This window comes from Micromonospora sp. CNZ280 (genome assembly GCF_011759515.1).
The window spans coordinates 1,810,001-1,864,900 of record NZ_JAAOYP010000001.1; the positions used below are offsets into that span (position 1 = coordinate 1,810,001).

Annotated in this window: 56 protein-coding genes, 3 tRNA genes and 1 pseudogene (1 of these 60 running past the window's edge); 31 read left to right on the plus strand and 29 right to left on the minus strand. The window is 73.2% G+C overall.

Annotated features, from left to right (window positions below):
* Nucleotides 1-278: 278 nt before the first annotated feature.
* Both FHX32_RS08560 and FHX32_RS08565 read right to left on the minus strand, forming a co-directional pair.
* The gene (locus tag FHX32_RS08560) at nt 279-536 is read right to left on the minus strand and encodes an SCO4848 family membrane protein (protein WP_167180207.1); all 258 of its coding nucleotides are present in this window, start codon (nt 534-536) and stop codon (nt 279-281) included.
* A 64-nt stretch (nt 537-600) separates the two neighbouring features.
* Nucleotides 601-1,164, minus strand: coding sequence for an alpha-ketoglutarate-dependent dioxygenase AlkB (locus FHX32_RS08565; protein ID WP_167180208.1), 564 nt, complete (start codon nt 1,162-1,164; stop codon nt 601-603).
* Between the two features lie 322 nt (nt 1,165-1,486).
* Between FHX32_RS08565 and FHX32_RS08570 the strand changes: the two genes are divergently transcribed.
* Both FHX32_RS08570 and trpS read left to right on the plus strand, forming a co-directional pair.
* Complete coding sequence (locus FHX32_RS08570) at nt 1,487-1,663, plus strand: hypothetical protein (protein WP_167180209.1); 177 nt, start codon at nt 1,487-1,489, stop codon at nt 1,661-1,663.
* An 81-nt stretch (nt 1,664-1,744) separates the two neighbouring features.
* Nucleotides 1,745-2,803 carry a tryptophan--tRNA ligase gene (trpS, locus tag FHX32_RS08575; protein WP_167180210.1) on the plus strand — a complete coding sequence of 353 codons (1,059 nt, stop codon included), beginning with the start codon at nt 1,745-1,747 and terminating at the stop codon, nt 2,801-2,803.
* 85 nt (nt 2,804-2,888) lie between these two features.
* On the opposite strand, the gene FHX32_RS08580 is transcribed toward trpS, so the two are convergent.
* Nucleotides 2,889-5,477 carry a S8 family serine peptidase gene (locus FHX32_RS08580; RefSeq protein ID WP_208418010.1) on the minus strand — a complete coding sequence of 863 codons (2,589 nt, stop codon included), beginning with the start codon at nt 5,475-5,477 and terminating at the stop codon, nt 2,889-2,891.
* A gap of 249 nt (nt 5,478-5,726) precedes the next feature.
* Complete coding sequence (locus tag FHX32_RS08585; protein WP_208418011.1) at nt 5,727-6,695, minus strand: helix-turn-helix domain-containing protein; 969 nt, start codon at nt 6,693-6,695, stop codon at nt 5,727-5,729.
* Between the two features lie 172 nt (nt 6,696-6,867).
* On the opposite strand from FHX32_RS08585, the gene FHX32_RS08590 reads away from it, so the two are divergent.
* A complete protein-coding gene (locus FHX32_RS08590; protein ID WP_167180213.1) occupies nt 6,868-7,437 on the plus strand; it encodes a GNAT family N-acetyltransferase in 570 nt (189 codons plus the stop codon).
* An 81-nt stretch (nt 7,438-7,518) separates the two neighbouring features.
* Complete coding sequence (locus FHX32_RS08595; protein ID WP_208418012.1) at nt 7,519-7,935, plus strand: hypothetical protein; 417 nt, start codon at nt 7,519-7,521, stop codon at nt 7,933-7,935.
* Nucleotides 7,936-8,038: 103 nt separating this feature from the next.
* Here FHX32_RS08595 and FHX32_RS08600 read toward each other — a convergent pair whose 3' ends face one another.
* Entirely contained in the window at nt 8,039-8,506 is a 468-nt protein-coding gene (locus FHX32_RS08600) for an SRPBCC family protein (protein ID WP_167180215.1), read from the minus strand.
* Nucleotides 8,507-9,021: 515 nt separating this feature from the next.
* On the opposite strand from FHX32_RS08600, the gene FHX32_RS08605 reads away from it, so the two are divergent.
* The 4 genes and pseudogenes from FHX32_RS08605 to FHX32_RS08620 form a co-directional block, all read left to right on the plus strand.
* The gene (locus FHX32_RS08605; protein WP_486481087.1) at nt 9,022-9,417 is read left to right on the plus strand and encodes a DUF6313 family protein; all 396 of its coding nucleotides are present in this window, start codon (nt 9,022-9,024) and stop codon (nt 9,415-9,417) included.
* The gene (locus FHX32_RS08610) at nt 9,410-9,760 is read left to right on the plus strand and encodes a hypothetical protein (protein WP_167180217.1); all 351 of its coding nucleotides are present in this window, start codon (nt 9,410-9,412) and stop codon (nt 9,758-9,760) included. The genes FHX32_RS08605 and FHX32_RS08610 overlap by 8 nt, the downstream gene beginning before the upstream one ends.
* 274 nt (nt 9,761-10,034) lie before the next feature.
* Nucleotides 10,035-10,841 (plus strand): indole-3-glycerol phosphate synthase TrpC, encoded by an 807-nt coding sequence (trpC, locus tag FHX32_RS08615; protein WP_167180218.1) that lies wholly within the window; start codon nt 10,035-10,037, stop codon nt 10,839-10,841.
* Between the two features lie 143 nt (nt 10,842-10,984).
* A pseudogene (locus FHX32_RS08620) lies at nt 10,985-11,233 on the plus strand (tyrosine-type recombinase/integrase); the annotation flags it as partial.
* A 76-nt stretch (nt 11,234-11,309) separates the two neighbouring features.
* Here the strand turns inward: FHX32_RS08620 and FHX32_RS08625 are convergent.
* The 3 genes from FHX32_RS08625 to FHX32_RS08635 form a co-directional block, all read right to left on the minus strand.
* Nucleotides 11,310-11,382: transfer RNA gene (locus FHX32_RS08625), tRNA-Arg, on the minus strand.
* Between the two features lie 35 nt (nt 11,383-11,417).
* Nucleotides 11,418-11,508: transfer RNA gene (locus FHX32_RS08630), tRNA-Ser, on the minus strand.
* 584 nt (nt 11,509-12,092) lie between these two features.
* Entirely contained in the window at nt 12,093-12,728 is a 636-nt protein-coding gene (locus FHX32_RS08635; RefSeq protein ID WP_167180220.1) for a hypothetical protein, read from the minus strand.
* A 1-nt stretch (nt 12,729) separates the two neighbouring features.
* Here FHX32_RS08635 and FHX32_RS08640 point away from each other — a divergent pair, with 1 nt between their 5' ends.
* Nucleotides 12,730-13,464 carry a hypothetical protein gene (locus tag FHX32_RS08640; RefSeq protein WP_486480969.1) on the plus strand — a complete coding sequence of 245 codons (735 nt, stop codon included), beginning with the start codon at nt 12,730-12,732 and terminating at the stop codon, nt 13,462-13,464.
* Nucleotides 13,465-13,570: 106 nt separating this feature from the next.
* On the opposite strand, the gene FHX32_RS08645 is transcribed toward FHX32_RS08640, so the two are convergent.
* Nucleotides 13,571-14,341: a CPBP family intramembrane glutamic endopeptidase gene (locus FHX32_RS08645; RefSeq protein ID WP_167180221.1), complete on the minus strand. Its 771-nt coding sequence runs from the start codon at nt 14,339-14,341 to the stop codon at nt 13,571-13,573.
* Nucleotides 14,342-14,488: 147 nt separating this feature from the next.
* Here FHX32_RS08645 and FHX32_RS08650 point away from each other — a divergent pair, with 147 nt between their 5' ends.
* Nucleotides 14,489-15,607 (plus strand): globin domain-containing protein, encoded by a 1,119-nt coding sequence (locus FHX32_RS08650; protein ID WP_167180222.1) that lies wholly within the window; start codon nt 14,489-14,491, stop codon nt 15,605-15,607.
* A gap of 142 nt (nt 15,608-15,749) precedes the next feature.
* Here FHX32_RS08650 and FHX32_RS08655 read toward each other — a convergent pair whose 3' ends face one another.
* Complete coding sequence (locus tag FHX32_RS08655) at nt 15,750-17,264, minus strand: peptide deformylase (RefSeq protein WP_167180223.1); 1,515 nt, start codon at nt 17,262-17,264, stop codon at nt 15,750-15,752.
* Nucleotides 17,265-17,569: 305 nt separating this feature from the next.
* Here FHX32_RS08655 and FHX32_RS08660 point away from each other — a divergent pair, with 305 nt between their 5' ends.
* A complete protein-coding gene (locus FHX32_RS08660) occupies nt 17,570-18,352 on the plus strand; it encodes an IucA/IucC family C-terminal-domain containing protein (RefSeq protein ID WP_167182433.1) in 783 nt (260 codons plus the stop codon).
* 24 nt (nt 18,353-18,376) lie between these two features.
* Here the strand turns inward: FHX32_RS08660 and FHX32_RS08665 are convergent, their stop codons facing one another.
* Nucleotides 18,377-20,203: a DUF6311 domain-containing protein gene (locus FHX32_RS08665; protein ID WP_486480970.1), complete on the minus strand. Its 1,827-nt coding sequence runs from the start codon at nt 20,201-20,203 to the stop codon at nt 18,377-18,379.
* Nucleotides 20,204-20,414: 211 nt separating this feature from the next.
* Between FHX32_RS08665 and FHX32_RS08670 the strand changes: the two genes are divergently transcribed.
* Nucleotides 20,415-21,125, plus strand: coding sequence for a class I SAM-dependent methyltransferase (locus tag FHX32_RS08670; RefSeq protein ID WP_167180224.1), 711 nt, complete (start codon nt 20,415-20,417; stop codon nt 21,123-21,125).
* A 118-nt stretch (nt 21,126-21,243) separates the two neighbouring features.
* On the opposite strand, the gene FHX32_RS08675 is transcribed toward FHX32_RS08670, so the two are convergent.
* On the minus strand, nt 21,244-21,777 hold the full coding sequence (locus FHX32_RS08675) for a YbhB/YbcL family Raf kinase inhibitor-like protein (RefSeq protein ID WP_167180225.1): 534 nt from the start codon (nt 21,775-21,777) through the stop codon (nt 21,244-21,246).
* 147 nt (nt 21,778-21,924) lie between these two features.
* Between FHX32_RS08675 and FHX32_RS08680 the strand changes: the two genes are divergently transcribed.
* Together FHX32_RS08680 and FHX32_RS08685 are read left to right on the plus strand one after the other, a co-directional pair.
* Nucleotides 21,925-22,224: a hypothetical protein gene (locus FHX32_RS08680; RefSeq protein ID WP_167180226.1), complete on the plus strand. Its 300-nt coding sequence runs from the start codon at nt 21,925-21,927 to the stop codon at nt 22,222-22,224.
* 48 nt (nt 22,225-22,272) lie between these two features.
* On the plus strand, nt 22,273-22,614 hold the full coding sequence (locus FHX32_RS08685; protein WP_167180227.1) for a VOC family protein: 342 nt from the start codon (nt 22,273-22,275) through the stop codon (nt 22,612-22,614).
* A 111-nt stretch (nt 22,615-22,725) separates the two neighbouring features.
* Here FHX32_RS08685 and FHX32_RS08690 read toward each other — a convergent pair whose 3' ends face one another.
* Both FHX32_RS08690 and FHX32_RS08695 read right to left on the minus strand, forming a co-directional pair.
* Nucleotides 22,726-23,625, minus strand: coding sequence for a 2-hydroxyacid dehydrogenase (locus FHX32_RS08690; RefSeq protein ID WP_486480971.1), 900 nt, complete (start codon nt 23,623-23,625; stop codon nt 22,726-22,728).
* Between the two features lie 80 nt (nt 23,626-23,705).
* Nucleotides 23,706-23,794: transfer RNA gene (locus tag FHX32_RS08695), tRNA-Ser, on the minus strand.
* Between the two features lie 78 nt (nt 23,795-23,872).
* On the opposite strand from FHX32_RS08695, the gene FHX32_RS34450 reads away from it, so the two are divergent.
* Nucleotides 23,873-24,097: a nucleoside/nucleotide kinase family protein gene (locus FHX32_RS34450; protein WP_208418013.1), complete on the plus strand. Its 225-nt coding sequence runs from the start codon at nt 23,873-23,875 to the stop codon at nt 24,095-24,097.
* 9 nt (nt 24,098-24,106) lie between these two features.
* Nucleotides 24,107-25,084 (plus strand): NAD(P)H-quinone oxidoreductase, encoded by a 978-nt coding sequence (locus tag FHX32_RS08705; RefSeq protein WP_167180229.1) that lies wholly within the window; start codon nt 24,107-24,109, stop codon nt 25,082-25,084.
* Between the two features lie 13 nt (nt 25,085-25,097).
* Here FHX32_RS08705 and soxR read toward each other — a convergent pair whose 3' ends face one another.
* A complete protein-coding gene (soxR, locus tag FHX32_RS08710; protein ID WP_167180230.1) occupies nt 25,098-25,562 on the minus strand; it encodes a redox-sensitive transcriptional activator SoxR in 465 nt (154 codons plus the stop codon).
* Nucleotides 25,563-25,608: 46 nt separating this feature from the next.
* Between soxR and FHX32_RS08715 the strand changes: the two genes are divergently transcribed.
* Complete coding sequence (locus FHX32_RS08715) at nt 25,609-26,334, plus strand: thiamine pyrophosphate-dependent enzyme (RefSeq protein WP_167180231.1); 726 nt, start codon at nt 25,609-25,611, stop codon at nt 26,332-26,334.
* Between the two features lie 2 nt (nt 26,335-26,336).
* Nucleotides 26,337-27,236, plus strand: a complete 900-nt coding sequence (locus FHX32_RS08720) for a transketolase (RefSeq protein WP_167180232.1) — start codon at nt 26,337-26,339, stop codon at nt 27,234-27,236.
* 81 nt (nt 27,237-27,317) lie between these two features.
* On the opposite strand, the gene FHX32_RS08725 is transcribed toward FHX32_RS08720, so the two are convergent.
* Nucleotides 27,318-28,025, minus strand: coding sequence for a glycosyltransferase family 2 protein (locus FHX32_RS08725; RefSeq protein WP_167180233.1), 708 nt, complete (start codon nt 28,023-28,025; stop codon nt 27,318-27,320).
* 121 nt (nt 28,026-28,146) lie between these two features.
* On the opposite strand from FHX32_RS08725, the gene FHX32_RS08730 reads away from it, so the two are divergent.
* Nucleotides 28,147-30,315, plus strand: coding sequence for a hypothetical protein (locus FHX32_RS08730; protein WP_167180234.1), 2,169 nt, complete (start codon nt 28,147-28,149; stop codon nt 30,313-30,315).
* Between the two features lie 277 nt (nt 30,316-30,592).
* Nucleotides 30,593-32,191 carry a ricin-type beta-trefoil lectin domain protein gene (locus FHX32_RS08735; RefSeq protein WP_167180235.1) on the plus strand — a complete coding sequence of 533 codons (1,599 nt, stop codon included), beginning with the start codon at nt 30,593-30,595 and terminating at the stop codon, nt 32,189-32,191.
* A gap of 97 nt (nt 32,192-32,288) precedes the next feature.
* On the opposite strand, the gene FHX32_RS08740 is transcribed toward FHX32_RS08735, so the two are convergent.
* The 5 genes from FHX32_RS08740 to FHX32_RS08760 form a co-directional block, all read right to left on the minus strand.
* The gene (locus tag FHX32_RS08740) at nt 32,289-32,867 is read right to left on the minus strand and encodes a hypothetical protein (protein WP_167180236.1); all 579 of its coding nucleotides are present in this window, start codon (nt 32,865-32,867) and stop codon (nt 32,289-32,291) included.
* Between the two features lie 56 nt (nt 32,868-32,923).
* On the minus strand, nt 32,924-34,360 hold the full coding sequence (locus FHX32_RS08745) for a sensor histidine kinase (RefSeq protein WP_167180237.1): 1,437 nt from the start codon (nt 34,358-34,360) through the stop codon (nt 32,924-32,926).
* A complete protein-coding gene (locus FHX32_RS08750; RefSeq protein WP_167180238.1) occupies nt 34,353-35,042 on the minus strand; it encodes a response regulator transcription factor in 690 nt (229 codons plus the stop codon). The genes FHX32_RS08745 and FHX32_RS08750 overlap by 8 nt, the downstream gene beginning before the upstream one ends.
* Nucleotides 35,043-35,136: 94 nt before the next feature.
* The gene (locus FHX32_RS08755; RefSeq protein WP_167180239.1) at nt 35,137-35,649 is read right to left on the minus strand and encodes a hypothetical protein; all 513 of its coding nucleotides are present in this window, start codon (nt 35,647-35,649) and stop codon (nt 35,137-35,139) included.
* A 319-nt stretch (nt 35,650-35,968) separates the two neighbouring features.
* Nucleotides 35,969-37,141 (minus strand): acetyl-CoA C-acyltransferase, encoded by a 1,173-nt coding sequence (locus tag FHX32_RS08760; RefSeq protein ID WP_167180240.1) that lies wholly within the window; start codon nt 37,139-37,141, stop codon nt 35,969-35,971.
* A gap of 89 nt (nt 37,142-37,230) precedes the next feature.
* On the opposite strand from FHX32_RS08760, the gene FHX32_RS08765 reads away from it, so the two are divergent.
* Nucleotides 37,231-37,656 (plus strand): PH domain-containing protein, encoded by a 426-nt coding sequence (locus FHX32_RS08765; RefSeq protein ID WP_167180241.1) that lies wholly within the window; start codon nt 37,231-37,233, stop codon nt 37,654-37,656.
* Nucleotides 37,657-37,707: 51 nt separating this feature from the next.
* Here FHX32_RS08765 and FHX32_RS08770 read toward each other — a convergent pair whose 3' ends face one another.
* Entirely contained in the window at nt 37,708-38,619 is a 912-nt protein-coding gene (locus FHX32_RS08770; protein ID WP_167180242.1) for a rhomboid family intramembrane serine protease, read from the minus strand.
* 90 nt (nt 38,620-38,709) lie between these two features.
* Nucleotides 38,710-39,240, minus strand: coding sequence for a peptidylprolyl isomerase (locus tag FHX32_RS08775; RefSeq protein ID WP_109898719.1), 531 nt, complete (start codon nt 39,238-39,240; stop codon nt 38,710-38,712).
* Nucleotides 39,241-39,324: 84 nt separating this feature from the next.
* Here FHX32_RS08775 and FHX32_RS08780 point away from each other — a divergent pair, with 84 nt between their 5' ends.
* Complete coding sequence (locus tag FHX32_RS08780; RefSeq protein WP_167180243.1) at nt 39,325-40,119, plus strand: hypothetical protein; 795 nt, start codon at nt 39,325-39,327, stop codon at nt 40,117-40,119.
* A gap of 139 nt (nt 40,120-40,258) precedes the next feature.
* Here the strand turns inward: FHX32_RS08780 and corA are convergent, their stop codons facing one another.
* From corA to FHX32_RS08795, 3 genes are all read right to left on the minus strand, one after another.
* The gene (gene corA, locus FHX32_RS08785) at nt 40,259-41,401 is read right to left on the minus strand and encodes a magnesium/cobalt transporter CorA (protein ID WP_167180244.1); all 1,143 of its coding nucleotides are present in this window, start codon (nt 41,399-41,401) and stop codon (nt 40,259-40,261) included.
* A 353-nt stretch (nt 41,402-41,754) separates the two neighbouring features.
* The gene (locus FHX32_RS08790; RefSeq protein ID WP_167180245.1) at nt 41,755-42,849 is read right to left on the minus strand and encodes an aminotransferase-like domain-containing protein; all 1,095 of its coding nucleotides are present in this window, start codon (nt 42,847-42,849) and stop codon (nt 41,755-41,757) included.
* A gap of 197 nt (nt 42,850-43,046) precedes the next feature.
* On the minus strand, nt 43,047-43,439 hold the full coding sequence (locus FHX32_RS08795; RefSeq protein ID WP_088996580.1) for a CBS domain-containing protein: 393 nt from the start codon (nt 43,437-43,439) through the stop codon (nt 43,047-43,049).
* A gap of 114 nt (nt 43,440-43,553) precedes the next feature.
* Here FHX32_RS08795 and FHX32_RS08800 point away from each other — a divergent pair, with 114 nt between their 5' ends.
* The 5 genes from FHX32_RS08800 to FHX32_RS08820 all read left to right on the plus strand — a co-directional run bounded on the left by FHX32_RS08800 (nt 43,554) and on the right by FHX32_RS08820 (nt 47,370).
* Nucleotides 43,554-44,003: an NUDIX domain-containing protein gene (locus FHX32_RS08800; RefSeq protein WP_302920470.1), complete on the plus strand. Its 450-nt coding sequence runs from the start codon at nt 43,554-43,556 to the stop codon at nt 44,001-44,003.
* The gene (locus FHX32_RS08805; protein ID WP_167180247.1) at nt 44,000-44,770 is read left to right on the plus strand and encodes a hypothetical protein; all 771 of its coding nucleotides are present in this window, start codon (nt 44,000-44,002) and stop codon (nt 44,768-44,770) included. Before FHX32_RS08800 ends, FHX32_RS08805 begins: the two co-directional genes overlap by 4 nt.
* 116 nt (nt 44,771-44,886) lie before the next feature.
* Nucleotides 44,887-45,618 carry a phosphocholine cytidylyltransferase family protein gene (locus FHX32_RS08810; RefSeq protein WP_167182439.1) on the plus strand — a complete coding sequence of 244 codons (732 nt, stop codon included), beginning with the start codon at nt 44,887-44,889 and terminating at the stop codon, nt 45,616-45,618.
* Nucleotides 45,606-46,673, plus strand: coding sequence for an iron-containing alcohol dehydrogenase family protein (locus FHX32_RS08815; RefSeq protein WP_167180248.1), 1,068 nt, complete (start codon nt 45,606-45,608; stop codon nt 46,671-46,673). The genes FHX32_RS08810 and FHX32_RS08815 overlap by 13 nt, the downstream gene beginning before the upstream one ends.
* Nucleotides 46,648-47,370 (plus strand): CDP-alcohol phosphatidyltransferase family protein, encoded by a 723-nt coding sequence (locus tag FHX32_RS08820; protein WP_167180250.1) that lies wholly within the window; start codon nt 46,648-46,650, stop codon nt 47,368-47,370. The genes FHX32_RS08815 and FHX32_RS08820 overlap by 26 nt, the downstream gene beginning before the upstream one ends.
* 137 nt (nt 47,371-47,507) lie before the next feature.
* On the opposite strand, the gene FHX32_RS08825 is transcribed toward FHX32_RS08820, so the two are convergent.
* The gene (locus FHX32_RS08825; RefSeq protein WP_167180251.1) at nt 47,508-48,776 is read right to left on the minus strand and encodes a glycosyltransferase family 4 protein; all 1,269 of its coding nucleotides are present in this window, start codon (nt 48,774-48,776) and stop codon (nt 47,508-47,510) included.
* 24 nt (nt 48,777-48,800) lie between these two features.
* Between FHX32_RS08825 and FHX32_RS08830 the strand changes: the two genes are divergently transcribed.
* From FHX32_RS08830 to FHX32_RS08845, 4 genes are all read left to right on the plus strand, one after another.
* The gene (locus FHX32_RS08830) at nt 48,801-49,661 is read left to right on the plus strand and encodes an Fpg/Nei family DNA glycosylase (protein ID WP_167180253.1); all 861 of its coding nucleotides are present in this window, start codon (nt 48,801-48,803) and stop codon (nt 49,659-49,661) included.
* 263 nt (nt 49,662-49,924) lie between these two features.
* Entirely contained in the window at nt 49,925-51,496 is a 1,572-nt protein-coding gene (locus FHX32_RS08835) for a sugar transferase (RefSeq protein ID WP_088996588.1), read from the plus strand.
* A 39-nt stretch (nt 51,497-51,535) separates the two neighbouring features.
* Nucleotides 51,536-52,756 (plus strand): histidine kinase, encoded by a 1,221-nt coding sequence (locus FHX32_RS08840; RefSeq protein WP_167180254.1) that lies wholly within the window; start codon nt 51,536-51,538, stop codon nt 52,754-52,756.
* Between the two features lie 17 nt (nt 52,757-52,773).
* Nucleotides 52,774-53,535 (plus strand): LytR/AlgR family response regulator transcription factor, encoded by a 762-nt coding sequence (locus FHX32_RS08845; protein WP_167182441.1) that lies wholly within the window; start codon nt 52,774-52,776, stop codon nt 53,533-53,535.
* A 33-nt stretch (nt 53,536-53,568) separates the two neighbouring features.
* On the opposite strand, the gene FHX32_RS08850 is transcribed toward FHX32_RS08845, so the two are convergent.
* Complete coding sequence (locus FHX32_RS08850) at nt 53,569-54,435, minus strand: hypothetical protein (RefSeq protein WP_167180255.1); 867 nt, start codon at nt 54,433-54,435, stop codon at nt 53,569-53,571.
* Nucleotides 54,432-54,900: the 3' portion of a SigE family RNA polymerase sigma factor gene (locus tag FHX32_RS08855; RefSeq protein WP_167180256.1), read on the minus strand. The gene runs 41 nt beyond the window's last position; the window shows 469 of its 510 coding nt (coding positions 42-510); the start codon falls outside the window, past its right edge — the gene reads right to left on this strand; it ends in the stop codon at nt 54,432-54,434. The genes FHX32_RS08850 and FHX32_RS08855 overlap by 4 nt, the downstream gene beginning before the upstream one ends.

A 54,900-nucleotide genomic window follows, 5' to 3' on the forward strand; every position in this document is an offset into this window, starting at 1 on the left:
AACCGGCCGCCGCGGTCTCCCGCGAGCTCGCCCGGTGCCCTGCCGGTCGTCAACCTTACCCGGTCGGTTCCGCCTCGCCAAATCCGCCCCTGGGCGAATCCGCGGGCACCGCCCGGACCGGCTCCGCGGAGTAACGACCCGTGGCGCCGGTGCCAGTCCCGGTCCGGGCCTCCAGGACTTTCGCCCTGTTTTGCCCCGTTCCGCGCTGGCAGAGAGAAAGTTACGCGGCTGCGGGTTTGATCGTCAAATCCGCGCGACGCGTCCCGCGTCACACCCGCTCAGCTCGCGGACGGGGGGCGGCGGGCAGCCCGCCAGGCGCGGATGCCGAGCACGCCGACCGCGGTGCCGATGACCAGGGACGCCGCGATCAGCAGTGCGTGCACCCAGAGGAAGCCGGTCGCCGGGAAGTCGCCGACCCGACCGGTCGACCAGGAGCGCGGGTCCTTCCAGATGGCGACCGCGAACCGGGGCCAGATCACCCAGGTCCAGATCCCGACCCCGGTGAGGAAGAGCGCCCAGCCGCGTGACAGCACCATGGCTGCCGAGTATGCCAGCGCGCGACCCCGGTGACCGGGCCGGCTGCCGGGACAGCGCCGCAGGTCAGCCGGCTCGCAGCTGCCGGAACGTGACCGAGTGGCGCAGCTCGGGCACCGGCGGGATGCTGTGCTGCCAGCTCGACCGCGCCGCGCCGGCGAGCACGTACGCCGACCGGGGCGCCAACTCCACCTCGTACACCCGGCGGTCGTCGGCCTTGCCGCGCTGGAACCGCAACCGGCAGGCGGAGCCCAGGGAGAGGCCGACGACCGTCGGCCCGAACGCCGGCGCGTCCCGGTGCCAGCCGATGACCGACCCGGGCGGATAGCGGGTGACCAGGGCCTGCGCGAGCGCGGTGGCCGGCAGGCCGGCGAGCGCGGCGCACCGCTGCCGGACCTCGTGCAACTCCACCGGCAGCGCGTCGGTGGCGGTGAGCTGGAACGAGCCGTAGTCGTAGTCGAAGCCGAAGTGGCGCACGGTCCGGCGGGCGATCTGCCCGTGCATGCGGACCTCACGGAAGTCGTAGGCTGCCAACGCGGCCAGCAACGACCGCTCCTCGTCGACGTCGACCAGTTCCGGCTGGTAGGTCAGCCCGGCCGGCCGCTCGTGGATGCCGCGCATCCGTCCCATCAGCCCGACGGTAGCGGGATCGCCGGACCGCCGCCGGGCTTCCGATGGTGGCTCGGGAGGAGCCCGCAGGACGACTGCGGCGTCACCGGGTTGACCGGCGAGGCCTGCGCGGTCGCCCCCGCCGCGCCGACCAGACCGGCCGCGAGCGCGAGCGCGACGCCGAGCCGCCGAATGGTGCGATACATCTTGACCGGACCCGGGAGCAGGACAAGGGGTCACCGGCCGTCGACCCGGAGGCGTACGACCGGCCGGACCACCGGGACCGGGTGGGCGGCTACCGCCAGGGCTGACGGACCCGCCGGGAAGCCGATACCGTAGCGGCATGGTCCGGGCGAGCAGTTACGCACCGGAGGTCGTCGACCCGGTCGACGGCCTCCCGCTCGATGCCGTGCCCACCTTCCCCACCAGCTCCGGCGACGGCCGCGAGCGGATCATCGACGTGCTTCGTGCCGACGGAATGCGCTTCCGTGACGGCGCGCGATGGCGTTCGACGCACTGATTCGAACCCACCGACCCGAGGGGCGTCCGCCCCGGGTCGATCGCGCCCATCCTCTTCCTTCGGCACGAAAGGCATACCACCATGTCCACGGCACGGATGCTCACCGGGGACCGCCCCACCGGGCGGCTGCACCTCGGCCACTACGTCGGCAGCATTGCGAACCGGGTGCGGCTGCACCAGCGGTACGAGAGCTTCTTCATCATCGCCGACCTGCACATGCTCACCACGCGCAACGGTCGGCAGGACATCGAGCGGGTGGCCGACAACGCCCGCGAGATGGTCACCGACGTCCTCGCCGCCGGCGTCGACCCGGCGCGGGCCACGTTCTACCTCCAGTCGGCCGTTCCGGAGGTCGGCGACCTGAACACCCTGTTCCAGAGCCTGGTGACGGTGCCCCGGCTGGAACGGGTGCCGTCACTGAAGGAGATGGCCCGCGACTCCGGCAAGGAGGAGATGCCGTACGGCCTGCTCGGTTATCCCGTGCTCCAGGCCGCGGACATCCTCTGCGTCAGGGGTGAGGTGGTCCCCGTCGGCAAGGACAACGCGGCGCACGTCGAGGTGACCCGGGAGATCGCCCGGCGCTTCAACCACCTCTACGGCGAGGTGTTCCCGGTGCCCGAGATGATCCCCTCGGAGACGCCCACCCTGGTCGGCACGGACGGCCAGGCCAAGATGAGCAAGAGCCTGGGCAACGACATCTCGCTCTCCGACGACGCGGCCACGGTGCGCCGGAAGGTGATGGGCATGTACACCGACCCGAACCGGGTGCGGGCCGACGTGCCGGGCACGGTCGAGGGGAACCCGGTGTTCGCGTACCACGACGTGTTCAACCCGGACCGGGACCGGGTGGCGGAGCTGAAGCGGCGCTACCGGGCCGGCCGGGTCGGCGACGTCGAGGTGAAGGAGGAACTGGCGGCCGCGCTCAACCGGTTCCTCGACCCGATCCGGGAGCGCCGGGCCCGGTTCGAGGCGGACCGGGGCCTGGTCGACCAGCTGATCGTCGAGGGGACCGAACGGACCCGCGCCGAGGTGCGCAAGACCCTGGTCGAGGTACGCCGGGCGATGGGGCTGAGCGGCGCGTACACCCAGGTGCGCCGGCGGGCCGAGCGCTACCGCAAGCGAGCGGAGACGACCGCCTGACGAGACCCGGTCCGGGCCGTCATCTCGCGCTGACCCACGGGCCGGTCGGGCAAGTGCCCGACCGGCCCGCCGCGTCACGGCGCGGTCACTGGGTGACGGACGCCGCCAGGTGGAACGGGTTCGCGAGGTGCGGGCTGGTGCGCCGTGCCTCGACGACGAACTCCCACACACCCGGCTTCGGATTGGCGTAGCTGCGGGTGAACGGGTCGCAGCCGTTGCCGTCCTGGTAGTTGGCGTAGCAGTAGACGGTGCCGGCGCTGGACTTCTCCGCCTCGAGGCCGTCCGGCCCGTACGCCCACCAGCGGGTCTGGCTGCCGTCGGCGATGCCGGAGAGGTTCACGGTCATGCTGGTGGCGCCGGCCGGGACCGCGACGCTGTAGATGATCGTGTCGTTGCGGTCGACGGTGCCCGCCACGGCCCAGGTGGTGCCCGGGGCCAGCGGGGTGGCGGCCTCGACGGCCAGCATGGCGTGCTGCTCGACGGCCCGCGTCGCGGCGTTGTCGATGGTCAGCACCGCGCTGTGGATGCCCTGGGTAGCCGGAGCGGCGGTCACCTGGACGACGGTCGGGACGCCCTTGACCAGGGTGACCTCGCTCGGCGCGGTGAAGGCGCCGTCGTTGCCGTGGAGGTCGAGGACGTAGTCGACCGCGCCCTCCGCGCCGCTGGTGCGGGTCAGGGTGACGTCGTACGTGCGGGATTCGCCCACGCCCTGGCCGCCGCTGCCCGGCGCGCAGCTGTTGTAGAGGCCGCTGCCGGTGTGCGGAGTGGCCAGCTTGTCCGAGAGGACGGTGCAGACCGGCGCCGAGACGGTGACCGCGTCGGTGCCGGCCACGCCCTTGGTCAGGTACTTCCAGGCGTGCGGCACGTCGAACTGGCCGCGGCCCTGGGCGATGGCCGGCTCGTCCTTGTTGAAGTCGGCGGTCGAGAAGATTGCCCGACGCAGCTCCGCCGGGGTGACGCTGATGCCGTTCTGCTTGGCGGCGGAGAGCAGCAGCGCGGCCGCGCCGGCAGCCTGCGGGGACGCCATCGACGTGCCCTGCAGCATCGCGTAGCCGGCCGGCAGGGTGTAGCCGGTGTCGGCCACCGCGCCACCAGCCAGCCAGTTCGGGTACGGGGCGATGGCCGCGCCGGGAGCGGTGATGTCGGGCTTGAAGCCGCCGTCCTCGCGCGGGCCGCGGGAGGAGAACGGGAAGACGGAGCGGACCTGGGTCACGAAGGAGCCGTAGTTGGCCCACCAGGTGTGCTTGGAAACCGAGGCACCCACACTGACCACGTTGCCGGCGGCGGACGGGTCACCGTGGCTGTTGGTGCCGGCGCCGGAGTTGCCGGCGGAGATGAACATCTGGACGCCGGTGGTCTCGATCAGGCGGTCGTAGAGCAGCGCCATGGCGCTCTGCCCGTCGTTCAGGGCGGGCACCGAGCCGATGGACATGTTGATGACGTCCACGCCGTAGTCGGTCGCCAGGGCCACCATGCCGTCGGTGAGGGCCGCCGTGGAGCAGCCCATGCTGGTGCAGGCCCGCATGGAGACCAGCTTGGCGCCGGGTGCCTGGCCGTCCATCCGACCGCCGAGGATCCCGTTCGCGGCGGTGATGCCGGCCACGTGGGTGCCGTGGCCCTCGTCCAGGGTGTTGATGTTGACGCCGGCCAGCAGCGGGCTCAGCCGCCGGGCCTCGACGGTGAACGGCTGGCGCTCGTTGAGTTCGGTCGCCGGGTTGTCGGTGCCGATGTAGCCGATCTGCTGGTTCTCCCGGTACGGCCGGTACAGTTCGTCGTCGGTGAACACGTAGTCCTGGTTGAGGTCGATCCAGACCGCGTTGTCGGACTCGCGGTAGGCGATACCCAGGGTTCCGGTGAGGGTGGGATCGGCGTAGCCGGCGACGGCGAGGTTCTTGCGCGTCAGGTACATGTCGTCGCTGCCACCGTCGGGCAGCGTCCAGGTGATGTCGTACTTGTCGACCACCGGCCCGGTGACCTTGTTGCCGGCGCTCAGCAACAGCCAGGTGCGGTCGAAGAGCAGGTCGATGAGGTTCCGCGGGTTGCTGCCGACAGCCGTGTCCACCAGCTTGCGCTCACCGGTCGTGGTGGTGGCGAGTGCCGGGTGGGTCGGGTCGATCCCGGTGTCCATGACGCCGATGGTCACGCCCCGGCCGTCGTAGCTCGGGTGCTCGGTCTTGAAGGCCACCGAGCCGGTCTCCCGGGTCGGCATGTACGGGTTGTCGTCGGGGGTGGCCGCGGACGGAGCGTCCGGGCGGCCTCCGACGTCTCCGCCGGCGCCGGCGGCGGCGCCGGCCGCCGTTGTCTCCTCCAGCTCGAGCAACTCGTCGGCGTCCACCCGGAGCACGTCGTCGAGGGCGACGGCCTGGTCCACGGCGGTGAACGGGACGTTCGCCTTGACGTAGCCGATCTCCGGCTCGGTGCGGGTGACCTCGGCGCCGAGGTCGGTGAGCTGTCGGGCGGCCGCGTCGGCTCGGCCCGGCTGCACCGCGAACATCAGCGTGACGAAGTCGGGGATCGCCTGGCCGGCTCCGGCCGGGAGGCTGCGGGTCCGGTACTGGGCGGCGTACGTGGCGATCAGGGCGCGGTCGTGGCTGCCCAGCTTGTCGGCGGCGCCGCCGGGAGCCGCCGCGACGCCGGCCTGGGCCGGGCCGGCGGACAGGGAGAGGCCGCCCACGACAAGCGTGGCGGCGAGTGCCGCGGCGGCCTGACGGGCACGGCGCGGTGTGCGTCTGGCAGGGGAAGTCACTCGACATCCTCCAGGGGCAGGGATGGGCTGACGCGCACACACTGCCATCGCCGCCGGTTGATATCGGGCCCCTGAGCTGGCAGTTCACCGCCATGGCATAAATGTGCCAGCGCTCGTCGGCCGGTTGCGCCGGACTTCGCCGCGCCTGCGTACTCCGCGGGCGCTGAACTGTGATCCTCAGATCCACTTCCGGCGGGCGGCCTGCCAGCCCAACTGGATCCTGCTCTGCACCCCGGCGAGAGTCAGGAGCCGCTGTACCCGCCGCTGGACCGTCCGCATGCTCACTCCCAGTTGCGAGGCGATCGCCTGGTCGGTGTAGCCGGCCAGCAGCAGGGCCAGCAGCCGGCGGTCCTCGACCGCCAGCGGGCCGTCCGGGAGCGCGGACAGCGCGGCCGGCATCGGCAGGGCCGACTCCCAGACCCGGTCCACGATCCAGGTGAGACAGTCCACCACCGGGCGGGCCCGCACCACGAAGACCACGGGCTCCTCGGCCGCCGGACCGGACGGGACGACCACCGCCTGCCGCCGGTCGAAGACGGCCAGCTTGAACGGGACCGCCGCCACCCGCATCTCCTCGCCGAGCGCGGCCCATTCGTCCAGCAGCAGCGGGATCTGGGCGTTCTCCGGGTCCAACAGGTCCCGGTCGTACACCACCCGGTAACGGACCCCGGCCCGCAGCGCGTCCCGCTGGCCGACGTTGTCGGTGGCCGGCACCGCGACCGCCGGTCGTTTGACCAGCGCGCAGATCTCCCGGCCGGCCTCCCGCTGCAACATGGCGTAGCGCTCGGCGATGCTCCGGGCGCCCCGGATCACCTCGACGGCGTCGGCGCCGCGCCAAGCCGGGCCACCGGCCTCGAACCGCTCGGCCAGCTGGGCGATGACCGTTTGCGCCCGGCGTAGCTCGTCCATCCGCTGCAGCGCCAGGAGCTTGAGGGTCGGGTCCGGGGGCGCGGCCCGGGTCAGGCCCGCCGGCTCGGGCCGCACCTCCACGAGTCCCTTGCCCGCCAGGCCCGCGAGCGCCCGATCGACCTCGGTGGGGGACAGTCCGGTCCGTTCGACGAGCTCCGCCGCGCCGGCCGCCGGGGCGGCGGCCAGCGCCAGGTAGACCTGTTCCTCACCGGGCTCGACGCCGACAGCCTCCAGCACTTGGCCCCTCCACCCGGCAGTCCTGATCATGGGCGATCCGCGGTGGGCAGCAGTGTAGCCAGCCGTCCGCCCAGGCCAAGGCCCCGTGACACGCGGCTGCGCTACGTGAGTCCGACGTACCGCGAGCAGGGGTGGCCGCCGGCCCGCGACGGCTGCCTCGATACTGGGGACCATGTCGGAGCCGACCCTGCCCATCCGCACCGAGCGGCTGTGCCTGCGCCCCTACCGGGGCGACGAAGTGGATGCCCTGCTCGCTTACTACAGCGACCCGGTAGTGGCCCGCTACATCCCGTGGGAGCCGTGGACGCGCGACTTCGCCGCCACTGTGGTCGCCCGGCGCGTCGGGGGCACCGGCATCACCGGGGTCGAGTCCCGGCTGGCGCTGGTGGTGGAGCACGAGGGTGAGATCGTCGGCGACGTCATCCTGTGGCCGGCCGACGAGACCCTGTCCCGCGGCGAGATGGGCTGGGCCTTCCACCCGTCGGTGTCCGGCCGGGGGTTCGCCACCGAGGCGGTCCGCGCGCTCGTCGCCGTGGCGTTCGAACAGTGCGGCATGCACCGGGTGATCGCCCACGTCGACGCCCGGAACACACCGTCGGCGCGGGTGTGCGAGCGGGTCGGCATGGCCAGGGAAGCGCACCTGCGCCAGGACCACTGGACCAAGGGCGAGTGGGTGGACACCCTGATCTACGGCCTGCTCGCCAAGGAGTGGACCGCCGGGCCAGCGGTACCCGTGGGCTGAGCGCCCCCGTGTGAGGATGTACCGGTGTCGTACCCCCCTCATTCGGCCTACCCGCCGCCGGTTCCGGGTGCCGTGACGCCGATGGTGTACCCCCACCCGATCCAGCCCCCGCCGGGCTACTCGGTGCTCTCCGTCTCGGTGAACCGTGGCCCGTACATCGTGCCCGTCCCCAGCACGAGCAAGCTCAAGATCGACGGCCAGACGGTGCCGATCCCCGGCGAGGGCACCTGGCACATGGCGATCGCGCCCGGACCGCACGACGTCCGCTACACCGACTTCATGGGCATCCCGCTGGTGACCACCGCACTGGTCGCCCACCCCGGCGCGGCGCACCACCTGTCGTTCCGCTTCGGCGCGTGGCGCAACCGCGTCCACGACGGGCACGGCACCGACGTGACGAAGTTCGGGCTCTGGTCGAACTACACCATCCTGCTTCTCGTCTTCGGGGTGTTCGCGCTGGTCTGCTGCGGTCTGCTGGCTCCGCTCGCCGCGTCCTGACCCGGCCCTGTCCGGTCCGGCCCCGGGCGGTCGCAGCCGTACGCCGCACCGACCGCCATGGCTACCCGACCGACTGGCTCTCCGAGCGCGCCAGCCTGCCGGGTCAGTCGCCCGCTTCGACGTACGACGCCAGGTTGGCCAGTGAGGAGGCGATCCCGGCCTCGTGGACCGCCTGGTCGATGCCGGGTGGCACGTCCGTGGCGGTGACGGTCACCTCGGTGCCCGCATCGGTGGCGGCGAGGTGCCAGGTCATTGTCATGGTGCCCGCGTACGCCGGGTCGTCGGCCTCGAACACGGCCCGCTGCACCACGCGCTCCCCCGGCACCAGAGCGGCGAACCCGACGTCGACGACATCCGTCGCGTCCGACGTCTTGCCGGGACTGTCGGCGGCGTCGAGGTAGGTGAGGACCATCCGGAACCCCCCACCGGGCCGGGGATCCCACCGCTCGATTCGCCCGCGCATGCCGTCCGGCGGCAGCCATGCCTCAAGCGACTCCCGGTCGAGGAGGGCGCCGTAGACGGTCGCCGGTGGTGCCGCGATCACCCGGCTGGCCCGGTCGGTCCTAGCCATGTCCCGATCCTAGTACGGCAGCCGCCGTTTGGGATCTTGCTGGTGGGCCGGGTGGACGCGAGCGTCCGCTAGTAATTGACTCTTGCGGCTCCATCTGTTGCTGTACCGCTGGGTCCCGCTCACGGGTCAGCCGGGGCCAGCGATAGCCTGCCGGCCACTTCGTGCCGAAGGCGGCTGTGCAGCATCGGGTGTCATCCGTAGGAGTCACGTGTCTGCCCTGCCTCCATCCTCGGCTCGCGGCGGGCTCTGTCCTTGGCTGGCGATCTTTTCGCTGCCGCTCGCTGGCTCGCCCTCTGTCGAGGAGGCACCGGATGCTCCGACACACGTACGGTCCGGGTCACGGTCTGAGTCGGAGGGCAGCACTACCCGGTGTTGGATACCTCCTGGTCCCCCGTGGTGGCTCTGACGGCCGATCAGATGCTGTGCTTCGCTGATGTACTGACAGGGCCGCCGCAGTGCGGCAACTGCTGGACGACCATGGGTAGCCTGTCCACATGCGTCAGTCGTCTCCGGTCATGGGCGCGCGAGTGCCGTTGCGTCCTCCACCGAGAGATCGATTGCGGGATCGGCTGCGTCGCCGGTTTCGTGCGGTAGGCGCGTACACCGGCCTACGGCACTGGCTGCTTGTGCGGGGGACGATTCTGTTGGTCGCGTTCGCTGCGCTCTATGTGGCCAATGGTCTGTTGATCGGCTGGAAGACCGCCTACGACGTGACCATCGGAATCACCTCACCTGGAGACGGGCGGGTCTCGGTGCCGGTACTAGCCTGGTTCTTGTCCGTTGCGGGTTGGCTGGCCGCGCCTGCCGTCTGTGGTGCAGTCGCCGGCGCGGTTATAAGCGTAGCGATCACCGGTCGCCGTCGTCGCCCACTAAGCGAGGTGCTCACTAAGCACGGCGAGCCAGATGAGTGAGGAGACAGCGCGCGTTTCGCGGACTAAGCTTCTTACAACGATTCCACCGCTGCAGCACCTCCTATTTGAACAGTGCGGGTATGTGGTCCCGCCTAACTTCACTCTCGATTTCGTAGGGCTGCACGGCCAAAACTGGCTGAACGCCGAGCGCGACTGGGAGAAAATCGTCGCCCTGGTCTTAGACACTGATGCGGTGGATCCCCGCGCAAACGGCGCTGAAGCTATCCGGCAGGCGGTCGAGGCCGCAGCTACTTTCCTCGCCGATGACGAGCTGTGGCCGTGGTGCCCTATCTGCAAGAGAGGGACGGCCACAGAGCCTAAGGAGGAGACAGGTGGGAACTGATTCCGCCCGGTCTCCGGGCAGCTTCCGGGCATTGGGTGAGCGACTCCTGCGTGGGTCCTTCCCCGAAATGAATGGCGACGATGTGAATGACTACGTCGCGCGAGCCATCGCAAGGGTCCACCAGTTGAGTGCTGGCCGGCCCTCGTCGCAAGGCCCACCAGCCCGCGCCGAAGGGACGCCCCGGGAGGCAGACGGTGCGAGCGGCATTAGGAGCCCAGGACAAGAACACCGAGAAGATGCTCAACCTTCCAATAGCCTTGACTACGAGCCGGGCGTGCTCGACGAGATCCTGGCCGGCGTGCGTGAGGACGTCGCCCGGCGGCAGGAGCAGGTGCCGCTGGAGCGCATCCGCGAGCTGGCCGCCGCCGCGCCGCCGCCGCTGGACGCGTACGCGGCCCTGCGCCGGCCCGGGGTCGCGGTGATCGCCGAGGTCAAGCGCTCCTCCCCGTCGAAGGGGAAGCTGGCCGAGATCGCCGACCCGGCCGACCTGGCCGGCGAATACGCCGCCGGTGGCGCCCGGGCGATCAGCGTGCTCACCGAGGGGCGCTGGTTCGGCGGCTCGCTGGACGACCTCGCCGCGGTCCGCGCCGCGGTGCAGGTCCCGGTGCTGCGCAAGGACTTCGTGGTCTCCAGCTACCAGGTGCACGAGGCCCGCGCGCACGGCGCCGACCTGGTGCTGCTGATCGTCGCGGCCCTGGAGCAGAACGCCCTGGTCGGCCTGCTGGAGCGGATCGAGTCGCTCGGCATGACCGCGCTGGTCGAGGTGCACGACGAGGAGGAGGCCGACCGGGCCCTGGAGGCGGGCGCGCAGGTGATCGGCGTCAACGCCCGTGACCTGCGTACCCTGGAGGTCGACCGCTCGGCGTTCGAGCGGATCGCGCCCCGCCTGCCCAGCAGCGTCGTCAAGATCGCCGAGTCCGGCGTGCGCGGCCCGCACGACCTCATCCGGTACGCCTCGGCCGGCGCCGACGCGGTCCTGGTCGGCGAGGGCCTGGTCACCCAGAAGAGCCCTCGGGAGGCGGTGGCCGAACTGGTCAACGCCGGCAACCACTCGGGAGCTCACCGACCCGTACGGTGGTAGAACCTCCAGCGAGATCCGCCCATATTTCGCCTGCTGGCACCGGGATTGATAGTTGCAGGCTGAGACCGACGGTGTGCGCCGCCTCGGGTGGCTGCCGGCCCGGCGTTGCCCCGGCGGCCAACTCCGCGCTGAGCCAAGCCATGGACTTCAATCGGGCCTGGGAAGCTCGGGTACACCGATACGGCCTGCGGCGGATCACTCCGCACGGCGCCCGACGCACCTGCGCCAGCGTCCTGGCGGACCTCGACGTGCACCCTCGGGTGGCAATGCAGATCCTGCGACACGCCGACTTCAAGGTCACGATGGAGATCCACACCAAGGTCAGCTCCAAGCAGACCTGCGTGGCGTTGAAGCGCCTGGGCGACCGGATGAACGGCCCGGAGTCGGCATGACCGCTGCTGTGCTTTGCTGCTGTACGGGACGGAAAAGGGGCCGTCTCGGTCTCCCGAAACGGCCCCTTACCTGCTGCGCGCCCGAAGGGACTCGAACCCCTAACCTTCTGATCCGTAGTCAGATGCTCTATCCGTTGAGCTACGGGCGCAGGTGCTCGGCCAGTCTACACACCCGGCTTTCGCGCGGAGACTCCGGGATTCGAACCCGGGAGGGGCTTTAAGACCCCAACCGCATTAGCAGTGCGGCGCCATAGACCAGACTAGGCGAAGTCTCCCAGGTGGCCCGCAGACCACCGGGCCCGAGGATACAGGCCCAGACCCATCGGGAGCAAAGCGACTACCGGACCGCCTCCGCCAGGTCGGCCGTGGTGGGTGCGGTCCAGCGCTGTGCGACGGCCCGATCGGGACTAGGCTCCATCGATATGCAGGAGCAGCCGCCCAGCGAGCCGAACCGCCGAGAGCCTGCTGAGGGAGCGCGGCGACGCTCCCCGAAGGCCACCTTCACCCCGCCGCCGCTGCCGGCGACGCCGGATCCGGCGGAGCGGGCGGAAGGCGGGGCGCCGCGTCCGCGCCGGGCCAAGGCGGCTCCGACGGTGCTCTTCCAGCCGCCCGAGCCGGACCGTCCGCTGCCCCGTCAGCCGAAGGCGGCCACCGGGTCGGCCCGCCGCCGGGCTGACCAGTCGGACAGCGCCAGTGATTCGAGGCACACCGCGTCCTCGGGATCGGCGGCCTCCGGTTCCGACGCCGGCCCGGCGCAGCCGGCCCCCGCCACCGCCGCCCGGCCGGAGCCAACGCCAGGCGACGCCAAGATCGACGAGCCCGCGGCGGACAGCGCCGGCACCGGCCGGGCGGACGCGGATCAAGCCGGGACCGACCAACCCGAGGCAGGCACAGCCCGGGCCGACCAGCCCGACGGGCGCCGAGCCACAACCGACCAGGATGAGGTGGGCGCGGCAGGGACTGGCCAGGCCGGGGCGGACGCCGCCAGGGTCGGCCAGGCCGGGAAGGATCCGACCAAGGTCGCCGCGGCCAGGGAAGATCCAGCCCGGGAAGACCCAGCCAAGGCAGCGCCAGCCAAGGCAGCGCCGACCAAGGTCGGCCCGGCGAATAAGGCCACCGCGCGGAAGGCAGCCGCCCCGCGGAAGGCGGCACCGGTCGAGGTGGTTCCCACGAAGCCGGCCCGGGCGACGAGGGCCACCACCGGCAGGAAGGCGACGCCGGCGAAGAAGACCGCCCCGGCCGAGGCGGCGACCACCGCGGCCACCACCGGCAGGAAGGCGACGCCGGCGAAGAAGACCGCCCCGGCCGAGGCGGCGACCACCGCGGCCACCACCGGCAGGAAGGCGACGCCGGCAGAGCAGGCCGTCCCGGCGGAGGCCGCAGCCACCGCGGTCGCGCCGGCCGCCAGGAAGGCGACGCCGACCAGGAAGGCCACCCCGCCCGAGGCGGCGGTGACCCCGGCCGCCAGGAAGGCGACGCCGGCCAGGAAGGCCATCGTGCAGCAGGCGGCCGCCGTCCCGGGCCAGCCGGCGCCGAAGCGGGCCGTCCCGGAGCAGCCCGAAACAGGACCCGTCCGGGAGGCCGAGCCGCCGGCGCGTACGCCGGACCTGCGCGCCGCCCTCGCCCGGCTGGTCGAGCACCCGGGCTTCGCGCCGGAGTTGCTCGCCCTCGCCGCCGTGGAGGCGATCGGGCCGCGCGCCCGTGACTGGGCCGACCGGCTGCGGTCGGCGTACCCGGATGCCTCGCCGGACGGCCTGGCCCGGCTCGCCACCCGGCGGTTCGTCCGGCAGGCCGGGGCGGGCGGGGCGACCGCCGCGCTGGCCGGCGCCTTCGCCCCGCTCGCCGAGCTGGCGGCGGTGCTGTGGACCCAGGCGAACCTGGTGCTCCACCTGGCGGCGGCGTACGGCCAGGATCCGGCCCACCCGGACCGGGCCGCGGAGCTGCTGGTGCTGACCCAGGTGCACCCGGACGCGGAGAGCGCCCGGACGGCGCTGGCGGCGGCCCGGGCGGCGGACGGGCCGGGCGACGAGCCCTGGTCGCGGGCGGTGGAGGCGGCCTGGCGGCTGGCCACGCCGCTCGCCGCGCAGGCGGGCGGCTGGCTGGCGCTGCGGCTGGCGTCCCGGGTGCTGCCCGGCGCGGCGGTGCTCGCGGCGGCGGCCGGCGACTCGGCGGCGGCCGCCCGGCTGGCCGCCCGGGCCGTCACCCGTTACCGGCCGCCCCGGTCGCGGTAGGAGATCCACGCGAAGTGCGGCACGTCGCGGTCTCTGCCGCCGCCGATGCCGCGTGCTGCCGCAGCCGGAGTCGAGCACAGCACCGGGCGAGCCCGCCGGCGGCCGGTCACAGCCAGGAGAACCAGTCCCGGGGCAGCAGGGCGTAGCCGACGAAGGCCACGATGTCGAGCAGCGCGTGCGCCACGACCAGCGGCATCACCCGGCGGGTGCGCAGGTAGAAGAGGCTGAACACCACGCCCATCACCACGTTGCCGAGGAACGCGCCGAAGCCCTGGTAGAGGTGGTACGAGCCGCGCAGCAGGGCGCTGGTGGCGATGATCGCGCCGGTCCGCCAGGCCAGCTGGCGCAGCCGGGTGACCAGGTAGCCGACCACGATCACCTCCTCCAGCACGGCGTTCTGCACGGCGGCGAGGATCAGCACGGGAACCGTCCACCAGATCTCCGGCAGCGCGGCGGGCACCAGCGTGGCGTTCACGCCGAGCTGCGCGGCGACCCAGAACAGCGCCAGCCCGGGCAGGCCGATCAGCGCCGCCAGCCCGGCGCCGCGGGCCAGGTCCGGCCCGGGCTGCCGGGCGTCCAGGCCGAGGGTGCGGGCCGGGTCGCCGGGGTCGCGGGCGATCAGGTGTACGGCGAGCAGCACCGGCAGCAGCGCGAAGACGATGCCGAGCAGCTGGTACGTCAGGTCCAGCCAGGGCCGGGGTGACACCGACGTGTTCAGCGCGGCGGTCTGCTTCGACAGCGGCCCCTCGGCGGTCAGCTTCGCGATGATCGACACCAGCGCGTAGACGGCGGACTGCCCGAGCGAGAGCCCGAGCACCAGCAGCGTCTCGGTGCCCAGGGTGCGGCGGGACACCGGGCGGGTGAGCTCAACGGTCACCGCACCACTCTGCCCGACCGGGACGGCCGGCGGCACTCGCCTGAGCGACCCTCGTGAGCTGATCGCACATTCTGTGCGACCGGCGGGCACGCTGCGTGGTCATGCTGTGCGTGCCCGATCCGCCCGACAGGTCAAGGAGCGCGCCCGGTGGACGACTTCGCGCGGCTGCTGAAGGAGAGCTGGACCCTGGTCGAGGAGCACCGGGAGCGGCTGAGCGACCACTTCTACGCTCGCCTCTTCCTGCTCGACCCGGGGCTGCGGAACCTTTTCCCGGTCCAGATGACCGGGCAGGGCGACCGCATCCTGGAGGCGATCGTCACAGCGAGCCAGACGGTCGGCGACCCGGAGAGCTTCGACGAGTACCTGCGGGCGCTCGGCCGGGACCACCGGAAGTTCCACGTCGACGCCGCGCACTACGCGACGATGGGCGTCGCGCTGCTGGACGCGCTGCGCAGCACCGCCGGCGACGGCTGGAACCTGGAGTACGACCAGGCGTGGCGCGACGCGTACGCGGCCATCTCGGAGAAGATGCTGGCCGGCGCGGCGGCGGATGAGAACCCGCCGTTCTGGCACGCCGAGGTGCTGACCCACCAGCGGCACGGCTCGGACACCGCGGTGCTGACCTGCCGGGCCCTGCAGCACCCACTGACCTGGAAGGCCGGTCAGCACGTCAGCGTCGAGGTGCCCCGCCGCCTCCCCCGGGTGTGGCGGACGTACTCGGTGGCGAACGCCCCGAACGACGACAACGTGCTGGAGTTCCACGTCCGTACGCCGGGCGCCGGCTGGGTCTCCGGTGCGCTGGTCCGGCGGGTCGAGCCGGGCGACCTGCTCCGGGTGGCCGCCCCGATGGGCTCGATGACGCTGGACCGCTCGTCGGACCGGGACATCCTCTGCGTCGCCGGCGGGGTCGGCCTCGCCCCGATCAAGGCGCTGGTGGAGGAGTTGGCCAGCTACAACCGGACCCGCTGGGTGCACGTCTTCTACGGCGCGCGTACCGAGGCCGACCTGTACGGGTTGGCCGGGCTGCGGGAACTGGTCGCCCAGCACCCGTGGTTGTCGGTCACCCCGGCGTGCAGCGAGGACCCGGACTTCGACGGCGAGTTGGGCGACATCTCCGAGGTGGTCAGCCGGTACGGCCCGTGGACCACGCACGACTGCTACGTCTCCGGCTCGGTCCCGATGGTCCGGGCCACCCTGCGGGTGCTCGCCGCCGACGGCGTCCCGCCGGAGCACACCCGGTACGACACCTTCGGCAGCATCTACTAGGCCATTTCTCCCCCACGCCGGGGCGCGTGCCCCTGCCCCCTGGGGCACGCGCCCCGGCCCCCCGATCGGGCGGACCGGCACCGCCCGCCCGACCACGCCCGCCCGGCCGTCCTTTCCCACCCGGGCGGGCGTGGTCGCCGCGTCAGTAGCGCCAGGGGTGCCCGGTCTCCCGGTACTCCTCGACCGGCACCAGCGGCACGCCGGGTGCCATCCGGTCGACGTAGAGCCGGCCGTCGAGGTGGTCGATCTCGTGCGCGACGAGGCGGGCCATGCCGAACTCGAACGAGGTGATGATCCGGCCGCCGTCGTACTGGGCGTGCTCCACGTCGATCCGCAGCGGCCGGGGCACCAGGCCACGGTGGTCGAAGAAGGAGAGGCAGCCCTCGTACTGCTCGTCGGCGTCCGGGGCGGCGTCGACCACCCGCGGGTTGAGCAGCACGACCGGCTCGGCGGTGCGGTCCGGCGGCCGGACCACCGCGGCGGCCGAGCCGATGCCGAGCTGCGGCGCGGCGATGCCGACCCCCTTGTTGAACGGGTGCAGCTCGTCCAGCCGGGCCAGCACCGAGCAGAGCCGGTCGACCACGTTCCGGGCCACCTGCTCCTCGCGGGGCAGGTCGAACGGTCGGGCCGGCTGGCGGAGCAGGTCGGCGCCGCGTTGCACGATGCCGATGCCGCGCATCCGGTCGCTGGGCCGGATCCGGCCGACGTCCGGCTCGGGCTCCGGCCGGCCGCGGAACCGCCACTGCATCCGGTAGCGGGCGTTCAGCGGCGGGTCGTCGGTGGCCCAGTCGAACAGCGCCCGGTCGCCCGCGTCGCGCCGGCTCACCGGGGTGCGCAGCGGGCCCTCCTCCGCCGAGAGCGAGGTCTCCACGCCCCAGACCTGCGGGTCGAGGGCCGCCGGCAGGTCGAGGCGTACGGCGAGGTGCCGGGTGGGCAGCCGGACCGCCCGCTGGAACCAGGGGCCCCACTTGTCCTGCCCGACGTGGTACGCGTACTCGATGGTGGCCCGGTCACCGGGGTAGAGCGGGAACCGCCGTTCGGCGTTCTCGAAGAGCAGCCAGATCTCCTTGAACGCGTCCCGGTCGTGCTTGGCCCGCCAGTGCATCGCCTCGCGCTCGCCGCCGTCCTCCCGGTACGCCCGCAGTCGCAGCTCGGCGAAGGTGAGCGGGTGTTCCCGGTGGTGCCGGTTGGACCGGCCGGGATCGTTCGGGTAGCGGTCGACGGCGACCCGGACCAGGTACCGGGTGACCGGTTCGGTGCCGGCGTTGTAGAGCTCCCGGCGGATGACGCAGCGGTAGCCGTCGTCGGTGTAGGTGAGGGTGGCCAGTTCCCGCTCGACCACCAGGCCGGTGCCCGGCGGCAGCCACTGGCCGGGCAGCGGGGGATCGCGGTGGCCCTTCTCGGCGCGCGCGTGCCGGAGTTCGTCGTACTCCCGGAAGCGCTGCCAGATCGCGCCGCTGGCCTCCAGCACCGCCTCCGCGCGGCGCGCGAAGTCCTCGGTGGGCCGGTGTCGGCGCCCTTCGACGTGGCTGACGTAGGACGGGTCGAACCCCATCAGGGTGGCGAGCTGTTTCTTGGACAGCCCCCGCCCGGTTCGCTGCCGCGCGAGTTCGGCGGCGAAGGAGTCGGCAGCCCGATCGAGCGGTGAGGTCGTCATCAGCTTCCTCGTGGCCGGGAGTATCAGTTTCACGTTCCGTGGCCAGGCGGATACGAAACTGCCACCTTGCCGACACGAGGCTTGACTGTTCAGCGATATCTGTCGATACTGTGCCCCCGCCGCCGATACCGGCGGCGTTTTCCGTCCCGACCGCCGGGTAGTAGGTCGACGCCGGCCGACCGGAGTGACCGGGGCCTCCCGCGACCGACCCAGGTGAGGCTTCCCTTAGCGCCCGAGGCGTGGTTAGGCTAGCCTTAGCTCAGCAAGGGTGCTTCGGACGGGGGACGATTCGGATGACAGCGGTGATGCCGGGGCGCCAGGTCGCCACCGCACCGCTCGCGCCGGTCACCGCCACCCTGCGGGCCATGTTCGGCACCGACGACGTGCCCGGCCTGATGCCCGGCCTGCTGGTCACCGACGAGTACGGCTGGAGCCCCGCGACCACCCTGGTCGACGGCAGCCGGCTGCCCGAGTTCCTGCACGCCGCCACGCAGCGCTGGGGCGGCACCCCGCACGCCTGCGCCGCGCTGGCCTGGAAGTCGTACAGCTACTGGACCGCGCTGCCGGTGGTGCTCGGCTGGGCGTCCGCCCGGCGGGTGCCGCTTTTCGACCCGGCCGACGTGCTGATCCACTTCGAGGACCACCGCCCGCTGCTCACTCTGGGCCTGCGCCGCTCGACCACCGTCGCGGTGCTGCCCGGCGACCCGCTGGCGGTCTCCGGCCTGCCCGAGGTGCGGGTGGTGGCCGGCGAGACGGAGCTGCTCGGCGCGCTGCGCGCCTCCCTGCTCGACGCCCACCTGGCTCCGATGATCGAGGCGATCCAGGCCGAGGTGCGAATCGGCACCCGGACCCTGCTCGGGTCGGTTGCCTCCGGCATCGCGCACGGCATCCTGCGGGCCGCCGACGGGCTGCCCGGCTCCTCCGTCGAGAGCATCGACACGCTGCTCACCGCGCTTGACCTGAGCGGCCTGGTGGAGCTGGTGCCCGGCCCGGCGGGCGAGCCGACGGTGCAGCGGCGCACCTGCTGCCTGGCCTTCACCCTGCCGAAGCCGAAGATCTGCCAGGGCTGCTGCGTCCGCCAGTCCTGACCCCGCCGGCGCGGCCCCGGGCGGTCAGTCGGTGAGCGGGCGTACGTCCCAGACCCACACGCCGCCGGCGCGCTCCGGGCGGATCCCGGTCAGCTCGGTCATCCCCCGGCGCAGCGCGGCGGACTGCGGGTGCGGACCGAGAATCACCACGCCCGCCCGCCAGTACCGCAGGTCGTCGACCGCGTTCACCCGCGCCTGCGGGGTGATCGGCGGCACCGCGCCGGTGCTCCGGATGATGGCGAAGTAGCTGCTGGTCGGCCGGGGCGGGGCGGTGAACAGGGCGGCCCCCCGCTCCTCGCTGCCCGGCCGGGTGTCCGGCCCGAGGAAGTAGCCGCGCGCGATGGGCATCTCCAGCCGGGTCGTCGCGGACCAGCGCAGTGGCTCGGCGTAGTTGGTGTCCGGCAGCGGCAGGGTCACCACGCTCCGGCCGCCGGCCACGTACGGCCGCCAGGCGCCGGAGGTGACGAAGGCGGGCACCGGGTCGAGCCGTTCCGCCGGCAGCGGGGTGGGCAGCAACGGCAGCAGGGCCATGGTCAGCACGGTGGCGGTGGCGAAGCGGAGTTGCGGCCGGGCGGCGGGGAACCGGGCGGCGAGCGTACGGACGCACTCCGCGCCGTACGCGAGCAGCAGCCCGATCACCGGGGTGAGCGCCAGCGACCACCGGGTCGGCACCACCGAGTGCAGGATCGGCAGGTTCTCCAGCGCCGCCCACGGGCCGGGGATCCCCGTCTCCCGGCCGTTGAAGCGGATCTCCCGGCCCAGCGAGAGCAGGCCGAAGAAGAGCCCGAGCGCGGCCAGGCCGAGCACCACCACGTTGCGCCGCAACCACCAGACCAGCGCCACCACCAGCACCGCGAGGGGCCAGCCGAAGAAGGCGTTCTCCTCGGTCGGGTTCTTGGCCAGGCCGGCCGCGCTGCGGTTGTCGCCGGCCAGCGACTCCCGGGAGAAGGCGACGAACGACACCAGGTCGGTGGAGTAGCCACGGATCAGCCGGGACAGCCCCTGGTAGGCGCCGGGACCGAAGAACTGCACGTAGAGCGGGTACGCCAGGACCACCGCGCTGGCCGCGGCGGCCACGCCCAGCCCGGCCAGGAAAGGGCGGGCCCACCGGCGCAGGGCGGGCCGGCCGAGGGCGAGCGCGGCGACCACCACGCCCAGGCCGATCGCGGTCATCAGCAGGATCTCGAGGTTGAGGAAGGACTGCCAGACGATCACCAGCGCGAGCAGCAACCCGTTGCGCAGCCAGCGGCCGGGCTCGGCCAGCCGTACGGTGCGCCAGACGATCAGCGGGACGACGAACTGGGACACGATGTTCGGGTGGGCGTTGGCGTGCGACACCATCGCCGGCGCGTACGCGCAGAAGGCGGCACCCAACCAGGCCGGCCCGCGGGCGCCGATGAGCACCCGGGAGAGGACGAAGTACCAGGCGGTGGCCGTGGCGATCATTCCGAACGTGAGGAAGAGCAGGAATGAGGCGCGCGGGCCGAGCAGGAGGGTGATCGGCGTCATTGGCAATGAAACGGATAATACCGACGTATTTGCCATCAAATTGACGCCGTCCGGGACGTTCATCCGGTCCGAGAAGAAGGGATAGGCAAAATCGGTCACGACCCGCGCGCCGTGTGCCATCATCCACTCGAACTGCGCCTGGTCCGAGGGGTTGTCCCGGATGCCCTGGCGGGGATCGAGCCAGAGTCGCGCGGTGATCCAGAACGCGAGCGCGACGAAGCTCAGCACCGCGGCGAGGTCGGTCCACCACCCCTTCCGGTGGCGTACGCCCCGGTCGAGCCCGCCCTCCGGCGACCCGGGCGAGGCCTCGCCGACGGGGAGGTCCGATTCGGGAGTAGTCATGACAATTCGGAGCGTAGTCACGAGAAGGCGGCACCGTGACATGTTTCGGGGTACTGCACTACCATGTGCCGGGTTCGCCGCCCGCGATCACGCGTCCGACCCCCGACCACATTTCGGCCACCAACGGTGCCCCGATTCTTCCGTCCTCTGCGCGGATGATTCACTCTGTCGGTTCAGGCGCGGGTCGAGTCATATCGTGAGGAATCGACGCATGGCAGAAATCACCGGGGATCAGCGCGTCCAGTCCGAGGTCCTGGAGGGCCTCGCGACCGCCGTCAACCACCGTCGCTGGTTCGTCGAGCTGGCCCTGCCGTACCTCGGTGACAACCCGATCGAGATCGGCAGCGGCCTGGGCGACTACGCCCTGGAGTGGGCCACCCGGCTGCCCCGGTTCACCGCCACCGAGGCCGACCCGGACCGGCTGGTCTCGCTCAAGGAGCGCCTCGCCGAGCAGCCGACCATCGAGGTTCGGCAGATGCTGCTGCCGCACTCGGAGCGGGGCGACTACAGCGCGGCCGTGTCGTACAACGTGCTGGAGCACATCGAGGACCACGTGGGCGCGCTGCGCAGCATGCGCGACCTGGTCCGCCCGGGCGGCGCGGTGATCATCATCGTGCCCGCGTTCCAGTTCGCCATGAGCCCGGCGGACATCGCCACCGGGCACGTCCGTCGCTACACCAAGAAGACGCTGGCCGCCGCGATGACCGAGGCCGGCCTCGAGGTCGAGACGATCCACTACGCCAACGCGCTCGGCCTGATCGGCTACTTCATGGCCACCAAGGTCTTCCGGCTGATGCCGAAGGAGGGCCCGATGGTGAAGGTCTACGACACCCTCGTGCTGCCCGCCACCAAGGCCGCCGAGCAACTGGTCCGCCCACCCTTCGGCCAGTCCGTCTTCGCCGTAGCCCGCGTCCCCGCCTAACCCCCGCCCCCCGCCCCCGGGCCTGCTGGGCCCGTCGATCATGAAGTTGTTGCCCACCGGATCGGCGTGTCGCGGCAACAACTTCATGATCAACGGGGGTGGGGCGGGGGTGGGTGGGTTACTGCTTGATCTGGTAGGTGGGGCGGGTTACGGCGCGGGCGAGGGTGTGGAAGGTGAGGTTGAAGCCGACGTAGGCGGGGGAGGCGTCGGGGGTCAGGTCGAGCCGGTCGACGTCGAGCGCGTGCACCGCGAAGACGTAGCGGTGCGGGCGGTCGCCGGCCGGCGGCGCGGCCCCGCCGTAGCCCCGCTCGCCGTAGTCGTTGCGCACGCTGAACGCGCCGCCGAGGTCCGCCTCGGCGACCCCGCGCGGCAGCGACGTCACGTCGGCCGGCAGATTGACCAGCACCCAGTGCCAGAATCCGCTGCCGGTCGGCGCGTCCGGGTCGAAGCAGGTCACCACGAAGCCCCGGGTCTCCGCCGGGAAGCCGGACCAGGCGAGCTGCGGCGAGAGGTTGTCGCCCCCGACGCTGCCGTGCGCGAACGTGGCGTCCATCGGCTCGCCGTTCTGCACGTCGTCACTGATGAGGGCGAACGCCGACACGGTCGGTAGCAGCTCGTAGGGGTCCGGGGCGATCGGTCGTTCCAGGGTCATCGAACGGGTCCTTCCGGTGAACGGTTTCCTGCCCTTTCTTACCTCGCCAGCGCCCGATCATCGACCGGAAGCTCCCCTTGTCCGGCCGATCCGCCGGTCCGGGTGGGACCGTCGCCACGGAACAATCCTCCTCGGGAGGACCACCCCTTGACGTCCATCTGGCGTGACTTCTGCAAGGCCCTCGTCGCCGCGGCCCGCCGCCCCGACGAGGCGGCGCTGCGCGCCGAACGCGGACGGGCGGTGCGGCGGCTCGCCGAGGAGAAGATCCGCGAGCAGGAACGGCGGCCCGCCGGACCGGACCGCCCTACCGAGCCGACGGACGATGATGGGCCGAACCGCCATGCCGAGCCGACAGACGACGATCGGCCGACAGAGCCGGCGAGCGGCGAACACCTCACCGGACCGGCGGGCGGGGTGCGGCGACCGGAGGCGGCGGACGAGGGCTGACGGATCGCCTGGCATCTGCCCTGGTCGGTGAGCCGTTACCCTCGCCGGATGGCTCTCGACCTGTTCGCCGGAATACCTGTCACCGACTACGCCGCCGCGCTGGCCTGGTACGAACGGCTGCTCGGCGCCCCGCCGTCGTTCGTCCCCAACGACCGGGAGGCGGTGTGGGAACTCGCCGAGCACCGGTGGGTGTACATCGAACTACGGCCCGACCGCGCCGGCCACGCCATGCACACCGTCTTCGTCGACGACCTGGACGCCCTGCTGACCGAGGCGGCCGGGCGGGGAGTCGAGCCGGCGCAGCGGGAGACGTACGAGAACGGCGTGCGGAAGGCCATCTACGTCGATCCCGACGGGAACGAGATCGGCTTCGGCGGCCCCCCGCTCTGACCGGCACCCGAGCCCGGCCGCCGGGACCGATCCGGCGCAGGCGGGACGGCACAGGAGACCACCCCCGACGCGTTCGCGCTGCGCGGGGGCGCGGCCTCGTGGCACCGGGGGTTACGGCCCGACGACGACGTTCGCAAGCGGCTCGCCCGCCGCGTACCGCCGGACCTGGTCGACCAGCAGCCGGCGGGCCCGGGGCGCCAACGCGGCGGTCAGGCCGCCGACGTGCGGGCTGATCAGCACGTTCGGGGCGGACCAGAGCGGGTGGTCGGCGGGCAGCGGCTCGGGTTCGGTGACGTCCAGGGCGGCGTGCAGCCGGCCCGCGTCGAGCTCCGCGAGCAGCGCGGCGGTGTCCACCACCGGCCCCCGCGCCACGTTCACCAGCAGGGCGCCGTCGGCCATCCGGGCGAGGAAGTCCTTGTCCACCAGGCCCTCGGTCGCCGGGGTCAGTGGCGTCGCCAGGATGACGACATCCGCTCGCGGCAACAGCTCCGGAAGTTCGGAAACCGGCCGCACGCCGGGGCGGGCGCTCCGGGCCACCCGGCTGATCTCCACCTCGAACCCGGCAAGGCGGCGCTCGATCGCGGCGCCGATCGATCCGTACCCGACGATCAGCACCCGCGCGTCGGCCAGCCCGGCCGACCAACCGGAGGCCCAGCGGCCCTCGCCCTGTGCCCGGACGAAGTCCGGCAGCCGGCGCCGGGCGGCGAGGGTGAGCGCCAGCGCCAGCTCGGCGGTGGCCGCGTCGTGCACGCCCCGGCCGTTGGCCAGCGTCAGGCCGGGCCGCAGGTACGGCAGGACGTGGTCGTAGCCGGCGGTCACCGTCTGTACCACCTTGAGTCGGGGCATCCGGGCGATCGGCTCGCAGAAGCGCGGATCGATGATCCCGTACGGCACCGCGTAGAACTCGACGTCGTCCAGGTTGCCGGGCACGGGTTGGGTGCCGTCGTACAGCGCGACGTCCAGCTCGCCGAGCTCGGTCACCGCGTCGGGATGAGAGATCAAGTAGCGCACGGCGCCAATCATGCTGGATCGGGCCGAGCCGGCCAGCCCGCGCCCGACGAGCCGGAGTGGGCGAGCCGGGTTCCGAGCGGCGGAGGGTGTGGGATTCGAACCCACGAAGGACATCGCTGCCCTTACCGGTTTTCAAGACCAGCGCCATCGGCCACTAGGCGAACCCTCCCGGGCCACGGACCCGACGGGGTGCGCGGCCGTGCCTAGTCTGCCACGGCTGCCGTCCGGGCGCGCCAGCCGGACCGGGATGACCGACGCCGTGTGGCAGACCCCGGCCGTCGTGCTGATTACCGGAATCATGGCCGCCGGCAAGTCCACTGTGGCCGAAAACTGGCCGGTCGCCGACCTCGACGCCGACCTGCGGACGCAGACGCCCCGGATCGGGCTCTGGCTGGACACCTCGGCGCAGCCGCCCGAGGAGACGGTGGACGAGATCCTGGCCCGGGCGTGGACCGACGGCCGGGTGGGGTAGGAACGACACATGCGCGCGATCACGATCCCGGAACCGGGCGGACCCGAGGCACTGGTCTGGAGCGAGGTCCCCGACCCCGAGCCCGGCCCGGGCGAGGTGGTGGTGGACGTCCGGGCCAGCGCGGTCAACCGGGCGGATCTGCTGCAACGGCAGGGGCACTACCCGCCGCCGCCGGGCGCGTCCGCGTACCCCGGTCTGGAGTGCGCCGGGGTGATCGGCGCGCTCGGCCCCGACGTGACCGGGTGGCGGGTCGGCCAGGAGGTCTGCGCGCTGCTGGCCGGCGGCGGGTACGCGGAGCGGGTCGCCGTGCCGGCCGGCCAGCTGCTGCCGGTGCCGGCCGGGGTCGACCCGGTCGACGCCGCCGCGCTGCCCGAGGTGGCCTGCACGGTCTGGTCGAACGTGGTGCGGCTGGCCGGGCTCGGCGCGGGCGAGACGCTGCTGGTGCACGGCGGGGGCAGCGGGATCGGCACCTTCGCCATCCAGCTCGGGACGGCGCTGGGCGCGACCGTGGTAGTGACCGCCCGGACGGTCAAGCATCAGGTGCTGCGCGAGCTGGGCGCCACGCACACCGTCGACTACCGGGAGCAGGACTTCGTCGAGGAGGTCCGCCGGGTCACCGACGGCCGGGGCGCGGACGTGATCCTCGACATCATCGGCGCCTCCTACCTGGGCCGGAACGTGGCGGCGCTGGCCACCGGCGGCCGGCTGGTGGTGATCGGCCTGCAGGGCGGGCGCAAGGGCGAACTGGACCTCGGTGCGCTGCTGGCCAAGCGCGGCACGGTGACGGCGACGGCGCTGCGGTCCCGGCCCGTCGCCGAGAAGGCGGAGATCGTCCGCGGGGTGCGCGAGCAGGTCTGGCCGCTGATCGAGGCGGGCCGGATCCGGCCGATCGTGGACCGCCGGCTGCCGATGAGCCGGGCGGCCGAGGCGCACCAGCTGTGCGAGACCAGCGAGCACGTGGGCAAGGTCCTGCTGACCACGGGGTGACCCGGGTGGCGGCCTACCCGGCGTGGGCCGGGTCGGCGGCCGGGCGGCGCAGCATCAGCCGAGGGCCGGGGCCCTCGCCGGCCAGCGCGTCGCTGGGGTTGCTGAGGGTGCAGCGCTGCAACGACAGGCAGCCGCAGCCGATGCAGCCGTCCAGGTCGTCGCGGAGCTTGGTCAACAGCCGGATCTTCTCGTCCAGCCGCTCCCGCCAGGTGGTGGAGAGCCGCGACCAGTCGTCCGCGGTGGGCGTACGCGAGGCGGGCAGCGACTCCAGCGCCGCCCGGATCTCGTCCAGCGAGATACCGACCTGCTGGGAGATCCGGATGAACGCCACCCGGCGCAGCTCGCCGCGGGCGTACCGGCGCTGGTTGCCGCCGGTGCGTTCGGCCCGGATCAGCCCGAGCCGCTCGTAGTAGCGCAGCGCCGAGGGCGCCACCCCGCTACGGTCGGAAAGCTGGCCGATGGTCAGAGACTCGTGCATCACGTCGCCTTGAGTTGAAGTCCACTTCAACTTGCAGGCTAGCCGCATGACCACGATGACCGCCAGTTCGGGCCGGGCCGGCGCCCCGCCCGGGCCACGGCTCCCCGCGCCCGTGGCGCCGCTGCTCGACCGGATCCGGGCCGGCCGGGAGTTCGGCGCCAACGTCTACTCCACGGTCGACGTGCTCTGGGTGCTCTACGACCGGATCCTCCGGATCACCCCGGCGACCGTCGACGACCCGGAACGGGACCGCTTCCTGCTCTCCAAGGGCCACGCCGTGGCCGGTTACTACGCGGTGCTCGCCGCCAAGGGCTTCGTCCCGCTCGACTGGCTCGACGACCAGGGCGGTCCGGCGAGCCGGCTCGGCGACCACCCGGACCGGCTGCTGGTGCCCGGCGTGGAGATCGGCTCCGGTTCGCTCGGCCACGGCCTCGGGCTCGGCGTGGGCACCGCGCTCGGGCTGCGCGCCCAGGGCCTGCTCACCCCCCGGGTGTACGTGCTGCTCGGTGACGCGGAACTGGACGAGGGCTCCAACCACGAGGCGATCGCGTACGCCGGGGCGACCGGGCTGGCGAACCTGACCGCCGTGGTGGTGGACAACTCCTCGGCCACCCACGGCTGGCCGGGCGGCGCGGCGTCCCGGTTCACCGTGAACGGCTGGACCGCCGCCACCGTCGACGGGCGCGACCACGACGCCCTGCACACCGCCCTGACCGGGCAGGACAACCACCGGCCGCACGTCGTCGTCGCGGTCGTCGACTCCGGGGAGTGACCATGCGGGAGAGCTTCGTCGACACCACCACCGCGCTGCTGGCCGAGGACCCGCGTACCGCGCTGGTGCTCGCCGACATATCCGCCGCCGCGTTCGTTCCGGCCGCCCGGCGGCACCCGGACCGGGTGCTCAACGTCGGGATCCGGGAACAACTGATGGTCGGCGTGGCCGGCGGGCTCGCGCTGACCGGGCTGCGGCCGATCGTGCACAGCTACGCCCCGTTCCTCGTCGAGCGGGCGTACGAGCAGCTCAAGCTGGACCTGGACCACCAGGGGGCGAGCGCCGTGCTGGTCAGCGTCGGCGCGTCGTACGACCGCGCGGCCGCCGGGCGCACCCACCTCGCCCCGGCCGACGTGTCGCTGATCGACACGCTGCACGGCTGGACGGTGCACGTCCCCGGGCACCCCGGCGAGGTGCCGGCGCTGCTGCGGGCCGCGGTGGCCGCCGACGGCTCGGCCTACCTGCGCCTCTCCACGCTGCACAACGGCCGGCCGCGCGGCGGCGACGGCACGCTCGACCTGGTCCGGGACGCCGGGCCGGGCGCGCCGCTGCTGGTCGCGGTCGGGCCGGTGCTGGACGCCGCGCTCGCCGCGGCGGCGGACCTGGGGGTCTCGGTGGCGTACACCCACCGGCCCCGGCCGTTCGACGTCGCGGGGCTGCGGGCGCTGGCCGGCGCCGAGGTGATCCTGGTCGAGCCCTACCTGGCCGGGACGTCGGCCCGGGTGGTGTCGGCGGCGCTGGCCGACCGGCCACACCGGCTGCTGGCACTCGGGGTGGCTCGGCAGGAGCTGCGCCGCTACGGCTCGGCCGAGGACCACACCCGCTGGCACGGGCTGGACGCGGCCGGGCTGCGCCGGTCGGTGAGCGAGTTCCTGGCGCCGGCGCTGGCACCGGCGCGCTGAGCGACCACCCTGAGCGGGCCGCGCGGCGGGCGGGTCGAGTGGTCACACGGAGCGGCCCGCCGGGTGGGGCGGGCCGGGAAGTCAGTGGGTCGGGGTGCCGACGGGGCGGCGGCGGGTGCGCTCGCGGCCGAGGATCCAGAGCGCCTCGACCCCGTCCTTCCAGGTGATCTTCTTGCCCTCCTCGCGGCCCCGCGCCCGGTAGCTGATCGGCACCTCGTACGGGCGGATCCGGCGACGCAGCAGCTTGCCGGTCACCTCGGCCTCCATCCCGAAACCGCGGGAGCGGATGTCGAGCGAGCGGTAAAGGGCCACCGGCATCAGCTTGAAACAGGTCTCCAGGTCGCCGATGTAGGAGTTGAACAGCACGTTCGCCGCCATCGTGACGCCCTTGTTGCCCATCACGTACCAGAAGCTGTAGGCGCTGTGGCTGCCGAACGTGCGATTGCCGTAAACCACCGTCGCCCGGCCGTCGAGCACCGGGTCGAGCAGCTTGGGGATGTCCTGCGGGTCGTACTCCAGATCGGCGTCGAGGATGACCAGGTAGTCACCCTCGGCATTGTCGACAGCTGTCTTGATGGCCGCGCCCTTGCCCGCGTTGCGCGGGTGGGTGATCACCCGCAGTCGGGCGTCGTCGGCGCGGCCGAGGATCTCACCGGTGCCGTCCCGGCTGCCGTCGTCGACCACGACCAGCTCGATCTCGCAGGGGTAATCGACCGCCAATGCCTGCTTCAGGGCATCCGCGATGCGTTCTTCCTCGTTGTAGACCGGCATGAGGATCGAGAGCTTCACGGGAATCTCCACGGTGGCGGCAATATGTCGGGCCTAGCCTAGCCTGGCAGGTCAGCGCGGTGGTGTCCGCCACCGGGGGCGTCGGCCGCCGCGGCGGGCGGCGGATGGTTTACTTCCGGCCATGTCGGCAGCCGGCTACCCGCTCGCCCTGGCGCCCGTCGCCGCGCTTCTCCTGCTGACCGTCGCGCTGCGGCCGGCCGCGCCGGGCACGATGGCGCCGCTGCGGTTGGCCGTGGTCCGGGCCGCCCTGGTGACCGGCGCCTACGCGGTGCTCACCGTGGAACTGCTCGGCGCGCTGGGGCTACTCACCCGGCTCGCGTTCGCGGTCGCCTGGCTGCTCTTCCTGGCCGCCGCCGGCACGGCCGTGACCTGGCGCCGCCGCCGGGAGGCGGGCCCGGCCGGCCCGGTCGCCGCCGCCCGGCCCGGTGCGCTGGCCAGGGTGGGGGCTGCCGAGCCGGCCCGGGCCGCCGCCGCCGGCCCGCCGCCCACCGCCGGCCCCGGGCCGACCTGCCCGGCCGCCGCGGCTGGCTCGCCCGCACCGGACCGCGCCGGCTGGTCGACCCGGCTGAGCGGGTGGTGGCGTACGGCGGGTCGAGGCGAGCGGCTGCTCGCCGGCACCGTGGGCGGGCTGGTCCTGGTCGAGCTGCTGGTCGCGCTGCTGGCCGAGCCGAACAACTTCGATTCGCAGACCTACCACCTGCCCAAGGTGGAGCACTGGGTGGCGCAGGGCGACCTGGACTTCTGGCCCACCGCGATCCACCGGCAGGTGACCATTCCGCCGGGGGCCGAGTACCTGCTGCTGCACCTGCGCCTGTTCACCGGCGGGGACGCGCTGCACAATCTGGTGCAGTGGGCGGCCATGGTGGGCTGCCTGCTGGTCGGCACCCGGATCACCGCCCAGCTCGGCGGCGGCCGGCGGGCCCAGTTGCTCACCGCGTTCGTACTGGCCACCACGCCGATGGTGGCGCTGCAGGCGACCAGCACGCAGACCGACCTGGTCTGCGCCGCCTGGGTGGCCTGCGCGGCCACCCTGGCGCTGGACGGGCTGCACCGGCGCACCGGGCCGGGCACCCTGCTCGGGCTGGGCGCGGCCACCGGGCTGACCGCGGTCACCAAGACCAGTGGGCTGGTCGCCGTCGGTCCGCTGCTGGTGCTCTGGGGCCTCGCCCAGCTGCGCCTGGCCTACCTCGACCGGCCCGCGGCCCGGGTGGCCGGCACGGTCCGTACGGTGGCCGGGTCGGTGCTGATCCTCACCGTCGCCGCGGCGGTGGTCGGCCCGTTCCTGGCCCGGGTGACCGTCGAGTTCGGCCACCCGCTCGGCCCGCCCCGGCTGCGCGAGTCCATCCCGATGGAGCGGCACGATCCGGGATCCATTCTGGTCAACGCGCTGCGGATCGGGCACACCGCGTTCGACACGCCGCTGGCGCCGCTGCGCCGGGCCGGCGCGGAGGCGATCGTCGGCGGGGCCGGGCTGATCGGGGTGGACCCGCAGGACCGGGCCACCACGTTCGGGCGGGAGACCTTCCCGGTGCCGTCCTGGTATCCGGACGAGGACCGGGTGGCCTTCCCGCTGGCCGGCGCGCTGGCGCTGCTCGGGGCGGGGTTCGCGCTGGCCCGGCCCGGCCGGGTCAGCCCGGCGCGGGCGGGGACGCTGCGCGCGTACGCGGTGGTGGTGGTGAGCGCCGTGCTGCTGCACACCGCGATGATCAAGTGGCAACCGTGGGGCAACCGGCTGCTGCTGTACGCGCTGGTGCTGGCCGTGCCGCTGGCCGGCGTCTGGCTGGACGAGCTGTTCCGCCGGCGCTCCGCCACCGCCGGCAGCGGGCGGCGGTCGGTGGCGCTGGGGCTCGCGGTCACCGTCCTGGCGACCAGCGCGCTGGCCGGGGTGCTCGCGGTGTCGTACGGCTTCCCGCGCCGGCTGGTCGGCGCCGGCTCGGTCTTCACCACCGGCGACTGGGACACCCGGTTCCTACGGCGTCCGCAGTGGACGGCGGAGTTCCGCTGGGCGGCGGAGGCGGTCCGGGCGGCCGACGCCCGCCGGATCGGCCTGGTGCAGCAGAACGACAACTGGGAGTACCCCTGGTGGCTGCTGCTGCGCGACCCGGACGGCCGGCCGCCGGAACTGGTCGCGCTCCAGTCGGTGCTGCCGGAACGCCCGCCGGCCGACCCTGCGTCGGTGGACGCGATCGTCTGCACCGGCAGCCGGCCGGTCTGCACCCGGCTGGTGCCGCCCGGCTGGCGGCTGGAGTTCCGCGGCTACGTCGGCTACGCGCTGCCGCCCGCCGGCTGAGCGTCGAGCCCCACTGCCCCGGCTGAGCGTCGAGCCCCACTGCCCCGGCTGAGCGCGGAGCCCCGATGCCCCCGGCTGAGAGCGACCGCCCCCACCCCCGCTCTCCGGCCGAGCGGGACGGTCCCGGCCGGCCCGCCGCGGGGGCGGATTGCCGGGATGGCCCGGTTCGGCAGACCGCGCGCAAGGATTCTGAGACGTATTCACATACCTGCATCACGCGCGTTACCTTCCGGTAACTCGATCGACATTCCACGATCGAGGCGAAAGGAGTGCGTCGATGCTTGGTTCCCCTGCCAGGCGCGAACGTGCGACCCGACGACGGGCCCTCACCGCCGTCTTCGCCGCCGCTCTCGCCCTACCGATGCTCGCCGGCCCGGCCACCCCCGCCACCGCGGCGGACCGCCCGGCCATCCAGCCACTCCCCGCGAACCTGGAGGCGATCCGCGCCGCCGAGGCCACCGCGCTCTACGGCACACCCGCCATCCGCCCGATCGAACAGCGCCGCACCGCGCTGATCACCATGGGCGACAGCGAGATCTCGGGTGAGGGGGTGGGCAACTACGTCCCCGGCACCCACGAACCCGGCAACTGGTGCGACCGCTCGTACGACCAGGCGGTGTTCCGCACCGGCATCGCCGCCGACGAGAAGTACAACATCGCCTGCTCCGGGGCGACCCCGTGGAACCTGATCCGGGGCGGGCCGACCCAGCACAACGAGCTGAACCAGGGCGACCACCTGGCGATCAAGGCACGGAACACGCACCTCAAGCTGATCTGGGTGGTGGTCGGCGCGAACGGCGACGGCACGATCCAGTTCGGCCCGGTCGCCACCGACTGCACCATCCGCCGGGTCTTCTTCCAGGGCCCGTGCTACCCCACGTACACCGACCAGTGGACGGTCCGCACCGACGGCAGCCGGCGGGCGATCGAGGACGCGCTCACCGACATCCGGCGGACCATGACCGACGCCGGTTACCTGCGGTCGGACTACGAGCTGGTGCTCATGTCGTACCCGAGCCCGGGCAGCCCGGACGTGGAGGACAACCCGAACTTCCCCGGCTGGTACGCCGGCGGCTGCCTGCTCTACCTGGCCGACGCGGCGTTCGCCCGGAACAAGGCGGTGCCGCTGTTCGAGACGGCCATCCGGGCGGCGGCCACCAACACCGGCACCCGCTACCTGGACGCCAGCCGGCTCTTCCACGGGCACGAGGTGTGCACCGACAACACCTCGGTACGCGGCCTCTTCATCGAGATCGGCATCTGGGACGAGAACGCGGCGCGGCAGTCGTTCCACCCGAACTACCGGGGGCACGGCATGTTCGCCCAGTGCATCACCCAGTTCTGGAACGCGGGCCAGCAACGGGCCACCTGCGTCGACCCGGCCAGCACCGGCAGCGGCGTGCTCTACCCGGGGCTGTTCGAGTTCAAGCAGCTACGCAACGTCGCCACCGGCACCTGCGTGGACGGCAAGGGCTACGACTCGCGCAACAGCACCCCGCAGCAGTCGTACGGCTGTCACGGCGGGCGCAACCAGGGCTTCTGGTACGACCCGACGCGGCAGTCGCTGCACTCCGAGCTCTCCCACGACCGCTGCCTGGACGTGGCCGGCGGCACGCTGAGCGCCGGCACCGCCGTCAACATCTACGACTGCCACGGCGGCGCCAACCAGAAGTTCGTGCTGGCCGGCAACCAGATCAAGGCGGCCGGCAACACCAACCTCTGTCTGGCGTTCGACAGCCCGTGGCTGGGCAGCCCCCGGCTGCGGCTGGCCACCTGCTCGACGAGCACCCGGCAGCAGTGGTCGTTCGAGTCCCGCAACTTCGCCAACCCGGTCGGCTACGGCCACGACGACTTCATCGGCTCCCGGGTCTACTGATCGCACGTACAGAGAAAGAGTGGCCATTCCGCGCGGAACAGCCACTCTTTCTCTGTACGTGCGCCCGCCCTGGCCTGGGGTGGCGGGCGGGGGCAGGCTAGTTCTGCTTGAGCGGTACGACGATCAGGCGGGCCGTCCCGCGGTCGCCGTCCTTGGCGCCGGCCACGCCGACGGTGGTGCCGATCTCGATGTCGGTGGACCGGATCGTGGTGCGGCGCTCGACGACGCGCAGCTTGTCGCCGAACGTCCAGGTCATGGTGAAGCCGTCGGTGGACTTGACGGTCATCGAGTCGCCGTCGATCGTGGTCACCTCGCCGCGCTGCACGGCGATCGTCTTCGTACCGTCTTTGGTCTGCACCACGGCCTCGCCGTGCAGGGTGTTGCGGCGCAGCAGCACCCGGGCCTTCCGGCGCTCGCGCCACTCCTCGCCGCGCTCGCGCCGCGGCTTCTCCCCGGTCGCGGACGGCGACGCGGACGCGGCCAGGGTGTCCACCTCCAGGTCGCCGGCGTCGAAGCCGAGCGCGGCCAGCGCCTGGCCCTCCGCGCCCATCGCCGCGGCGACCTCCACCGCGGTCTCCCGGACCGGCTGGCCGCCCACCTGGTCGGCGCCGCAGCCGGCGACGCCGAGCGTGGCGGCCGCGAGCAGCGTGGTGGCGGCGATTCCCCAACGTGCCATGAGTCTCCCTCTCGTCCGTGGTGCTGCCAGCCTGCCGCGCGTCGGCGAGCGGAGCGTCAGGCCGATGTTCGAGCCGGGTAAGGATCCGGCGGCAGCCGGACGGTGAAGGCCGCGCCGCCCTCCGGGGCGTGCCCCGCCACGATCTCCCCGCCGAGCCGGCGGACCAGGCCGGCGGCGAGTGCCAGCCCCAGCCCGCTGCCCACCTTCCGCACGCCGCGGTACCGCTGGTGCAGCGCGCCGCGTTCGAAGGCCACCGCCAGGTCGTCGTCGGTGAAGCCGGGCCCGCCGTCGCGGACCTCGACCACTCCGCCGGCGGCCGGGTCCGCGCCCGCCGGGCGGACCGCGAGCACCACCGGCGCCCCCGGCGGTACGACCCGCAGCGCGTTCTCCAGCAGCCCGTCGACGACCTGCCGGATCCGGCCCGGATCGGTGTACGCGGGCACCGGCCGGTCCTGCACCTCCACCCGGAAGGTGACCCCGACCGCCGCGCAGCGGCCGGCCCAGGTCCGCTCCGCGTCGGCGGCCAGCCGGGTCAGGTCGACCGGCACCGGTTCCAGTGGGAAGTCTGCCGCCTCCAGCCGGGCCAGCGCCAGCAGGTCGCTGACCAGACGGTCCAGGTGTTCCGCCTCGGCGAGCAGGGTCTGCCCCGTGCCGGCCGCCTCGTCCGGGGGGATCACGCCGTCGGCGAGCGCCTCGGCGTAGCCGCGGATCGCGGTCAGCGGGGTGCGCAGCTCGTGCGAGACGGAGAGCAGGAACTCCCGCTGCCGTCCCTCGCTGGTGGCCAGCGCGGTGGCCAGCCCGTTCAACGCGTACGCCAGGTCGGCCGTCTCGTCCGGCGGCTCCACCGGCACCCGTACCGTCCGGTCGCCGGCGCGCAGCCGCGCGGCGGCCTCGGCGGCCCGCCGGACCGGCCGGGCCAGCAGGCGGGCCAGCAGCAGCCCGGCCACCACCCCGGCGCCGAGCCCGGCGAGCAGCGGGAGCCAGAGGCTGGGCAGCACCTGCCGCCACGGGGCGCTGACCCGGCGGGTCAGCACCACGCCGTTGCCACCGGGCAGGGCGCGCCCCTCGACCAGCGTGCGGCGCCCGTCGACCGGCCGGCGGGTCGAGACGTTGCGCCCCTCGGCGACCCGCTGCACCATCCGGGGCGGCAGCCCGGCCCGGTCCGGCACCCCCCGCCGGATCAGGTACGCATCGATGCCCTGCACGCGCAGCTGGCGCAGCAGCCGCTCCTCGTCGGCGGTGCGACCGGTCATCAGCCGGGGGCGCAGCACCTCGGCGGCCAGCCGGGCCTGGGCGGCCAGCGCCTCCTGGTCCCGCCGCTCGACGCCGCGCACCGCCAGCGGCACCGCGACGATCGCGGTGACCAGCACCGAGACCAGGGCGACCGCGCAGGTGACCAGGACCGCGCGGGCGGTCAGCGTACGGCCGAACCGGCGGCGCGGCGGTGCCGGCGGCGGGCCGACCACCGGCAGCGCGAGGGTCGGCTCAGCCATCGGCGGCGTACCCCACGCCCCGGTGGGTACGGATCACGCTCGCCGGGCCGAGCTTCGCCCGGACCTGCGCCACGTGCACGTCGACCGTCCGGGTGCCGGCGTGCGCCGCGTATCCCCAGACCGCAGCCAGCAGCTCCTCCCGGGTGAACACCCGCCCGGGCCGGGCCATCAGGTGGGCGAGCAGATCGAACTCCGTGGTGGTCAGCTGGACCGGGGCGCCCGCGACGGACACCGTCCGGCGGACCGGATCGAGGGTCACCTGGCCGACCACCCGGGGCCGGTCCACCTCGGGCGGCCCGGCCGTGCGGCGCAGTACCGCCCGCACCCGGGCGACCAGTTCGCGCGGACTGAACGGCTTGGTGACGTAGTCGTCCGCGCCCAGTTCCAGGCCGACGACCCGGTCGACCTCGTCGTCCCGGGCGGTGAGGAAGATGACCGGCGTCCAGTCGCCGGCCTCGCGCAGCCGCCGGCAGACCTCGGTGCCGGTCAGGCCGGGCAGCGCGATGTCGAGCACGCAGGCCACCGGGCGCAGCCGGCGGGCGGCGGCCAGCCCGGCCGTCCCGTCCCGCTCCAGGTGTACGCCGAAGCCGTCCCGGCTGAGATAGAGCCGGACCAGGTCGGCGATGGCCGGCTCGTCCTCGACCACGAGGACGAGCCCGCGCGGCTGGGCGTCGACAGTCACCGGCCCATGATTGCCGACCGGGGCGGCGGTGCGGACGCCGGCGGATGTTCGGATTCGGTAAGGACGCGCCGGGGCGGGCCGCCCCGGCGGGTGCTCAGCGGACCGTGGCGGGACGGAAGGTGACCGGCCGGGTGGTGGGCGGAGCGTCGCCGATGGTCGCCACGATCCGCTCCCGGGCGCTGCGCAGCCGGGTCCGGAAGGCGTGGTTGAGCAGGGCGTCGAGCTGCCACACCTGCTTCGGGTGCTGGGTCCGGATGACGAACCGCTCGCGGATCCCGTCGATCGCGGTGGCGGCCAGCTCGACCGAGTGCAGCCGGGGGTCGGGGCTCCAGGTGACGTTGCTCAGCTCGCGCAGTTCGGTGTTGAGGTGCAGGCGCAGCCGGTGCAGCACCCGGGTCTGCTGGGTGACGACCAGCCGGCGGTGGGTCATCAGCAGCAGGTACTCGCCCGCCATCGGGCGGTCGGGGCGGTGGCACCGGCTGACCAGGATGGTCGCGTCGCCGGATCCGACGCAGCGACGGAAGATCGGCATGTGCCGGGTGACGGTCTGCGCCGCCAGCCCGGCCTCGGCGGCGGCCGGGAGGAACGTTCGGGAGAACACGTCCATGCCCTGCCCAACGACAGCCGCCCGGGGGTGACGCGGCTCACAGGACAGTTTTGGAAGTTCCACGACGCGGAGTCGCACCGCCTGTGCGACGGCGGGCCGCCCCGGCAGCGGCCGGGGTGGCCCACCGGCAGCGGATCAGCGGTAGCCCTATGCCGGTGCTTCGGCGCCGTAATGCGGGCCGGTGTAGCCGGCGGCGACCGCCGGAGCCGGCCGGTCGACCACGGCGGTGCCGGCGAGAAGCGTGGCGGCTCGACGACCGACCCGACCGGTGGGGCCCCCGGGCCGGCCACCGGAGCGGGCGACCGGCCGGGGGATGGAGTCAGAGCAGCTCGACGATGGTGGCGTTGGCCATGCCGCCGCCCTCGCACATCGTCTGCAGGCCGTAGCGGATGCCGTTGTCGCGCATGTGGGCGAGCATCGTGGTCATGATCCGGGCGCCGGACGCGCCCAGCGGGTGGCCCAGCGCGATCGCCCCGCCGCGCGGGTTCAGCCGCTCCGGGTCCGCCTCGGTTTCCGCCAGCCAGGCCAGCGGCACCGGGGCGAACGCCTCGTTCACCTCGTACACCCCGATCTCCTCGATGCCCAGCCCGGCGCGGCGCAGCGCCTTCGCGGTGGCCGGGATCGGCGCGGTGAGCATGGTGACCGGGTCGTCGGCGGCGACCACGGCGGTGTGGATCCGGGCCAGCGGGCGCAGGCCGTGCCGGCTGGCCCACTCGGAGGTGGTCACGGCGAGCGCCGCCGCGCCGTCGGAGATCTGCGACGCGGAGCCGGCGGTGACCACGCCGTCGGCCCGGAACGGGGTGGCCAGCTCACCGAGCTTGGCCAGCGAGGTGTCCCGCCGGATGCCCTCGTCGGCGGCGAACTTGCCGCCGTCGGCCAGCGCCACCGGGGCGAGTTCGGCGTCGAACGCGCCGGCGTCCTGCGCGGCGGCCGCCTTCTCGTGGCTGGCCAGCGCGTACTCGTCGAGCTGGGTGCGGGAGAAGCGCCAGCGCTGGGCGATCAGCTCGGCGCCGACGCCCTGGTTGAACGGCAGCGGGGACTCGTCGGCGAAGCCCTCCACGCCCCGGTAGCGGTCGCGCACCTGGTCGCTGAAGGGCATGCCGCCGGCCACGCTGGAGCCCATCGGCACCCGGGTCATCGACTCCACGCCACCGGCGACCACCAGGTCGGCCTGGCCGGAGAGCACGGTGGCGGCGGCGAAGTGCAGCGCCTGCTGGCTGGAGCCGCACTGCCGGTCGAGCGTGGTGCCGGGCACCGACTCCGGCCAGCCGGCGGCCAGCACGCCGTTGCGGGCGATGTTCCACGACTGCTCGCCGACCTGCGACACGCAGCCCCAGACCACGTCGTCGACCTGCCCCGGGTCGATGCCGGTGCGCTCGGCCAGGGCACGCAGCACGTGCGCCGACAGGTCCACCGGATGCACTGTGGCCAGGCTGCCCTTGCGCCGCCCCACCGGGGTGCGTACGGCGCCGACGATGACCGCGTCACTCATGTCTACTCCCCGGTAACTTGGCTCGATCCCGATCCTACGTCCTCGGCGGGGTGGTCGTCCTCCCCCGGGTGCGCTGGCATGCTGGGCGCATGCCAGCAGAGTCGTCCGGGCAGTGGCGGGTGCCCGCCGCCCTGCCGGTGCTGAAGGCCGCCGGCGCGCTCGCGCTGCTGGCGCTCGGGCTCCTCCTCGCCGCGGGCGACCCGGTGCAACTGGTGCTCGCCGGGCTGGCCGCGGCCGGGCTGCTCGGCTGGGCGCTGCGCGACGTGGTCGCCCCGGTCCGGCTCGCCGTCGACCCGGAGGGCGTCACGGTGATCGCGGGCTATGCCGGGCGCCGCCGGCTGCCCTGGGTCGCGGTGGAGGCGATCACCGTGGAGCGCCGGGGCCGGCTGGGCCTGGCCAACGAGGTGCTGGAGATCGACGCGGGCGATTCGCTGCACCTGTTCGGCCGCTCCGACCTGGGCGCCGAGCCGGCCGAGGTGGCCGAGGCGCTGCAGGCCGCCCGCCCCGCCGACTGAGCGGCCCGCGATCCGCCCCGTTCGCAGCGGCGCGGCGGGCTGAGCGGCCGGTCAGCCGACCAGGGCAGCGGTGCGGACCAGCGCCAGGCCGAGCAGCGCCAGCACCAGGACCGCGCCGCCGGCGAACTGCACCAGCGAGCGCCGCGACCGCGGGGCGTACGCCAGCACCAGCGCCATCGCCGCGCCGACCACCAGGCCGCCCAGGTGCCCGGGGATGGAGATGCCCGGCACGGTCAACGTGAAGACCAGGTTGATCACCAGGATCGGGATGACCTGGGAGATGTCCCGGCCCATCTTCCGTTCGATCACGATGAGCGCGGCGAAGAGCCCGAAGATGGCCGTGGAGGCGCCGGCGGTGGTCACGTTCGGCTCGCTGAACAGGTACGCGGCGACGTTCCCGCCGAACCCGGCGACCAGGTAGAGCGACAGGAAGCGCAGCGGCCCGAGGTTGGCCTCCAGCGACCGGCCGAGCACCCAGAGCGCCCACATGTTCAGCAGCAGGTGGACCACGCCGAAGTGCAGGAACATCGCGGTGAGCAGGCGGTACCACTGGCCCTCGGCGATGCCGCCGACGGTGCCGTCGGGGAAGATCGCCCCACCCAGCACCGAGCCCCAGTCGGTGAGCGGGGTGCTGCCGCCGAGCAGCCCGCCGAAGCCGGAACCGCCGAGGGCGGCGTCCCCGCCCCGGTCGGAGGCGATGGAGAGCAGCATCAGCAGCACGTTCAGCGCGATCAGCGCCCGGGTCACGTAGCCGTGCCGGCCGGCGGCACCGCCACCGAAGGCGGTACGCGCCGGCCGCACGCTACGGCGACCCTCGTTGACGCACTCCGGGCACTGGTGCCCGACCGACGCCTCCCGCATGCAGTCCGGGCAGATCGGCCGGTCGCAGCGGGTGCAGCGGACGTAGGTCTGCCGACCCGGGTGCCGGTAGCAGACCGGGGTGGTCGGTGGCGACTCGCTCACCGCGCCGACCTCCCGTCCGGGCCCGTACGGCCGCGCCGGGCCCGCCCTCCGGAGCGCTCAGTCATGCGAGCAAAGGTACCTCGCCGACGCTCAGCCCTCGCCGCCCTCGATCTCGACCCGCTCGATGACCACGTCCTGCAGCGGCCGGTCGCTCGGGCCGGTCGGGGTGTTGGCGATCGTGTCCACCACCTTCGCCGAGGCCTCGTCGGCGACCTGGCCGAAGATGGTGTGCCGGTTGTTCAGGTGCGGCGTCGGCGACACGGTGATGAAGAACTGCGAGCCGTTGGTGCCCGGCCCGGCGTTCGCCATCGCCAGCAGGTACGGCCGGTCGAAGCGCAGTTCCGGGTGGAACTCGTCGGCGAACTTGTAGCCCGGCCCGCCGCGGCCGGTGCCGGTCGGGTCGCCCATCTGGATCATGAAGCCGGCGATCACCCGGTGCGAGATGGTGCCGTCGTAGTACGGGCCGCTGCCCGGCTGGCCGGTACGCGGGTCGATGTATTCGCGCTTGCCCTGCGCCAGCTCGACGAAGTTGCGGACGGTCTTCGGCGCGTGGTTGGGGAAGAGCTCCAGCCGGATCGGGCCGGCGTTGGTGTGCAAGGTGGCGTAGACAGCCTCGGCCACGGGTACTCCTCACTTGTCGGTCAGTTCCATGCGGATCCTCCCATGTGCCCGATCTGGCCATGCGGAGGCATCCGAAGGTGGAGGATGACGGAGGAACAACTCCCAGGAGGTGGGACCGTGTTTGGAATCGGGCGGCGTAAGTCCCAAGGGCAGCTCGCCAGGGCCGAGCTGAACCAGGGCATCAGCCATCTGGTGCAGGCGGCCAACCACGCCGCGAAGGGTGCCGGCGGGCGTGTCGGACCCCGGGTCCAGGCAGCCCGGGGCTACGTCGCGCCGACGGCTGCGAAGGTGCGCGACCGCGCCGCGGCCGGTTGGGGGTCCACCCTCACCACCCTGGCACCGCTGGCGGCGGCAGCCCGCGACGGTGCCGGGCAGGCAGGCTCGATGACCAGGAAGGCCAAGGCGAAGAACATGCGGATCAGTGGGAAGAAGAAGCAGCCCCGCCGTCGCGGGTCCATGATGACCGGTCTGCTCGCCGCCGGCGCGGTGGCCGGCCTGGCCGGCGCGCTGGCCATGCGCCGGCGCCGGGAGCAGCAGGAGTGGGCCGAGTACGACCCGACCCGCACGCTGGAGCCGATGCGCGACGAGGTGGACACCATCGAGGTGCGGACCGGGTCCGCCGGCGGCACCAAGGTGACCGACGCGTCCACGACGTCCAGCGGCTCGGGCGTGGCCGGCGGCCCGACCGGGGCCGGCAGCTCGGCGGTGGCCGGTGGTGACAGCGCCTCCACCACCACGCCCGGCAAGCAGCCGACCATCCAGGCGACCGAGAAGGTCCCGTCGGTGGCCGAGGGTGCCCGGGACGTTTCCGGCCGGCCGGCCGACGATCTGAGCAAGGCGATGAGCAAGAACACCGCCCGGACCAACGGGCGCCGCTGACCTGCGGGTCAGGGCGCCGCGGACCGGAGGAGCCGCGGGAAGCGCCGGCGAGGCGGGGATCACCCCGTGACGCCGGCGCTTCCGCTTTCCGGGTCCCGGCCCCGGTCGGGCTCGGGGTCCGGGTCCGGCCGCGGGGCTGTCAGAGCCAGCCGTTGCGGCGGAACCAGCGGTAGAGGGCGAGCGAGATGGCCAGCATCAGCGCGAGTACGACCGGATAGCCGTACGTCATCCGCAGCTCGGGCATGACGTCGAAGTTCATCCCGTAGATGCCGGCGATGGCGGTCCAGACCGCGGCGATGGCCGCCCATGCGGCGATCTTGCGCATGTCGTTGTTCTGGTCGACCGTCACCTGGGCCAGCCGCGCCTGGAGGATCGAGTTGAGCAGGTCGTCGTAGGAGTTGACCTGCTCGACGGTCCGGCTGAGATGGTCCTGCACGTCCCGGAAGTAGCGCCGCACCTCCTTGGGCACGTCCCGGTTCATCTGCGAGGTGAGCGTCATCAGCGGCCGTTGCAGCGGCGTCACCGCCCGCTTGAACTCCACCAGTTCCCGCTTCATCTGGTAGATCCGCTGGATCCGGCCGCTGGCCTGCCGGTCGAAGACCTCCGCCTCCAGCGTGTCGAGGTCGTCCTCCAGCCGGTCGGCCACCTCCAGGTAGAGGTCCACCACCCGGTCGGTGATCGCGTACGCCACCGCCCACGGCCCCTGGAGCAGCAGTTCCTGCTTGGTCTCCAGGTCGGCCCGCACGGGTGAGAGCCGGCAGGCGTCCCCGTGCCGGACGCTGATCAGGAAGTTCGGGCCGATGAAGAGCATCACCTGGCCGGTCTCGACCACCTCGGAGGTCTCGGTCAGCTCGGCGTGCTCGCAGTACCGGGCGGTCCGCAGCACCAGGAAGCTCACCTCGCCGAAGTGCTCCAGCTTGGGACGTTGCTGGGCCTTGACCGCGTCCTCGACCGCCAGCTCGTGCAGGCCGTAGGTGGCGGCGATGGCGGTCATCTGGTCCAGCGACGGCTCGTGCAGCCCGAGCCAGACGAAGCCGTGCTCCGCCCCGCGGGCGGCCTGGAGCGCCTCGGCGTAGTCCCGGTCGCCCGGCTGCCGCCGGCCGTCGGCGTAGAGCGCGCAGTCGACCACGGCGTTGCGGCCGGGGCCGCTGGGCGGGGCGGCGTCCCGGGCGCCGTCGGCGCCCCGGCGGCGGGCCATCGCCCGTACCGGCGCCACCCAGGCCCGGGGCTTGAGCACCCGGCCGGTGCCCGGCGGCACCACCCGCTCCACACGGTCCGTCATCGCGCCCCCCTTCCCACGCTCCGCTGCGGCTTGCAGGTTACGCCGCCGTGCCGGTCACCGCCCGTGACGATCGGCTGTGGGGGTGGCGCCGGGCGGGCCGGGCCGCATCGGGGGGTGAGGGACGACACGGCCCACCCGGCACCCTTTGGGGGCGGGGGTTGTGCTGGTCACGCCACTCGCCGTGACGGCGGCTCGGGCGGCCCGGGGACGCGCCGGTGAGGCGCGGGGCCGTGCGCGAGACCGAACTCCGCTACAGGTGGTGAATGACGCTCGCAGCATTGTGGGCCGCCAGCCGCCCCGGCGGGAGTCCCGGGACGGCCGGTATCGCTTTACTGTCGGAAACCCGACAGAAATCAGCTCCGGACGGCCGCGACCGCCTCGGCCAGCCGCCGGACACCCTCCTCGATCCGGTCGGCGGTGACCGCCGAGAACGCGAGCCGCAGGGCGTGCTGCCCGCCCTCGACGACGAAGTCGCTGCCCTTGACCACGGCCACCCCGCGCTCGGCGGCGGCCGGGGCGAGCCGGTCGACCAGCACGTCCTCGGGCAGCTCGATCCAGAGGAAGTAGCCGCCGTCCGGCTCGACGAAGCGGGCCTCCGGGATGTGCCGGCGCAGCGACTCGGCGAGCACCCGGGCCCGCTCGCCGAGCGCGGCGCGGACGGTCTCGATCGAGCGGTCGATGTCGCCGGAGACGCAGAACTGGTGCACGATCGCCTCGGAGACCATGCCGGGGGAGATGTAGAGGCTGGTCGCGTTCCTGGCGATGTCGGCGATCAGGTCCGCCGGCCCGACCAGGTAGCCGACCCGCACCCCGGGGCAGACCGTCTTGGTGAAGCTGGAGGCGTGCACCACCACACCGCGGGTGTCCAGCGACAGCATCGACGGCAGCGGCTCGCCCCGGAACCGGATGTCGGCGTACGGGTCGTCCTCGAAGATGGTGAACCCGTACTCGGCGGCGAGGTCGAGCAGTTCGCGGCGCTTCTCCAGGGAGAGCGTCACGCCGGCCGGGTTCTGGTAGTTCGGGATGACGTGGGCCAGCCGCGGCCGTACCCCCGACTCCAGCAGCTTGCGCAGCTCGGCGGTGTCCAGGCCGTCCGGCTGGATGGTGATCCCGTGCAGCTCGCTGCCCATCCGCTTGAGGTTGAGCAGGGTCCGGTCGTACGTGGGCCGCTCGACCACCACCGCGTCACCGGGGCGCACCAGGTGGTCGAAGAGGAACGCGTCGGCCTGCAACGAGCCGTTGGTGACCAGCACCTGCTCGGGCCGCACCCCGTGCTTCGCGGCGATCCACTCGCGCAGCGGGAGGTAGCCGACGGAGGTGCCGTACGCCGTCACCCCGGCAGGGTCGGCGTCGAACGCGCGGACGGCGGCGGCCTTGAGCCCCTCGACATCGACGATGTCCAACGAGGGAGCGCCACGGGCGAAGGAGATCAGCTGCTCGGCGGTCATGGCTGTTCAGCGTACGGGCGGCGGCGGGGTGCGCGCGGACGGCACGGCGATGTCCGCATCCTGAGCCACCGGGTCGGGTGACCTGCGTCAACCGGTGGCCGGCAAGTCGGACCGGAAGGCCGAGCGGGTCGTGCTGCGCGTACCGGGAACGACCCCGCCACGCGCCCGACGGGGCGCCCGCCGGGCGGAGTCGCGGCTCAGCCGGTGCCGACCATCCGGCTGCCGGCCCAGACCCGCATGATGTCCCGGACCGAGATGACCCCGGCCACCTCGCGGCCGTCGAGCACCACCAGGTGCCGGAACCCGCCCCTGGCCATCGCGGCGGCCGCCTCCTCCACCGTCCAGTCCGGTCCGGCATAGACGACGTCCCAGGTCAGGTGCTCACCGGTCCGCTCGACGTCGCAGTCCAGCCCGGCACCGATCGCTTTCAGTACGTCACGCTCCGTCATGATCCCGACCCCTTCGGAGTCCGGGTCGATCACGACCGCCGACCCGACACCGCGGGCCGTCATCATCCGAGCCGCCTGCCGGAGCGTGTGCTCCGGGCCGACCACGAGAACCTGGCTGGACATCGCTTCCCGAACCTGCATCACGCATCACCCCTGTGGGACGGTGGCACCCGGTACGGACATCGTGGACCCCGGATGTTTCCGGGACAAGACCGGGCATCGCCGCCAGGCCCGACCGCTCGCTACTGTCGTGGCGTGTCCACCGAGCCCCTGCGCTGCGCCGGCGCCCTGATCGTCGACGACGACGGCCGCCTCTTCTTCCAGCGGCGGTCCGCCGACCGGCGTCTCTTTCCCAACTGCTGGGACATCGTCGGGGGTCACCTGGAGCCCGGTGAGGACGTCGACGACGCGCTGCGCCGCGAGGTGACCGAGGAGACCGGCTGGACCGTCTCGCACGTGCTCGGCCCGGTCGGCGAGTACCGCTACGTCGGCGACGACGGCCTGCCCCGGGTGGAGAGCGACTGGCTGGTCCGGGTCGACGGCGACCTGTCCCGGCCCCGGCTGGAGGCGGGCAAGCACACCGAGTTCCGTTGGCTGCGCGCCGACGAGCTGGCCGTGCTCGACGAGCACCGCGACGTCAACGACGGGTTGATCCGGCGGATCGCCGAGGAGGCCTTCGCCGCCCTGCGCTCGATCGGTCTGTGAACGACGCCGTCGAGCTGCCGCCGCACCGGTTCGCCGGGCTGGTGGCCCCGGCGGTCGACCGGGTCTTCGTCGCCGCCATACTGGCCGGCCGCGACGGCGGCGGCACCGAACTCAGCCAGCGCTACGGCGGGCCCGCCGCGACCGGGTTCCTGGTGGAGTTCCGCACCCGGCTCGCGGTGCCCGGCGGCAGCGTGGACGGCGCGGGGTTCGCCGCCGTCACCCGCTACCGCGACCCGGCCGCCTGCCAGCGGGCGCTGGACAAGCAGGTCGCGTACGGGATGATCCACCGCCGGCCGGACGGGGGGCTCTCCGCCACCGACCGCGGGGCGGCCTTCCTGGCCGAGCTGTGGCAGGTGCACGGCGAGGTCACCGGGGAACTGTGGGCCGGGCACGAGGAGCGGGTGGCCCGGCTGGTGGAGGCGCTCGGCCGGTTGCTGACGTACGCGCTGGTCCACGCCGAGGAGGAGGGGGACGGCACCGGCGAGGCGTTCGCCGCGATGGCGCCGCCGTACGAGCCGGACGGCACCCCGCCCGGGGTGCTGCTGCTCAACCGGCTCGGCACGCTGCGCTACCACCGGGCCGACGCGCACGCCGCCGCGTGGACCGCCGCCGGGCACACCGCGTCGAGCGTGGCCGCCCTGCCGGCCGGGCCGGAACGGCTCGCCATCGAACTGGAGACCGACCGGCGGGCCGCCCCGCCCTACCTGGTACTGACCGCCGAGGAGCGGCTGACCATGCTCGCCGACCTGGCGGCGCTGCCCGGCTGAGCGGTGGCCGACAAGCCCCGGGGCCGCCCCCCGCTGCCCCGGTTGGCCACGGTCGGCCGGTCACGCGGCGCTATCCTCCACCGGTGACCGGGAGTCGTACGAGGGAGGACGCAGGAATGATCGGGATGGTGCTCGCGGCCGGGGCGGGGCGCCGGCTGCGCCCGTACACCGACACCCTGCCCAAGGCGCTGGTGCCGGTGGACGGTGACACCACCATCCTGGACATCGCGCTGCGCAACCTCGCCGAGGTGGGGCTCACCGAGATCGTGATCGTGGTCGGCTACGCGGCGGACGCGGTCCGCGAGCGGCAGGCCGACCTGGAGAAGCGGTACGGCGTCACGCTCACCCTGGTGCACAACGACAAGGCCGAGGAGTGGAACAACGCCTACTCGCTCTGGCTGGCCCGGGAGCATTTCTCCCGGGGCGTGCTGCTGGTCAACGGCGACACCGTGCACCCGGTGAGCGTGGAGAAGACGCTGCTGGCCGAGCGGGGGCCGGGCATCCTGCTCGCGATCGACACGATCAAGGCGCTGGCCGAGGAGGAGATGAAGACCACCTTCGACGCGGCCGGCCAGCTCACCCGGATCACCAAGATCATGGACCCGGGCGAGGCGTACGGCGAGTACATCGGCGCGACCCTGATCGAGCCGCAGGTGGCCGACGCCCTCGCCGACGCGCTGGAGGCCACCTGGCGGCGCGACCCGAACCTCTACTACGAGGACGGCTACCAGGAGTTCGCCGACTCCGGTGGCGAGGTGCGGGCCGCGCCGATCGGGGACGTCTCCTGGGTCGAGGTGGACAACCACGCCGACCTGGCCCGGGCGCGGGAGATCGCGTGCCGCTACTAGCCCGTACGGTCAACACCCCGCTGGCGATCGAGGTCCGGCGGGGGGCGGTGGCCGACCTGGGCCCGCTCCTGGCCGACCGGCGGATCTCCGCCGGTGGCGACGTCGCCGTGGTGGTCGGCCCCGGCCAGGGCGAGAAGATCGTCGAGCTGTGCCGGCCGTCGCTCGGCGCGGCCGACGTGTTCACGGTCGCCGGCGGCACCATCGACGCCGCCAACGAACTCGGCGACCGGCTGCGCCGCCGCCAGTACGACGCGGTGGTCGGCATCGGCGGCGGCAAGACCATCGACACCGCCAAGTACGCGGCCACCCGGTACGGCATCCCGATGGTGACCGTGGCGACCAGCCTGGCCAACGACGGCATCGCCTCCCCGACCGCCTCGCTCGACCACGAGGGCGGCAAGGGTTCCTACGGGGTGCACATCCCGATCGCGGTCATGGTCGACCTCGACTTCGTGGAGACCGGCCCGGACCGGCAGACCCAGGCCGGCATCGGCGACGCGGTGAGCAACCTGAACGCCTGCGCCGACTGGGAACTCGCCCACGAGGTGCGCGGCGAGCCGATCGACGGGCTCGCCGTGACGCTGGCCCGTACCGGCGCCGAGGCGCTGCTCAACCACCCCGGCAAGATCACCGACGACGGGTTCCTCACCACGCTCGCCGAGGCGCTGATCCTGGGCGGCATCGCCAGCTCGGTGTGCGGGTCGACCCGCCCCGCCAGCGGCGGCGACCACGAGATCTCGCACGCGATCGACCGGCTCTATCCCGGCACCGGCTCGCACGGTGAGCAGGTGGGGCTCGGTGCCCTCTTCTGCACCTTCCTGCGCGGCGATCTGGACCGGTTCGGCCGGCTCGCCCGCTGCCTGCACCGGCACGGTCTGGCCACCACGCCGGCCGAACTGGGCCTGACCGACGAGCAGTTCGCCGAGGCGGTGCAGTTCGCGCCGGCCACCCGGCCGGACCGGTACACCATCCTCGAACACCTCGCGATGACGCCTACCGAGACGCGGGAACGGCTGGCAGACTACGCCGGTGCAATCCGCGACCAGCTTGGCTGAGCCCCGCCCCACCGTCGCCGACTTCCACCGGGTGAACCGGGGTGGCGGCCTGTTCAGCGAATCGATCAGCCAGTGGCTGGGCGCGGTGTTCGCGCTCGTCGCCCAGCGGCTCGGGCTGCCGCCGACCGCGCTGACCATGACCAACCTGGTGCTCGGCCTGGCCACCTCGGTGACCGTGGTGGCGCTCGCCGGGCCGGTCGCCGCCGGGGACGTACCGGCCTGGGTGGTCGGGCTGCTCGCGCTGGTCGGGTGGCAGGTGGCGTACGCCCTGGACTGCGCGGACGGGCAGTTGGCCCGGGTGACCGGGCAGGGCAGCGCGGCCGGCGCCCGGGTCGACGTGCTCTGCGACGTGGCGGCGCAGATCGCCCTGGTGGCCGCGCTGGCGGCGACTGCGGTGGCGCAGCGGCCGTCGACCCCGACCTGGCTGGTGGCGATCTTCGCCGGCACCTGGATGGTCAACCTGGTCACCTCGGTGATGCAGGCCGGCCCGAACGCGGCCAGCATGGTCACCTCGACCTCGCTGCCGGTACGCCTGGTGAAGCTGGTCCGCGACTACGGCGCGGTGATCTTCGTGGCCGCGCTGGTGCTGCTGCTCGCCCCCGCCCTGGCGTTCTGGGTGGTGGTCGCGTTCACCGTGGTCAACGGCGGCTTCCTGCTGGCCAGCATCGCCTTCTCCGCCCGCGCCTCCCTCCGCTGACCCACCCCCGCCCCCACCCTCGCCCCCTCCGACGACGTCCGGCAGCCGCACTTTCTCGGAAAGAGTGGCTGAGAAGCGCCGGACAGGCACTCGTTCACTGAACGTGCGTTCCGGGTCGTGACGGTGGGTGGGCGGGGTCAGGAGAGGTTCGGGGAGCGGATCGCGCCGGCGTAGATGTCGATGAGCTGCTTGGTGACCACGTCGGGGTGGAAGGTGCGCTCGTAGCGGGCGCGGGCGGCAACCGACAGCGTCGCGGCGCCCACCCGGGCCAGCGGCAGGGCGGCGGCCAGCGCGGCCGGCTCCGGCGGCACCACCCAGCCCGCCTCGCCCGGCACCACGCCGGACGGCAGGGTGGCCATTCCGTCGCCGGGGAGGGCGGAGGCGACCGCCGCCGGCCCGGTGCCGGCCGGTTCCCGGGGAGTGTCCGCGCCGACCAGATAGGGGATGCCGCCGAGGGCGGTGCCGAGCACCGGCCGGCCGGCCGCCAGCGCCTCGATGATCACCGTGGGCAGCACGTCGTGCCAGGTCGAGGTGGCCAGCACCACCGCGCTGGTCTCCAGCGCGGCGCGCACCCCGGCACGGTCCAGCGGGCCGAGGAAGGTGACGTCGGCCCGCTCGGCGGCCGCCGCCTCGACCAGCGGGCGCAGTTCGCCGTCACCGGCCACGCGCAGCGGGCCGAGCGCGCCGTCCGGGTGCCGCCGCCAGGCGTCCAGCAGCAGGTCCAGCCCCTTCTCGGGGGAGAGCCGGCCGAGGAAGAGGAACCCCTCACCGAGCGGGGCGGGCCGGCCCGGGTCGGGGATGCCGTTCGGCTTCACCACGATCCGCTCCGCCGGGATGCCGTAGTCGCGCAGATGGTCGGCGACCGCCGAGGTGAGCGCCACGAACCGGTCCACCGAGCGCCAGGTGCCCCGGTGCACCGCCAGCGTGGTGGCCATCAGGGCGCTCTGCGCCCGCGACCCCCGGTAGCAGCGGTGCACGATGGCCGGCACGCCCAGCGCCCGCCCCCGGCAGTCCTGGCAGATGATCCCGTCCCGGAAGTACAGCCCGGAGGAGCAGACCTGCCGGTAGTTGTGCACCGTCTGCACCACCGGCACCCCGTGCCGGTGCGCCGTACGCACCACCCACGGCGAGAGCAGCGGGTACGGGTTGTGCAGGTGCAGCACGTCCGGCCGGTGCTCGGTGATCAACCGGCTGAGTTCCTGCTGGGCGCGGGGCGCGTAGATCGGCGAGATCGGCAGCAGCGCCTTGGCCGTCTTCGGCATCGTCGGGATCTCGTCCGAGCTGCGCAGGAACGGCAGCACCTCGACGCCCGCCGCGGTGAGCTGGGCGATCTCGGCGTCGACGATGGTGTTCTCCCCGGACGGCTGGGCTTCCCGGTACCGGTTGTGCGCCACCACGATTCTCACGGGAAAGAAGGCTACCGTTGTCTGATGCCCGAACTCCCGGAGGTTGAGGCGCTCGCGGGCTACCTGCGCGAGCGTGCCGTTGGGCGGCGTGTCGACCGGCTGGAGGTCGCCGCGATCAGCGCCCTGAAGACGTACGACCCGGCGCCGACCGCGGCGGCCGGGCGCGCGGTGCTGGACGCCCGCCGGCACGGCAAGTTCCTCGACGTGGTGCTCGACGGCGACCTGCACCTGGTGGTCCACCTGGCCCGGGCGGGCTGGCTGCACTACCGGGACGCCTTCCCCTCGGCGGCGCCGCTGCGCCCCGGCAAGGGCCCGATCGCGCTGCGGGTACGCCTCGACGACGGCTCCGGCTTCGACCTCACCGAGGCGGGCACCCAGAAGAAGCTCGCCGTCTACCTGGTCACCGACCCGGCGACGGTGCCCGGGGTGGCCAAGCTCGGCCCGGACGCGCTCGCCGCCGACCTGGCCACCTTCAGCGCCCGGCTGCGCAGCCGCCGGGGCCAGGTCAAGGGGGTGCTGACCGACCAGGCGGTGCTGGCCGGGGTCGGCAACGCCTACTCCGACGAGATCCTGCACGCGGCGAAGCTCTCCCCGTTCGCGATCACCGACCGGCTGACCGACGATCAGGTCGCGGCGCTGCACGAGGCCACCCGGCAGGTGCTCGGCGACGCCGTGCGCCGATCGCTGGGCCAGAAGGCGGCGGAGTTGAAGGGCGAGAAGCGCTCCGGGCTGAAGGTGCACGCCCGCACCGGGCAGCCCTGCCCGGTCTGTGGGGACACCGTCCGGGAGGTCTCCTTCGCCGACTCCAGCCTCCAGTACTGCCCGACCTGCCAGACCGGCGGCAAGCCGCTGGCTGACCGACGGTTGTCCCGGCTTGTACGGTGAGTAACACCACGTCTTGGTTACGGAGAGGAATCGGACTTCGATCGCCGAACCTCCGGTCCGAGTCTCTTCCAGGGTGGCCATCCATCGGTATAGTGGCTCGGTCCCCGGCTTCCAAAGGGCACGGAGCCGGCCAGATCCCAGCCGCACCAGCCAGGCGCAATGTCCTCCGGGTCGGCGTCCGGGTGGGTGCCGCGTGGGAGACTGGGACGGTGGGCGACCCGGGCCCTCACGGCGAGTGAGCGGCACGTGTCATGCGGGAGGACATGGGTGAGGTGACGACAAGCCTCCAGCGCCCGGTAACCAACGAAGGCCGGAGCAAACTCGTGCGGCACGTCGACAGCTTCGAGATCCAGCCGCCGGCGCCGCCGTCCCACAACGGCGTACCGCGTTCGGCGTGGGCCCGGGCCCGTCGCCGGGTGTCGCGCTGGCACCGTCCCTACATCGCCCTGCTCCTGCTGCTCGACTTCGCGGCGGCGGCGGTGGCCAGCCTGATCGCCATCCAGGCGTTCGACCAGTCCCGGGCCGGCTTCTACAACGCCGAGCAGGACCCGACCTGGTTCCACACCGTGGCCTTCCTGCTGCTGCCGCTCGGCTGGGTGGTGATCCTCTGGGGCAACCGCGCCTACGACCGGCGCTACCTGGGCCTCGGGCCGGACGAGTTCAAGCGGGTGATCCGGGCCGGCGTGGCGGTCGCCGCCACGGTCTCCTTCCTCGCCTTCGCCACCAAGACCGACCTGTCCCGGTACACCGTCGGCACCGCCCTGCTCGCGGCGTTGATGTTGATCCTGCTGAACCGGATCCTCTGCCGCTTCGTGCTGCACGTGGTCCGGCGCAACATCGGCCAGGCCGGGCACCGGATGGTGCTGGTCGGCACCCTGCCGGAGTGCCTCGAGGTCTACACCGCGGTCACCCGCAACCCGGCGGCCGGGCTGATGCCGGTCGCCATCCACGTCACCGACGGCTACGCGGCCGCCCGGGGCATGCAGACCCCGGTCCCGGTGTACGCGGGCCGCGACGTGCTCGCCCTGGTCCGCGAGGTGGGGGGCGACACCATCGCGGTCTGCGGCTCGGCCAGCGCCGAGCCGGGTGAGCTGCGCCGGCTGGCCTGGCAACTGGAGGGCTCCGGCGTCGACCTGGTCGTCGCGCCGCAGCTGACCGACATCGCCGGTCCCCGGGTGCACATCCGCCCGATCGAGGGCCTGCCGCTGCTGCACGTCGAGGAGCCGACCCTGTCCGGGCCGGCGCTGCTGGCCAAGAACCTGATGGACCGGGTGGCCGCCGGGCTCGGGCTGCTGCTGCTGATCCCGGTCTTCGCGGCCATCGCGATCGCCATCCGGATCTCCGACCCCGGCCCGGTCTTCTTCCGCCAGCCGCGGGTGGGCCACGAGGGGCGCACCTTCCGGGTGTGGAAGTTCCGGACCATGTACGTCGACGCCGAGGAGCGGCTGGCCAGCCTGGTCGACCAGAACGAGACCGACGGCATGCTGTTCAAGATGAAGCAGGACCCCCGGGTCTTCCCGGTGGGCCGCTTCCTGCGGGCCACCTCGCTCGACGAGCTGCCGCAGCTGATCAACGTGCTCTGGGGCGAGATGTCGCTGGTCGGGCCGCGCCCGCTGCCCGCCGACGACGGCGACTTCCTGGGCGACGTGCGCCGCCGGCTGCTGGTCCGCCCCGGCATGACCGGGCTCTGGCAGGTCTCCGGCCGCTCCGACCTCTCCTGGGACGAGGCGGTCCGGCTCGACCTCTACTACGTCGACAACTGGTCGCTGGCGTACGACCTGAGCATCCTGTGGCGCACGGTCGGCGTGGTGCTCGCCCGCAAGGGCGCGTACTGACCTCTTGGCGTCGGGGTCCGGAGCCGACAGGATCTGGGCGTGGGTGGCAACCTCTCCGCCGTCTTCGGCGTCGTCTCGCTGGTCACCGCGCTGGCCGCGGCCCTGTTCGCGGTGGTCCGGCTGCGCGGCCGGCGGGGCATCGCCACCGCCACCCAGCGGGCCACCTACGAGGTGCTGCACACCGCCGGGCTGGCCGCCGAGCCGCTAAGGGCCGGGCTGAGCGCGGCGAACGCGGCGAAGGCCGTACGCCACCTGCGCGCCCTGGTCGGCGCGGTGGGGCTGGCGCTGACCGACCGGGCGGAGCTGCTCGCCCTGGACGGCCGGGGCGGGCACCACGGCGAGCAACTGCTCGCGGCGGCCCGGCGGGCGGTGGCGGCCGGGCGCTCGACCGTGCTCGGCGGCGCGGAGCTGCACTGCGACCGGGTCGACTGCCCGGTCCGCGGCGCGGTGGTGGCGCCGCTGGCCGGCCCGGACGGGCGGGTGGTCGGCGCGCTGCTCGCGATCGCCGACGGCGCGCCCGCGCCCGGGCTGGTGCAGGCCACCCTGGAGACCGCGCACTGGGCCGGCAACCAGCTCGCGCTCGCCGAGCTGGACTCGTCCCGGGAGCGGCTGGCCCGGGCCGAGATCCGGGCGCTGCGAGCCCAGATCAGCCCGCACTTCATCTACAACGCGCTGACCGCGATCGGCTCGTTCGTCCGCACCGACCCGGAGCGGGCCCGGGAGCTGATCCTGGAGTTCGCCGAGTTCACCCGCTACTCGTTCCGGGCGCACGGCGAGTTCACCACGCTGGCCGAGGAGCTGCGCTCGATCGACCGCTACCTGACCATCGAGCGGGCCCGGTTCGGCGACCGGCTCCAGGTACGCCTGCAGATCGCCCCGGAGGTGCTGCCGGTGACGCTGCCGTTCCTCTGCCTGCAACCGCTGGTGGAGAATGCCGTCCGGCACGGGTTGTCCCGCAAGCCCGGCACGGGCATGGTGAGCATCGAGGCCCGGGACGCGGGCGCCGAGTGCCACATCACGGTGGAGGACGACGGGGTGGGGATGGATCCGGCCGCGCTGGCCGCCGGCATCGCCGAGCTGGCGGCCGGCGACCCGGGCGACGACCCGGGCCAGCACGTCGGCCTCTCCAACGTCGACGAGCGGCTCCGGTCGGTCTTCGGGGACGGCTTCGGCCTGGTCGTCGAGACCGGGCTGGGCTCGGGTACGAAGGTGAGCATGCGGGTGCCGAAGTTCCACCCCGGCGTACGGGCGGGCTCGTGAGCGAGCGGGGCGGCGCGGTGAGCGCCTCCGGGTTCCTCCGGGTGCTGGCGGTCGACGACGAGCCGCCGGCGCTCGACGAGCTGGCGTACCACCTGCGGTCGGATCCCCGGGTGGCCCGGCTGCACACCGCCGGCGACGCCACCGAGGCGCTGCGGGTGCTCCGCGACGGCGACGTGGACGTGGTCTTCCTGGACATCCGGATGCCCGGGCTGGACGGCATGGAGCTGGCCCGGGTGCTGCGCCGGTTCGCCCGGCCGCCGGCGATCGTCTTCGTGACCGCGTACGACGACGGCGCGGTGGACGCGTTCGACCTCGGCGCCACGGACTACGTCCGCAAGCCGGTCCGGGCCGAACGGCTGGCCGAGTCGCTGCGCCGGGTGATCGGCTCCCGGGTGGTGCCGTCGCACCCGGCCGCGCTGGCCCGGGCCGAGGAGGACCCGACCATCCCGATCGAGCTGGCCGGCACCACCCGGATGCTGCCCCGCTCGGCGGTGCGCTGGGTGGAGGCGCAGGGCGACTACGCCCGGCTGCACACCGCCGACGGTTCGCACCTGGTCCGGGTGTCGCTGGCGACCCTGGCCGAGCGCTGGGCGGACGCCGGTTTCGTCCGGATCCACCGGTCGTTCCTGGTGCAGCTGAAGCTGATCGCAGAGCTGCGGCTGGTCAACTCCGGGTACGTCGTGGTGATCGACTCGACGGAGCTGCCGGTGAGCCGCCGGCACACCCGGGAGCTGAAGGACAAGCTGGTACGGGCGGCGAAGCAGGACTGGAACCGCTGACCGCGACACCAGTCCTGCCCGCTCCGGCGGCCGTCAGCCCTTGACCCGCCCCTCCAGGTAGCGGGCGATGGCGGTCACCTGCTCCGGGGACAGCGGCGACTCCGGCTGCGCCGGCACCGCCGACTCGTCGACCCCGACCATGTTCAGGACGCTCACCTCGAGCACCCGGTTCTCGGGCAGTTGGACGCTCACCACGTGCTGCACGCTCTGCTGCCGCCGCCCGGTGTACGTCTGAGTCTTCGTCCGGGCACCGCTCGGCGTGATCCCCTCCGTGCACTCCCGGCGGTACCGGTTGTCCTCCTGCACGTCCGGCGGGAGCGGGCACGGCCAGTGGAACCGGACCTCCACGCACTCCGGGCGGAACTGATCGCCCTCCCGGGCGCACAGCCCGGTGCCGTCCGGGCCGCTGCGGTCCGCCGAGATCGACACGCCCAGGGCCCCTCTGCGCCCCTGGTAGCTCACCCCGGAGGCGCCGTTCACCAGGTCGGAGGTGCCGTTGTGGGTGAACTTCGGCGGCTGCCCGTCGGGCTTACGCGTCTCGTCGAGGTGGTCCGGCATCCAGAACCAGGTCGCGCCGGGCGCCACCTCCCGCAGCGCCCGGTCCAGTTCCTGGCTGAGCCGCCGGGCGGTGGCGTCAGCCGTCTCCTCGGTGTCAAAGACCAGCCGGAACCGGGTGTCCGGGGCGGCCGCGACCGGCGGCGGGGCCGGCGCCGGGCCGGACCTCTGCCGCGGTACAGCGGCGGCCACGCCGCCGGCCAGCGCCAGGGCCAGCACGGCGGCCAGCGAGCCGCCGAGTCGCCGGGCAGCCCGGGCCCGCCGTTCCCGCCGGACGATACCCGCGACGTCCACCCGGGCCGGTGGCGGAGTGCCGATCAACTCGTCGAACAACTGGTGACTCATCGGGTGCCTCCGGTCTGGAACTGGCCGTCGACGGCGGTGCGCAGGTTCGCCAGCCCGCGCGCCGACTGGCTCTTGACGGTGCCGGTGGTGATGCCGAGCATCCGGGCGGTCTCCTCGACCGAGTAGTCGAGGTAGAAGCGCAGGACGAGCACCGCCCGCTGCTTCGGCGCCAGCGAACGCAGCAGCGCGGCGAGCCCGTCCCGGTCGGTCACCGTCTCCGGTGTCACGTCGGCCGGGTCCGGCACCGCCGCCCAGGACTGCTCCCGGTTGTGCCAGGGGCGGCGTCGCTCGTCGAGCCAGCAGCGGGTGAGCACGCGCTGGGCGTACGCCTCCCGGTTCTCCGCCCGGTTCACCCGACGCCAGTTCCGGTAGAGCTTGGCGACCGCCACCGAGACCACGTCGTCGGCGGTGTGCCAGTCCTGGCAGAGCAGGTACGCGCTGCGCCGCCAGCGATCCATTCGCTCG

Excerpts from the sequence above, each read along its gene's own strand:
- FHX32_RS08605 (WP_486481087.1), top strand. The coding sequence starts at position 9,022 with ATGGGCGCGCGAGTGCCGTTGCGTCCTCCACCGAGAGATCGATTGCGG.
- FHX32_RS08655 (WP_167180223.1), bottom strand. The coding sequence starts at position 17,264 with ATGACGACCTCACCGCTCGATCGGGCTGCCGACTCCTTCGCCGCCGAA.
- FHX32_RS34450 (WP_208418013.1), top strand. The coding sequence starts at position 23,873 with ATGACCGACGCCGTGTGGCAGACCCCGGCCGTCGTGCTGATTACCGGA.
- FHX32_RS08730 (WP_167180234.1), top strand. The coding sequence starts at position 28,147 with ATGTCGGCAGCCGGCTACCCGCTCGCCCTGGCGCCCGTCGCCGCGCTT.
- FHX32_RS08670 (WP_167180224.1), top strand. The coding sequence starts at position 20,415 with ATGGCAGAAATCACCGGGGATCAGCGCGTCCAGTCCGAGGTCCTGGAG.
- corA (WP_167180244.1), bottom strand. The coding sequence starts at position 41,401 with ATGACGGACCGTGTGGAGCGGGTGGTGCCGCCGGGCACCGGCCGGGTG.
- FHX32_RS08565 (WP_167180208.1), bottom strand. The coding sequence starts at position 1,164 with ATGGGACGGATGCGCGGCATCCACGAGCGGCCGGCCGGGCTGACCTAC.
- FHX32_RS08610 (WP_167180217.1), top strand. The coding sequence starts at position 9,410 with ATGAGTGAGGAGACAGCGCGCGTTTCGCGGACTAAGCTTCTTACAACG.
- FHX32_RS08635 (WP_167180220.1), bottom strand. The coding sequence starts at position 12,728 with ATGGCCTTCCTGGCCGGCGTCGCCTTCCTGGCGGCCGGGGTCACCGCC.
- FHX32_RS08705 (WP_167180229.1), top strand. The coding sequence starts at position 24,107 with ATGCGCGCGATCACGATCCCGGAACCGGGCGGACCCGAGGCACTGGTC.
- FHX32_RS08795 (WP_088996580.1), bottom strand. The coding sequence starts at position 43,439 with ATGCAGGTTCGGGAAGCGATGTCCAGCCAGGTTCTCGTGGTCGGCCCG.
- FHX32_RS08740 (WP_167180236.1), bottom strand. The coding sequence starts at position 32,867 with ATGGCACGTTGGGGAATCGCCGCCACCACGCTGCTCGCGGCCGCCACG.
- FHX32_RS08685 (WP_167180227.1), top strand. The coding sequence starts at position 22,273 with ATGGCTCTCGACCTGTTCGCCGGAATACCTGTCACCGACTACGCCGCC.
- FHX32_RS08780 (WP_167180243.1), top strand. The coding sequence starts at position 39,325 with ATGACGGAGGAACAACTCCCAGGAGGTGGGACCGTGTTTGGAATCGGG.
- FHX32_RS08665 (WP_486480970.1), bottom strand. The coding sequence starts at position 20,203 with ATGACTACTCCCGAATCGGACCTCCCCGTCGGCGAGGCCTCGCCCGGG.
- FHX32_RS08560 (WP_167180207.1), bottom strand. The coding sequence starts at position 536 with ATGGTGCTGTCACGCGGCTGGGCGCTCTTCCTCACCGGGGTCGGGATC.
- FHX32_RS08595 (WP_208418012.1), top strand. The coding sequence starts at position 7,519 with ATGGTGTACCCCCACCCGATCCAGCCCCCGCCGGGCTACTCGGTGCTC.
- FHX32_RS08590 (WP_167180213.1), top strand. The coding sequence starts at position 6,868 with ATGTCGGAGCCGACCCTGCCCATCCGCACCGAGCGGCTGTGCCTGCGC.
- trpS (WP_167180210.1), top strand. The coding sequence starts at position 1,745 with ATGTCCACGGCACGGATGCTCACCGGGGACCGCCCCACCGGGCGGCTG.
- FHX32_RS08755 (WP_167180239.1), bottom strand. The coding sequence starts at position 35,649 with ATGGACGTGTTCTCCCGAACGTTCCTCCCGGCCGCCGCCGAGGCCGGG.
- FHX32_RS08675 (WP_167180225.1), bottom strand. The coding sequence starts at position 21,777 with ATGACCCTGGAACGACCGATCGCCCCGGACCCCTACGAGCTGCTACCG.
- FHX32_RS08765 (WP_167180241.1), top strand. The coding sequence starts at position 37,231 with ATGCCAGCAGAGTCGTCCGGGCAGTGGCGGGTGCCCGCCGCCCTGCCG.
- FHX32_RS08570 (WP_167180209.1), top strand. The coding sequence starts at position 1,487 with ATGGTCCGGGCGAGCAGTTACGCACCGGAGGTCGTCGACCCGGTCGAC.
- FHX32_RS08720 (WP_167180232.1), top strand. The coding sequence starts at position 26,337 with ATGCGGGAGAGCTTCGTCGACACCACCACCGCGCTGCTGGCCGAGGAC.
- FHX32_RS08830 (WP_167180253.1), top strand. The coding sequence starts at position 48,801 with ATGCCCGAACTCCCGGAGGTTGAGGCGCTCGCGGGCTACCTGCGCGAG.
- FHX32_RS08745 (WP_167180237.1), bottom strand. The coding sequence starts at position 34,360 with ATGGCTGAGCCGACCCTCGCGCTGCCGGTGGTCGGCCCGCCGCCGGCA.
- FHX32_RS08660 (WP_167182433.1), top strand. The coding sequence starts at position 17,570 with ATGCCGGGGCGCCAGGTCGCCACCGCACCGCTCGCGCCGGTCACCGCC.
- FHX32_RS08600 (WP_167180215.1), bottom strand. The coding sequence starts at position 8,506 with ATGGCTAGGACCGACCGGGCCAGCCGGGTGATCGCGGCACCACCGGCG.
- soxR (WP_167180230.1), bottom strand. The coding sequence starts at position 25,562 with ATGCACGAGTCTCTGACCATCGGCCAGCTTTCCGACCGTAGCGGGGTG.
- FHX32_RS08850 (WP_167180255.1), bottom strand. The coding sequence starts at position 54,435 with ATGAGTCACCAGTTGTTCGACGAGTTGATCGGCACTCCGCCACCGGCC.
- FHX32_RS08735 (WP_167180235.1), top strand. The coding sequence starts at position 30,593 with ATGCTTGGTTCCCCTGCCAGGCGCGAACGTGCGACCCGACGACGGGCC.
- FHX32_RS08810 (WP_167182439.1), top strand. The coding sequence starts at position 44,887 with ATGATCGGGATGGTGCTCGCGGCCGGGGCGGGGCGCCGGCTGCGCCCG.
- FHX32_RS08835 (WP_088996588.1), top strand. The coding sequence starts at position 49,925 with ATGGGTGAGGTGACGACAAGCCTCCAGCGCCCGGTAACCAACGAAGGC.
- FHX32_RS08790 (WP_167180245.1), bottom strand. The coding sequence starts at position 42,849 with ATGACCGCCGAGCAGCTGATCTCCTTCGCCCGTGGCGCTCCCTCGTTG.
- FHX32_RS08715 (WP_167180231.1), top strand. The coding sequence starts at position 25,609 with ATGACCACGATGACCGCCAGTTCGGGCCGGGCCGGCGCCCCGCCCGGG.
- FHX32_RS08760 (WP_167180240.1), bottom strand. The coding sequence starts at position 37,141 with ATGAGTGACGCGGTCATCGTCGGCGCCGTACGCACCCCGGTGGGGCGG.